Raw genomic sequence first — 56,510 nt, forward strand, 5'->3', positions numbered from 1 at the left:
AAGGACGGCACCGTCAGCGCCCGCACGACGCTCGAAACCATCCCCGACGCCGGCGTCCCGATCATCTTCGGCCCGGGCGCCTAGGAGAGCGCGGGCTCAGGCTCCGGCGCCGCCTCGGCGGGCTCTTCGCGGTGCAGGAGGGTGCGGGCCTCGCCGGCGGCCAGGAGGAGCCAGATCGCGCCGTTGGTGCCGCCGATGAGCCAGTCCTCGGTGGCGATGGTGGGGACCACGGCCAGGGCGCCGATCACGAACCAGGCGGCCGGCAAGGTCCCGTTCGGGCGGCGGCGGATGGCGTGCCAGAGCAGGAGGGCGAGGCCCAGCAGGAAGGCGAGCGCGCCCAGGACGCCGCCGCGGCGGAAGGCGCCCACGGCCGCGTTGTCGGTGTTGAGCTGGCGGCGGGGGCCGGCGACCGGGTTGCCGTCGTCCAGGCGCTCGACCACGGCGCGGGAGGTGCGGGCGTCGCCGAAGGTCTTCTCGGCCCAGCCGGCGTGCTTCCAGTCGACCCAGACCTGGCGCCAGGTGTCGGTGCGGCCGCTGGTCACGTCGCCCGGGTTGTCGGCGAAGCGGTCCTTGAGGACCCAGCCGGAGCCGCCGCCGAGGGTCATCACGATCGCGATGACGACGAACGGGGTGGCGATCGCGGGCCAGCGGCGGTCGACGTCCTCGTAGCGCTTCCACAGGACCGTGGCGAGGTACACGACGGACGCCGCGGCGAAGAAGACGAAGCCGGTGCGGGACTGGCAGACGGACAGTACGAGAGCGGCCAGGGCAGCCACGCCCAGCCGCTGCCACCACAGCATGGCCCGGTCGAAGCCGATCCGGATGGCGGCCGCGGCCATGAATCCGGCCAGCGAGTTGGGGTGGAAATAGAGGCCCGGGCCGCCCCAGAAGCGGTCGGTCATCACCTTCGCCGAGGCGTTGTCGGGGATGGCGTGGACCGAGTCGAAGAGGCTGCCGGAGCCGACCAGCAGCAGCGCGGCGATGCCGATCAGCAGCGCGGCCGCGATGCCGATCGACAGGTCACCGCCGCGGCGCTTGCGGACCGTGTTCAGGGCGATGATCGCGAGCACGGCGAGGGTGAACACGCCGGCGTACGCGATCCGCTGGCCGGCCACCTTCCAGTGCGCGACGAACAGCGCGCCGAGGACGCCGAAGAGCCAGTAGGCCAGGCCGAGCCAGGCGGCGCCCAGCCGCGGCAGGGAGCGCAGCGAGCGCAGCCACGGCCACGCCCACACCGCGAAGACGACCACCTCGACGGCCAGGACCGCCCAGATGATCCCCGGGCGCTCGGTCGCGGTCCAGGTCAGGATGCCCGCGAGCACGAACAGCCCGCCGAGGACCAGGCCCTGCAGGGTGATCCCCGGCAGGGACACCGCGATTCCCACGACGGCCATGGCGATCAGGCCCGCGGCGAACGCGGCGACCGACTGCCAGATCGATTCCGTCCTGGTGTACTCCACGATCCCCGCGCCGAGCGCGACGATCACGGCGGCCAGGGTGAAGACGCGGTGCCCCTTGAGGGATGTCATCCGGCATTCGTTCTTTCGCGGCGGCGGCTGAGGAAGAAGTCGCGGACCACCCGGCGAGGACCGGCCGGAACCAGCCAGACCTGCAGGAAGGTCACGTAGTCGGTGAAGCTGGGCTTGCCGTGCTTGCGGGCCTCGTGCAGCAGGTCGAAGAAGACCCGAGGGCTGCGGCTCGCGGCCGCCATCGAGCCCACGACGCTCATGGCCAGCGCCGCGTACGCCCGGGGGGTCACCCGGGGGCGGGTCTGGCGCAGCCACTCCAGCGACTGCTTCCACGGCGCGTCGAAGCTGATCCGGGGGCGGTTCTCGTCGGCGTACCAGATGACGAGCGGCTCCTCGGCGTAGATCAGGTCGACGCCGTCCTCCTGCAGGCTGCGCAGGGTCCAGTCCAGCTCCTGCAGCCGGCGCAGCCCGTCGGCGAACGGCACCTTCTTCAGCAGTGCCGTCGGGGCCATGATCGTCGAGGTCTGGATGAAGCCGTCGCCGTGGAACAGGCCGTGGCGCACCGCGAGGTATTCGCTGATCGGCTCGCCCTCGGCCGGGATCCGGCGGGGCATGATCAGCTCGGCCCGCGGGGTGCGCATGTAGAGCCGGCTGCCCACGATCGGCAGCGCCACGCCCGAGGAGCCGGCCCGCTCCAGCTGGGTGGCGAGCTTCTCCGGCAGCCACTCGTCGTCGTCGTCGAGGAAGGCCACCCACTCGGCGTGGGCGTTGTCCACGCCGCGGTTGCGGGCGTTCGGGGCGCCCCCGGACTCGGGCAGTTCGACCGGGCGGACCCGCTCGTCGCCGATCGCCTCGAGCGCCGCCACGGTCGCCGGGTCCGGGCCGTCGATCACGACGACGACCTCGATGTCCGTCAGGGTCTGGGCCAGCGCACTGCGGACGGCCCTGACTACCAGCTCGGGCCGGTTTCGCGTGGGAATAACGACGCTGACCTGCGGTTTTTGCACGATGACCAATCCGTCTCGGTTGCGGTGCTGCGCCACCACACTGAGTCCTATGGGTTCGCTGGCGTAGCGTACACGACCTGCACTTTCGTCGGATATTTCGCTTCCAGCGCCCGGACGGCCGCGATGTTGGTCGGCGCGGCCGGGTCGCCGAAGGCCACCGGGAGCGGCTGACCAGGCTTGACGTTCGGCCGATAGGGGCGCTCTCCATCGACAACGAGCAGGCTCGCCTCGGGGTCGTGCACGAAGAAGCGCACCGGCACCGGGCTCTCCCGCACGAGGCGGTCCAGGTCGTCCATGGTGCTCGCCTTCCCGGCCGAGCCGGGGTAGAGCAGGCCGGACCAGGCGGGGAAGTGGCGGTACTGGTGCTGCAGGGCGGCCGCCCCGAGCGTGCCCGACCAGTTCCGCCACGGGCTGCCCATCAGGTCGACGTTCACCGCGCCGCCCCCGTCGGGGAACATCTTGGCCATGAGCAGGGCGTCGCGGGCCGCCTCGGGGGAGCCGCGGTCCTTGCCGAGGGCGAGCTTCACGCCGGGCGCGACGGGCGTGGTGTGCCACTCGCCGCCCGCGATCGCCAGCGCGGCGACCACCGGCAGGGCCACCGCCACCCGCAGCGCGACCGAGAGGCCGGGCAGGAACCGCACCAGGCCGCCGAGCGCGCACAGGCACACCACGATCAGCAGGTGCATCAGCTTGTCGAAGTAGTACACGGGGCGGCCGATGGTGGCGATCTGGTACAGGCCGAGCCCACCGGTCAGCGCGAACGCGACGGCGACGGCGAACAGCGCGGCCCGGTGGCTCGGCGCGCGCAGGCCGCGGCGCACCAGCACCGCGAGCACCGCCAGCCCCACGAGCAACAGGGTGGCCGGGCGGTCGACCACTCTGGCCGTACCGTTGAGCAGCAGTTGCGTGCCGCTGGAGGCGGTCATCGCGGTCAGCGGGCCGATCGCGGTGATCAGCGCGACCAGCGCCGCGGCCAGCCAGCCCCACCAGAACCGCCACAGCCGCGCCCGCCGGATCCACCACAGCGCGGCCAGCCCGCCGAACGGCAGGAACAGCGGGTAACTGAACGAGATGCCGACCAGCAGCAGAGCCACGGTTACGGTCTGTTCACCGAGACTCGTGAGGGGCCGGACGATGATCGCGGTGAGCACCGCCGCGCAGGCGAGGCCGGCCAGCTCGTTCGGGTAGCCGCGGGAGAGCACCGTGACCGGGTCGCCGAGCACCAGCCAGGCGGCCGCGAGCAGCAGCACGGGCAGCAGCTTGGCGTTCGAGGCGCCCGGGCCGGCCAGCCGCCGCACGGCCCACAGCACGGCCAGCGCCAGCAGCAGGAACGTGCCCACGAGCAGCCAGACCATGACGTCGGCGCTCGCCCCGGCGGAGGTGCGCCCGGTGGTCGAGGCGATGAATTTGTACAGCACGGCGTACGCGAAATGCAGCCCCTGCGGATAGTTCGCGATGCCGGTGAACTCGTCGTCCGGCACGAACGGGCGCAACGCCTCGGGGCGCATGAACAGGTAGCCGCCGGTGCGCCCGATGACGTCGTAGATCAGGTAGTGCCGGGCGATGTCCTCGCCGGCGAGCGGCAGGCCCAGGCGGCCGCCGAGGTCGCGGGCGGCGTACGGGATGAGCGTGACCACCGCGACGGCGCCGATGGCGAGCGCGAGCAGGCCGTCCAGCCGGGCCCGCCCTGGGCGCTCCAGCCGGCCCGTGCACGCCGCGATGAGCACCAGGGCGCTCAGCGCCACCCCGGCGACCAGCGTCGGGTGCAGATGGCCGGGCCAGAGGGTGACGCCGAGCCCGAACACGCAGGCGGCCCCGAACAGCTGGGCGCAGGCGAGCACGAACCGGTCGATCAGGCCCCTGGCGCCGCGCTGGACCGCCATCGTGCCGGCCAGGACCAGCAGCGGCAGGAGCGCGTCCAGGCGCAGGGGATGGGTGATGAGCGGCACGGCCCAGGCGAGGACCAGCCCGAGTGCGAGGGTTGTCAGGCGGGGTCGTGCCGTCACGACATGCACTCTCCGTAATCGGCCTACATCGTTCGCTGGGAGGTGACGATATCGCGTCGCCCCTGTACCTTCGGGCTGGGCGTCATCGCAGTGACAGAAGGTGATGGACGGGCGGGAGTGGGGGCCTTGGCACAGGGCAAGACCCGGCAGACGAATCAGCAGACGCTTCAGGCGACGAAGAAAAAGAAGAAACGCGGCCGGCGGGATCCGGCCTGGGCGCGGGCCCTGGTGGCGGTCGGCGCGCTGATGATGATCGTGGCGGGCGGCGTCTTCGTCGTGAAGGACGCGGTGTTCGGCTTCGCCACCCGCAGCGTGCACAAGGAGGACCTCCTCCCGCAGGAGAACGAGGGCCGGCACGCGTCGATCAGCGGGGCGAAGAACATCCTGCTCATCGGCATCGACCCGCGGCCGAACCAGAACCCGAACGACGCCATCCGGTCGGACTCGATCCTGATCCTGCACATCCCGGCGTCGCACGACATGGCCTTCCTGATCTCGATCCCCCGCGACACGTGGGTGTCGATCCCGAAGTACGACAACGGCACGAAGGTCTACCGGGGCGGCAAGGACAAGATCAACGGTGCGTTCGCCGAGGGCGGCTACGGGCTGACCGGCAAGGACCAGCGCAAGCACGGCACCACGCTGCTGGCCGGGACGATCAAGCAGAACTGGGGCATCACGTTCGACGCGGCGGCGATCGTCGACTTCGTCGGCTTCCAGGAGGTCGTGAAGGTCCTCGGCGGCGTCGACATGTACGTGGACCAGAAGACGACCTCGGTGCACATCGGCCACGACGCGCAGGGCAACACCAAGACCCCGTTCGAGCAGCGCGACGCGCCGGGCGGCGGCACCCAGCTCATCCCGATCAAGGGCGTGACGCCGGTCGTCTACGAGGTCGGGTACCAGCACCTCGACGCCTGGCAGGCGCTCGACTTCGTGCGCCAGCGCGAGACGCTGCCCAACAGCGACTACGACCGCCAGCGGCACCAGCAGCAGTTCATCAAGGCGCTGCTGAAGAAGATCGCGAGTAAGGAAGTCCTCGGCAGCCCCTCGACGCTCAACAAGGTCATCGAGGTGGTCGGCCGGGCCATGACGATCGACACCGGGCCGTTCGGGCTGGACGACTGGATCTTCGCGATGCGCGGGATCGACGGCGACCGGCTGCTGACGCTCAAGACCAACAACGGCGGGTTCCACCAGTCGGCCGAGAACCCCGGGGCCGAGGCGCTGGACGAGACCACGCTGGAGCTCATGGCCGCGGTGCGCAGCCGGACGGTGCCGGAGTTCGTACAGGCCCACCAGGGGATCGTCGGATCCTCCTGAGCGCGTTACAGCGGGCGCCCGTCGACTTCCCCCCGACGGACGCCCGCTCCATCCCCCACGCTCGGTGTTCGGGCTACTCGGCCACCGCGCTGAGCTCGGTGCGGAGGGTGCGCAGGGCGGCGGCCAGCAGCCGGGACACGTGCATCTGGGAGATGCCGAGCTCGGATGCGATCTGCGACTGGGTCAGGTTGCCGTGGAAACGCATCGCGATGATCTTCTGCTCCCGCTCCGGCAGCTTGGCCAGCAGCGGCCGCAGCGACTCGCGGTTCTCCACGTTCTGCATGTCCGGGTCCTCGGAGCCGAGCAGGTCGCCCAGCCCGGCCGCGCCCGCGTCGCCACCCTCGCCCGCGGGGGCGTCGAGGGAGAGCGCACGGTACGCCTGCCCGCAGTCCAGGCCCTCGATGACCTCTTCCTCGCTGACCCCGAGCCGGTTGGCCAGGTCGGCGACGGTGGGGGAGCGGCCCAGGTCCTGGGCCAGGTCGCCGGAGACCTTGGAGATCTCCAGGCGCAGCTCCTGCAGCCGGCGGGGGACGCGCACGTCCCAGCCCTTGTCGCGGAAGTGCCGCTTGAGCTCGCCGACGATCATCGGGATGGCGTAGCTGGTGAACGCCGCGCCGCGGGACGGGTCGTAGCCGTCGACGGACTTGATCAGCCCGAGGTTGGCGACCTGCACGAGGTCGTCGAACTGCTCGCCGCGGTTGCGGAAGCGGCGGGCGAGGTACTCGGCCAGCGGGATGTACAGCTCGATCAGGCGGGAGCGGACGCGGTCGCGGTCGGCGCCCGCCGGCAGGTCGGCCATCAGGGACAGCAGCGCGCGGGCCTGGGCGTCGGTGGCCCGGGTGCTGGTGCTCTCGCTGGTGCTCTGGGTGTTCGGGGCGGCCTCGGCGAGGGCGCGGTCGATGGCACGGTCGACGGAGATGGTGGTCATGGGTTTGTGGCCCTTCTGGTGCTTGACCGGGTGCTGTGTGGTCGGCCGCCTTGTGCGCAGACTTCTGCTGCGCCCGGGAAGGTAAGAAAGGCATGCGCCGCCACGCCGGTCGGGAATCGCTACTCGGCACCCGTTTCTTGAGCGCCGGTGCAAGACCTGCGTTGCTCGCCGGAGTTACGCCGCCGCTGCTGGACGGCACTCCTTGGCCGAACTGTCCGTTCGGCGGAGGCGAGCTGAGCCGACTGTACTAGATCTTCGCGCTATTGGCGAGAGTCCGGCGTTGAAGTCGGTCGCTATATCACTGACTGTTCAGTAGAGCAATACGCTGAGTATCCACAAGGTTCGGGTGTGCATTTCAGTTTGGTCGTCGATCGGGTCCGCATGGCGATACCGGGGCTGCGTTTTTGCAGCGCGCAAGCTACCGTCTCCACCGTGGCGTAGGCCTGTTTCAACATTGATCCGTGAGGTGCGGATCGGGGCGACGTCGCTAAGGAGTTACACGTGGCATCAGGCACGGTGAAGTGGTTCAACTCGGAGAAGGGCTACGGCTTCATCTCGCAGGACAACGGTGGTCCCGATGTGTTCGCGCACTACTCGGCGATCCAGGCCACCGGCTACCGCGAGCTGACCGAGGGTCAGAAGGTCGAGTTTGAGATCACGCAGGGCCAGAAGGGGCCGCAGGCCGACAACATCCGCGCGGTCTGATCAACACCCCAAGTCGTAGGCCGAGACCCGCTTCACGGCCGAAGGAGTAGCAAGCCCCCGTCCGAGTACTCGGCGGGGGCTTTGCAGTATCTGCAAGTTTCAGGTTTTGCCGGCTTACGCGACGGCCTTGGCCTTCGCTTCGGCCCTGGCAAAGACCTCGGGAGTGCAGGACTCGGCATACGCATGGCGGATCATCCGCAGCGCCCAGTCCATCCGGTTGGTGGCGCACTCGGGGTGGTCCCCGAACTCGAGCGCCACGCGGGCCACGCAGCCCTGCACGCCGATGCGCCGCAGGGTGCCCGTCACTGCCGCGCGCACGTCGGAATCCTCCGGGCGCTGGTGCATCTGCAGCGTGGAGGCGAAGAGCGCTTCGGCGCGGACCGCTTCGAACGTGGACTCCATCACAACCTCCTGCCGAACTTCCCCTGCTGTGGACCAGCCAACTCCTGTTCGGGTGCCGGGTCGGGAACCGTTCGGTTGCGAAATGGTTCTGCCCTGTCGTTTCGCGGAAGGCGACGAGGACAGCTTCCTCTAACTAGAACGCTCGGCGGACAGTCCGAATTCCTCCAGTACGCCCGTGAGCTGCAGCAGCCGGTGCACCGCCGGACTCGTACCGGTGATGCGCAGGCCGCCGCCGACGTCGGTGTTCGCCGCGACGAGCACCTGCAGGCCGGTCGAGTCCATGAAGGTCACGCCGGTCAGATCGAGATCGACCCGGGAGGGCCCATGGCGGTGGATCGCGTCGCGGAGCACGTTGATCAGCTGGGGGGCGCTGGTCATGTCGAGCTCGCCGGAGGCGGTCACCGTCACGGTGCCGTCCGGAGCGGGGGTGGCCTGGGCGGTGAACTGGGTCATAGCAGCTTGGTGACCTTCACGAGCAGGCCGTCGGAGTCCACCGAGACGTCATCGGCGAGGCTGCGCACGACCTTGAGGGAATGCCCGGAGGCGATCAGAGCGTTGAGACTCTCGGCGGCGGTCTCGCCCGGGTGGGTGACTTCAATCACACACTGGAGCTCATCCACCGTCGCGCGGACCTGGAAAGCCACACCGACCCGCACATGAGCGATCACGTTCGCCCACGTTTCGTTGACGATGAGCCCGATGTCTGTTCGGGCCTGTTCAGCCACGCCAAGGCCGCCGAGCGCCCCGTCCAGCACGTGCCGGAGCGTGTTCATGCGATCGACGTCGCGCGGCAGGTCGACGGTGAGGCGAAGGTCCACATCTCAACTGATACCGCAGCGGTTCAACAAGGAAACGTCGGTCCGGTCCCAATTGGATCAAGGTGCGCCGGTCAACTTGCTCAATTGCCTGCTCGGGTGCCTGCTCGGTTGCCTGCTCAGCCGGCGAAGGCGAACTCCCGCGCCGCGAGCTCCTCGTACGCCTCGCGGACCATCGCCAGCGCCCAGGACATGCGGCGGGCGGCGGACTCGGGGTACTCGCCGAACTCGCCGGCGACACGAGCGGTGCAGCCGTTCACGCCGTACCGGCGCAGCGTCGTGGTGACCGCGGTGCGCACCTGCAGCGGCGTGGGCTCCTGCGACGCCTGCAGCGCGGAGGCGAACAGGGCCTCGGCCCGGACCGTGTCGAACGTCGTGTTCATTGTCAACCCCCCGGTTGATGTGCTCCCTGACACCATTCAGAGAACCGTCGGCGCGGTGCCGGACCGGGACCCGTTCAGGTGCTGGACGGTAGCGCGCCACGCCCGCTCAGGGCTTGCCGACCGATCCCGTTCGGGTTACGGTCGAGCCAGTCCCGCGGAAGTCGGCAATCTGCCGCCCGGGGACGCCCTTCGCCACCGCGTGTCACGCTCTCGCGCAGGAAGCCAGGCGGCCACCGCACACGCAGCGCAGCGCAGCCCGTTCCTCGGTTACACACGCGTATCCGAAGATCATTTTTCCTCGCGGCCGAACAGTCCTAGGAGGACGCATATGGCCCCAACTGAAGTGTTGGAACGCACCACCCAGAAACAGAACCCCGCAGCTCAGGGCCGTCGCCGGACCCGCTCCTCGCAGCGCAACCGCGACCACAGCCGCCCGGCCAACCAGCCGCAGCCGCCCACTCCGGGCGAGGCCCGCGACGTCGCCGGCATCGCCGACGTCCACCGGGACAAGATGATCCTCCGGGTCGACAGCTACCTGCCCGGCCCCGACGACGTCGCCATCCCCGCGGCCATGGTGCGCAAGTACGGCCTCCGCCAGGGCGACGCCCTGACCGGCAGCGCCAACGGCGGCACCCTGACCCGCCTGGACACCGTGCACGGCAACGACCCCGAGTGGGCCCGCAACCGTCCCGAGTTCAGCAAGCTGACCGCCCTCTTCCCGCAGGAGCGCCTGCGGCTGGAGACCGGCCCGCGCCAGCTCACCACCCGCCTGATCGACCTGGTCATGCCCATCGGCAAGGGTCAGCGGGCGCTCATCGTGTCGCCCCCGAAGGCCGGCAAGACGATGGTGCTGCAGTCGATCGCCAACGCCATCGCCACGAACAACCCCGAGTGCCACCTCATGGTGCTGCTGGTCGACGAGCGGCCCGAAGAGGTCACCGAGATGCAGCGCTCCGTGCAGGGCGAGGTCATCGCCTCGACCTTCGACCGCCCCGCGAACGAGCACACCGGCATCGCCGAGCTCGCCATCGAGCGGGCGAAGCGCCTCGTCGAACTGGGCCACGACGTCGTGTTCCTGCTCGACTCGATTACCCGGCTCGGCCGCGCGTACAACAATTCGGCGCCCGCCTCCGGCCGCATCCTGACCGGCGGCATCGACGCGAACGCGCTGTACCCGCCGAAGCGCCTCCTCGGCGCGGCCCGCAACATCGAGAACGGCGGCTCGCTGACCATCATCGCCTCGGCCCTGGTCGAGACCGGCTCCAACGGCGACACGGTCATCTTCGAGGAGTTCAAGGGCACCGGCAACGCCGAGCTCAAGCTCGACCGCCGCCTCGCCGACCGCCGCGTCTACCCCGCGATCGACATCGACGCCTCGAGCACCCGCCGCGACGACGTCATCCTGCACCCGGACGAACTGCAGGCCGTCCAGCGCCTGCGCAAGGCCCTGGGCGCATCGGGTCAGCCGTCGACCGAGCAGCTGCTCGACCGCCTGGCCAAGACCCAGTCGAACGCCGAGTTCCTGACCCTCCTGCTGCGCGGCCAGGCCTAGGGACCTACAAGGACACCTTGGAGCGCATGAGGGCCTCCTCGGTCGGCAGGACTCCCAGGGCCGAGGCGAACGCCATCTCGCGGCCCCAGGACGCCACGTCCGCGGGGGCCAGGTCCTTCACGCCCTCCATCGCGACCAGGTGGGCGCGGTAGGCGAGCCACTCGCCGGCCGTCCGCGTGCCCTCCGGGGTGAGCTGGTCGCTCCAGCGCAGCTCGACGGCGAAGTACAGGATCAGGAAGACCGCGCCGGCGGCCATCAGGGAGCCGGTGATCTGGTCGGCCAGGTTCGCGTGCAGCTTGAAGGACGCCCACATCCAGGTGGCGAACATGAAGCCCGACGGGACGACCGCCGCGCCGAGCAAGGTCCGGCGCGTCGGGCGGGACAGGCGGCGCTGCGACAGGCCGCGCGTGCGAGCCTCGTCGATCACGGCGCGGTAGAAGGCGCCGCGCCACCGCCGGGCCTCGGTCCAGCTGCGGAAGGCGAGGCTGGTCAACGAGGCCTCGCCGTTCACCGAGAGCTGGTTGACACGATCCAGGACCTGCTGCTCGTACGGCGTGAGACTCCGCCCGTCCCCCTTGCGCATCCGCACCGTGGTCTCGGCCGGGTCCTCGCCCGGCTGGCGCAGCTCCAGGAAGCCGCGCGCGGCCAGGTCGAGCAGCGTGCTGTCGATCGCGTCCTCGTCGGGCCGCCACCGGTTGACCATCAGGCTCACCACCGCCGGCGGCTCCTCACCCGGCGGAGTGCTCAGCGTCTCCCCGGGCTCGGGGAGCCGCGGGCGGGAGCGCCAGAGCGCGGCGGCCGTGAGCAGCGCCCACACGGCCAGCGTGACGGGCACGCTGAGCTGCAGGAACGGTGGCCAGTCCACGTGAACCTCCGGGCGGGGGCAGTTCGGCAACGGGGCGCAACAACCTTAGACCCCGCGGCCGGGATTTCCCCGTAAGCCTAGAAGCCGCTCAGCACGACCTTGCCGACCATGTGTCCGTCCTCCACCATCTCGTGGGCCTTGCGCAGGCCGGCCGCGTCGATCGGGCCGAGGTTCGCGGCCAGGGTGGCCCGGAGGGTGCCCGCGTCGACCAGATCGGCCGCGCGGTTCAGCAGCTCGTGCTGGACCACCATGTCCGCCGTCTGGAACAGCGGGCGGGTGAACATCAGCTCCCAGTGGAAGGTGATGCTCTTGGACTTCAGCGGCAGCAGGTCCAGGCCCGGCGGCTCGTCGATCGCCGTGATCTCGCCGCCCGGGCGCAGGATCTCGGCGTAGCGCTCGATCTGCCCGGCGGTGAACGGGGAGAAGACGAAGTCCACGCCGTGGGGCAGCTCGTCGTGGCCGACCACCTCGTGCGCGCCGAGCTCGAGCGCCCAGGTGCGGGATTCGGGGCGGGAGGCGGTACCGACGACGTGCAGTTTCGTGAGGGCGCGGGCCAGCTGGACGACCATCGAGCCCACCCCGCCGGCGGCGCCCAGCACGAGCAGCGTGCCGGTGCTGTCCGGGCCGAGGCGGAAGCGGTCGAACAGGGTCTCCCACGCGGTGATCGTGGTCAGCGGCAGCGCGGCCGCCTCCGGAAAGCCCAGCGACGACGGCTTGCGCCCGGCGATCCGCTCGTCGACCAGGTGCAGCTGCTGGTTGCTGCCGGGCCGGTCGATGGAGCCGGCGTAGTAGACGGCATCGCCCGGCGCGAACAGCGTGACCTCGGCGCCGACCGCCTCGACCGTGCCGGCCGCGTCGAAGCCCAGCACCCGCGGCCGCGGCCCGGGATCGGCGCTCGCCCGCAGCTTCACGTCGGCCGGGTTGACCGAGACCGCCTCGACCCGCACCAGCAGGTCGCGCGGGCCCGGCTCCGGCGCCGGCAGCTCGAGGTCCTCCAGGACGCCCGGGGCGCCCGCGGTCCGATACCCGACAGCTCGCATGTTCTGTGCCATGCCCCCGAAGCTAGGCCGGAAACGGTGGTTACCCGCAAGGGACCTTACTTCCCGTTGGGTACCATGCAGGCCATGGCCGACGACGACGTGTACGCCGCCTGCTGTCCGTGCCGGGACATGCTCGACCTGCTGGCCAACAAGTGGAGCGCGCTCGCCCTCGGCGCGCTGGAGGACGGGCCGCGGCGGTTCGGTGCGCTGCGGGCGCGGCTGCAGGGGGTCAGCCCCAAGGTGCTCACCGCGACGCTGCGCCGGCTCGAGGAGCACGGGCTGGTCACCCGCGAGGTGTTCGCCGAGGTGCCGCCCCGGGTCGAATACGCGCTGACCCCATTGGGCCGCGATGCGAATGGCCCGCTCGCGCAACTGCGCGCATGGGTCGAGGACAATATCGGGCGCTTTCCGGCGAATCGCGTGGCCTGACGTGTTCGTACCGGAAATTGCCCTCGATCTCGCCCCGGAGAACGTCGGCCTGTTCGACGCCACCGGTGGATATCGCAGCGACACCCCGCCGCCGTTCTGGTCCTTTGTGTGGCCGGGCGGACTCGCGCTGGCGCGATTCGTGCTGGATTCCCCGTCGGCCGTACTGGGAAAGACCGTGGTCGATATCGGCGCCGGTTCCGGGATCGTGGCGATCGCCGCCGCCATGGCCGGTGCGCGCCGGGTCGTCGCGGTGGACACCGATCCCGCCGCGCTGGAGGCCTGCGTTCGCAACGCGACGGCCAACCGCGTCGAGCTGGCGACCGCGGCGGCGGCGGAGCCGGCCGACGTGGTGCTGGCCGGGGACGTGTTCTACTCGCCGTCCGTGGTCGGGCCGGTCCTGAAGCTGCTGCGCGCGACGGCACCGGTGGCCCTGGTCGGCGATCCGGGCCGCGGGTTCCTGCCGGAGCGGCTGTTCGAGGAAGTGGCGGCATACGACGTCCCGGTCCGCCAGCTGCTGGAGGACCGGGACGTCATGCGCACCAAGGTCTGGCGGCTTACTTCCGGCGCTTCTGGTCCTTGTTGAGGCCGTCGAGGCCCTTGTCGAGCCCGGCCCGGCGCAGCGCATCGGCCAGTGCCCCGCCGCCGGTGAACGGCGCGCTCTGCTGACGGTCCCGGCCGCCACCGCCACCGCCGCCACCGCCGCCACGGGGACGGTCCTGCCGAGGCCGACCGCCGCCGTCGCGGCCACCGCCACCGCCGCCTTCGCGGGGGCCGCCGCCGGAGGGCTTGGCCGCCTCGTCCTCCAGGCGCAGCGTCAGCGAGATGCGCTTGCGCGGAATGTCCACGTCCAGCACCTTCACCCGCACGATGTCGCCCGGCTTGACCACCTCGCGCGGGTCCTTCACGAACGTGCGCGACAGGGCCGACACGTGGACCAGCCCGTCCTGGTGCACGCCCACGTCGACGAACGCCCCGAACGCGGCCACGTTGGTGACCACGCCCTCCAGCAGCATGCCGGGCGTCAGGTCGGAGATCTTCTCGACGCCCTCGGCGAACTCGGCCGTCTTGAAGGCCGGGCGCGGGTCGCGGCCCGGCTTCTCGAGCTCCTTGAGGATGTCGGTGACGGTCGGCAGGCCGAAGGTGTCGTCGACGTAGTCAGCGGGCTTGAGGCGGCTCAGGGCGGTACCGTTGCCGATCAAGCTCTTCAAATCGCCGCCCGTGGTGGTCAGGATGCGGCGGACCACCGGGTAGGACTCCGGGTGCACGGAGGACGAGTCGAGCGGGTCGTCGCCGTCCGGGATGCGCAGGAAGCCGGCGCACTGCTCGAACGCCTTCGGGCCGAGGCGGGCGACGTCCTTCAGCGCGCGGCGGTTGCGGAACGGGCCGTTCTCGTCGCGGTGCGACACGATCGCGGCGGCCAGCGTCGAGCCGATGCCGGAGACGCGGGTCAGCAGCGGGGCCGACGCGGTGTTGACGTCCACGCCGACGCCGTTCACGCAGTCCTCGACGACCGCGTCGAGGGAGCGGCTGAGCTTCTGCTCGGACAGGTCGTGCTGGTACTGCCCGACGCCGATCGACTTCGGATCGATCTTGACCAGCTCGGCCAGCGGGTCCTGCAGCCGCCGGGCGATCGAGACCGCGCCGCGGATCGACACGTCGAGGCCGGGCAGCTCCTGGGAGGCGTAGGCGGAGGCGGAGTACACCGAGGCGCCCGCCTCCGAGACCATCACCTTGACCACCGAGAGCTGCGGGAACTGCTTGACCAGGTCGGCGGCGAGCTTGTCGGTCTCGCGGGAGGCGGTGCCGTTGCCGATCGCGATGAGCTCGACCTTGTGCTTCTGGCACAGCGCGGCCAGGATCGCGATCGACTCGTTCCACTTGTTCTGCGGCACGTGCGGGTAGATCGTGGCGTGGTCGACCACCTTGCCGGTGGCGTCGACGACGGCGACCTTCACGCCGGTGCGGAAGCCGGGGTCGAGGCCCAGCGTGGCGCGGGTGCCGGCCGGGGCGGCGAGCAGCAGGTCGCGCAGGTTGGCCGCGAAGACCCGCACGGCCTCCTCCTCGGCCGCCTGCCAGAGCCGCATCCGCAGGTCGATGCCCAGGTGCACGAGGATTCTGGTACGCCACGCCCACCGGACCGTGTCGTTCAGCCACTTGTCGCCGGGGCGGCCCTCGTCGCGGATGCCGAACTTCGAGGCGATCGCCGGCTCGTAGAGCGACGGCGCCTCCGGGTCCGCGGAGGGCTCCATCACCAGGTCGAGCATCTCCTCCTTCTCGCCGCGGAACATGGCGAGGATGCGGTGCGAGGGAAGCTTCGTGTACGGCTCGCTGAAGTCGAAGTAGTCCGCGAACTTGGCCCCGTCGGTCTCCTTGCCCTCGCGGACCTTGGAGACGAGCCGGCCCTGGCCCCACATCTTCTCGCGCAGGTCGCCGATCAGGTCCGCGTCCTCGGAGAAGCGCTCGACGAGGATGGCCCGGGCGCCGTCCAGGGCGGCGGCGGTGTCGGCCACGCCCTTCTCGGCGTCGACGAACACGGCCGCGGCCGCCTGCGGGTCGACCGTGGGGTCGGCGAGCAGCCCGTCGGCCAGCGGCTCCAGCCCGGCCTCGCGGGCGATCATCGCCTTGGTCCGCCGCTTGGGCTTGAAGGGCAGGTAGATGTCCTCCAGCCGGGCCTTGGAGTCGGCCGCCATGATCTGCGCCTCGAGGGCCTCGTCGAGCTTGCCCTGGGTGCGGATCGACTCGAGGATGGCGGTCCGCCGCTCCTCCATCTCCCGCAGGTACCGCAGCCGCTCCTCCAGCGTGCGCAGCTGGGCGTCGTCGAGCATCTCGGTCGCCTCTTTGCGGTACCGGGCGATGAAGGGCACCGTGGCCCCGCCGTCGAGCAGGTCGACCGCCGCCGTAACCTGCCGCTCCCTGACGCCGAGCTCTTCTGCGATGCGCTGGTGAATCGAGACCGTCACGAGATGGCATTGTGCCCCACCGGCACCGTGAGCACCCAGTACCTTCAGCGTGACCGCCGAAAAGCGTCCGCCGAAACGGGATCTCATCGCGAAACCGTCTCACCTATGCTCTCGGCTCGTGACTTCCTTCGACCCGGCCGGGCCCTTCCCGGAACTGGGGGAACTGCGCCGCGCGGCCCTGCGCCGCGACTGGCCCGCGATCGCCGCGCAGTTCGCCGGTTGGCAGGACTGGGACGACCACGAGTACGCGACCCGGCTCGTCGCCGACACCGCCGACACCGAGGGTTTCCTGGGCGCCGAGGCCGAGCGCGAACGGCAGACGCGGGACGGCACGCTGGCCCGGACGCTCTTCGCCGCCCGCCTCATCAGCGCCGGCTGGGACGTGCGCACCGGGGCCCGCGCGAACAACGTCAGCGATGCGCAGTTCGCCACGTTCCACGACTACCTGCGCCGGGCCGAGCAGGTGCTCATCGAGGTCACCGCCGAGCAGCCCGGCAACGCGACCGCCTGGTCGCAGCGGATCAAGACCAACCGGGGCCTGCAGCTGGGCCTGGCCGAGGCCCGCCGGCGCTACGACCGCCTCAGCAGATACGTGCCGCACGTGTACGTCGCGCAGGCCAACGTCGTCCAGCAGTTCTGCCCGAAGTGGGGCGGCTCGGTCGAGAAGGTGCACGCGTTCGGGCTGGAGTGCATGCGCGCCGCCCCGCTCGGCTCGCTGGCCCCGCTGGCGCTGCTGGAGACGCACTTCGAGATCGCGTTCGAGCGGGACGCGTCGCACTGGCGGCGGCCGGACGTGCGGGCCGAGATCGAGGAGGCGGCCGACCGCTCGGTGCGCCACCCGGCGTTCCGCACCCGCGGTTACCGCGCGCTCACTGCGTACAACCACTTCGCGCTGGCGTTCAGCCACCTGGGCGACCCGGCCGCGGCCCGGCCGTTCTTCGCGGCGACCGGCGGCTTCGGCACCGGCTACTTCTGGAGCTACGTCGGCGGCGACGAGCAAGCCGCCTACAACGCGGCGCGCGCGAGGGCGATGAAGGCGATGACGGCATGAGCTTCGAGACCACCGACGTCGACGGCGTTCCCGCCCTGTTCGCCAAGCACGACGGCCCGATGCTGGCCGGCCTCACCTTCCGCGTGGGGCAGGCCGACGAGACCCTGGCCCGGCGCGGCATCACGCACCTGCTCGAGCACCTGGTGCTGCACGGCCACGGCCTGACGGACTACCACTACAACGGCAGCACCGGCGTCGTCGTCACCAACTTCCACCTGCAGGGCGGCGAGGACGACATCGTCGCGTACCTCAACGGCGTCTGCGCCTCGCTCCAGTCGCTGCCCATGCACCGGCTGGAGACCGAGCGCCAGGTGCTGCGGGCCGAGGCGAGCGGCCGGAGCACCGGGGCGGCGGACTCGCTGGCCCTGTGGCGCTACGGTGCGCGCACGTACGGGCTGCCCGCGTACGGCGAGATGGGCCTGCCCCGGATCGGCCCGGACGAGCTGCAGTGGTGGGCGCGGACCTGGTTCACCCGGCAGAACGCGGTGCTCTGGGTGGCCGGCGAGCGCATCCCGCCGGCCCTGAAGCTCGCGCTGCCCGACGGCGAGCGGCGCCCGGCGCCCGCCCCGACGAGCGCGCTGCGCGGCACGCCCGCCTACTTCTGCGGCGACGGCAACCACGTGGCCTACGACGGGATCGTCCGGCGCAGCACCGCCGCCATGGTGCTCTCCGAGGTGCTGGAGCGGGAGCTGTACCGCAGCCTGCGCCAGGAGGACGGCAACTCCTACACCGCCGCGACCAACTACGACCCGCGCGGGGACGGATACACCGTCGTCACCGCGATCGCCGACAGCGTGCCCGACAAGCAGGACGCGGTCCTCGGCGGCTTCGTCGACGTGCTGGCCAGGCTGCGGGCCGGCCGGATCGAGGCGGCCGACCTCGACGCGGTGCGGGCCAAGGCCGAGGACAGCCTGCGCGGGCCGATGGCCGACGTCGGCCGGCTGCCCCTGCGGGCGTTCGACCTGCTCGTCGGCGCGCCGCTGCGCAGTGTGGAGGAGGTGCGCGAGCAGTTGCGGGCGGTGACCGTGGCCGACGTGCACGCGGCGGCGCTGGAGATGCTCGACTCCGGGCTGCTGCAGACGCCGCGCGGGCACGACGCGGAGTGGGCCGGTTTCGTCGCGGCCCCGATCAACTCGGAGCGGGCGATCGACGGGCCGCGGTACCCCTCGATCGAGAACCCGCAGATCCGGCTCGTCGTCGGCGCGTCCGGGGCCGGCCTGGACCGCGAGGGCCGCCCGCCGGTGTCGATCCCGTTCGACCAGTGCGCGATCTCCCTGGCCTACCCCGACGGCGGCCGCCGGCTGATCGGCTTCGACAGCCTGATGATCGACATCGAGCCGGCGGTGTACCGCCTTCCGCCCGAAGCCCTCGCCCACGTCGACGCGGCCCTGGCGCCGGTGATCGTGCCCCAGCGGCCGCGCGCGCCGAGAAGCGTCCCGGTGCCGCCGATCCCGACCGCGCCCGCCCGGAAGAAGCCGGGGCTGCTCTACGGCGGCGTCGCGGCGCTGTTCTTCGCCCTGATCGCGCTCTACTGCGGTGGGCTGTTCACGGTCGTGGTCCACGCCCACCCGGCCGACCCCGCCGACGAGGTCCCCCTGGACGGCTTCGCGTGGACCGTGTTGGTGCTCACGTACGGAGGGGTTCCTGGCGCTGGCCGTTCTCGGTGTCTACCTGCTGCGACGGCGTAGCAGAAAGTAGTTTTTCCGGAAGCGTTATTGACCCTGCGCCACCACGTCTCCTGAATAGGTTCGACAGGAGGCGCTGATGAGCACGGCCACGGTGATCGCGGCACGAGCCGGCGACCAGCGGGCACTCGATGCCCTGGTCGGCGAGTACCTGCCGCTGATCTACAACATCATCGGGCGCGCGCTGCAGGGGCACGCGGACGTCGATGATGTGGTGCAGGAGACCATGCTGCGCGTCATCGACGGGTTACCCCGGCTGCGCGAGCCCGACAGCTTCCGCTCCTGGGTCGTCGCGATCGCGATGTCGCAGGTCCGCGACCGGCACCGCCGGCAGACGCAGGCGCCGCTGGTCGGGGACTGGGCCGACCCGACCGACACCGCCGACCCCGGCGCCGACTTCGCCGACCTGGCCATCACCCGGCTGCGCCTGTCCGGGCAGCGCCAGGAGGTCGCCGAGGCCACCCGCTGGCTCGACCACGACGACCGCGAGCTGCTCTCGCTGTGGTGGCTTGAGGCGGCCGGGCAGCTCGAGCGCGAGGAGGTCGTCGACGCGCTGCAGCTGACCCGCCAGCACGCGGCGGTGCGCATCCAGCGGATGAAGGCCCAGCTCGACGCGGCCCGGGCGGTCGTGCGGGCGCTGGCCGCCCGGCCCCGCTGCCCGGAGCTCAACGCCGTCCTGCACAGCTGGGACGGCCGCCCGAGCGCCCTGTGGCGCAAGCGGCTGGCCCGGCACACCCGCGAGTGCCGGCAGTGCGACCGCGCCTGGTCGGACATGGTCGCCGCCGAGCGCCTGCTGGCCGGCGTCGCGCTGGTCCCGGTGCCCTTCGTCTTCAACGCGATGGCTTCCGGCTCACTCACGACGACGGCGGCGGCGGTGACCACGGGGAAAGCCGGTGGCCTCAAGGCCGTGCTGTTCGGCTGGTTCGCCGCGGCCAAGCCGGCCATGGTCGGGGTGGCGGCAACGGTGGCGATCGCCGGTACCGCCGGCGCCGTCTACATCGCCACCCAGGGCGACGAGAAGCCCGCCGTGGTCGCGGCCGCCCCCTCCGAGTCCGCCGCGCCGCCGGCGAGCGAGGCCCCGCCGCCGGCCCAGGCGCCGAGCAGCGCTCCGCCCCCGCCCAGCGTGACGCCCGCCAAGACGACCGTCCCGGCCGCGCCGCCGGCCAAGACGAGCGCCAAGAAGGGCGTGAGCACCAACGACAAGTTCGGCGGCAACAACGGCCCGGCGATGAAGGACGTCAAGGCGGCCTGGTACTACGACTGGTCGCCGAGCCCCATGTCCGGCGTCTCCGGCGTCGAGTTCGTGCCGATGATCTGGGGCGGCGGGAACGTCAGCGCCGACCTGGCCAAGGCCAAGGCCAACGGCAAGACACTGCTGGCGTTCAACGAGCCGGACCTCAAGGAACAGTCGAACATGACCCCGGAGCAGGTCCTCGACCTGTGGCCGCAGCTGCAGCAGACCGGCATGCGGCTGGGCAGCCCGGCCCCGGCGTACGGCGCGGACACCCCCGGCGGCTGGTTCGACCGGTTCATGCAGGGCGTCAAGGACCGCGGGTACCGCGTCGACTTCATCACCCTGCACTGGTACGGCGGCGACTTCGGCCCGAACGCGGCCAGCCAGCTCAAGGGCTACATCCAGAACGTGTACAACCGCTACCACCTGCCGATCTGGCTGACCGAGTACGCGCTGATGAAGTTCGACAACGGCACCGTCTACCCCTCGACCGACCAGCAGGTCGCGTTCGTCAACAGCTCGACGGCCATGCTGCAGGGCCTGTCCTACGTCGAGCGGTACAGCTGGTTCCTGCTCTACACCAGCAAGTCCGGCGACACCGGCCTCTACAGCAACGGCACCACCCCCACCCAGGTGGGCGCCGCCTATCGAGCCGCAGGAGGATGACATGGATGCGAGATCGAGTGGAGCCGCCACGCTGCTCGCCGCGCTCAACGAGGCCTGTGAGGATTTCCAGTTGTACGGCCAGCAGGTGGCCGCCGCGCACGGCCAGATGCACTGGGAGCTGATCGGCCGCATCGGGCGGATCGGCCCCGGCGAGTCCCCGTTCGCGCTGGTCGGCGTCGTCCTGCGGTACGAGCGGACCACGGTCGACCTGGGCGTGGACGTGTGGGTGCGCGAGGCCGGGTTCGAGGTGAGCGGCTACGCCACGATCGACGGGCGGCGGATGCTCATCGACCTGCCGGACGTGCTGACCGAGGACATCGACGAGGCGATTCGGGCGCTCAGGGAGTACACCCGGAGGCTTTGCGCTCGTCGAAACGTGCTCGAGGAAGCGGCCTGAACAGCCGGACCCCGACGGCCACCAGGCCGAGCACGGCGATCGCGACGCCGCAGGTCACCAGGGTCGCCGCCGGCCCGGTGGCCTGCACCAGCGGCGCGCCCAGCAGGGTGCCCAGGGGCGTGGAGACCACGAGCACGGCTCCGCGCGCGGCCAGCACCGACGGCAGACAGGCGGCCGGGGTCAGCCGCTGGAAGATCGACATGCTCGCCGTCGGGTACGGCGCCCAGGCCAGCCCGGCCAGCGCCAGCGTGAGCAGGTCGGCCCAGCGCGGCAGGCTGAGCCCGAGCGGCAGGAGCAGCAGGCCGAAGGCGAGCACCGAGCCGATCGAGGCCGGCCACAGCGGCAGGTGCGGCAGGTGCCCGGTGGCGACCGCGCCGATCACCGCGCCGACGCCGAACGCGGTGTAGAGCAGCGCCACCTCCTGCGCCGAGTTCGCGAACAGCGGCACGGCCACCGGCACCGGCCCGAACAGCAGGAAGAACCAGAACGACAGCGCCATGAGCGCGAACAGCCGCCGGTCCCGCCGGATCGCCGCCAGCCCGGCCGAGCGCCGCTCCCGCTCCGGCAGCGCCGCGTGGGTGCGGCGCTCGCGCTCCGGCAGTGCCGCGTGGTTGCGGCGCTCGCGCTCCGGCAGTGCCGCGTGGTTGCGCACGAGCGCGAACGAGACGGCCAGCACCGCGAACGTGACCGCGTCGGCGGCCAGCACGGCGGCCGCGTCGAACCAGGCGATGAGCAGCCCGGCCAGCATCGGCCCGGCCACCGTGGAGGCCTCGGTCAGCACCGTGAGCAGGGCGTTCGCCGGCACGTGGAGCTCGCTCGGGAGCACCTGGGCGACGAGCGTGTAGCGGCCGGCCGACCCCCAGGCCGAGAGCAGCGCGGAGCAGGCCAGCAGCGCCGTGTACCGGCCGATGGTCAACGCCCCCGACCAGGCCAGCAGCGGGATCGCGCCGAGGAACACGGTGCGCAGGGCGGCGTCCAGCGCGGCCAGGTGCGCCCCGCTGCGCCCGCGCAAGGGCCGGGCCAGCAGCACCGCCCCCAGCGCGCCCGGCAGTGTGTAGGCCGCGATGGCCAGCCCGACCCACAGCCCGCGCTGGTGGTGCGGCGCGACCTGCAAGGCGAGCCAGCCGATCGCGACCGCGCTCATCCCGTCGCCGAGCGCCGAGACGGCCAGGCCGGGCAGCAACCGGGCGAAGACGCGGTTCCGTACCACCGGCCAATAGGGAGGCATCGATTGATTCTGGCCCATGCCCAGCATGGGGTCGATGGCCAATATTGCTGCTTTACACACCGCCCGGGCGCAGGCGGGGCAGGCGCGTGTCGACGTCGGGCACCGCGTAGCCCAGCGCCCGCAGCCGCGCGCTGACCTCCTCGATCGGCTTGCGGATCTTCTGCGCCGCGGCCAGCAGGTGGTTCAGCGGCACCGGCTGGGACGCGTCCAGCCACGGGCGCGAGCCGTCCAGGTCGGTGCTGGCCAGCAGCAGGTCGTTCGGCTTCACCGAGTCCACGGCGATGCTCGAAAGATCCACGTCCACCGTGTACCCGAGGATCTCCAGCCGGGCCGCGATCTCGTGCACGGGGCGGCGGACCCGGCGGGCGGCCTGCAGGAGGTGCGGCAGCGGCACCTGCTCGTCCAGGTCCAGCCACGGCTGCGACCCGTCGAGGTCGCGGCTGGTGATGAGCAGGTCGTCCGGCTCGACCTGGTCCAGCGACGGCCCGGCGCCGTTCAGGCTCACCGCGTAGCCGAGGAAGGTCAGGCGGGCCGCGATGTCGTGCACGCTGCGGCGGGTCCGCTGGGCGGCGCGCAGGATGCGGATGGTCGGGACCGGCTTCATCGGGTCCAGCCAGGGGTCCGAGCCGTCGAGGTCCTCGCTGGTGATGGTCAGGTCGTCGGGCTCCAGGTGGTCGATGAGGATCGCGTCGGGGTCGACGTCGACGCGGTACCCGCACGCCGAGAGCCGCGCCGCCACCTCGCCCACCTCGCGCCCGGTCGACTCGGCCGCCCGCAGCAGGTGGATCAGCGGCACCGGGCGGGACGAGTCCAGCCACGGCTGCGAGCCGTCCAGGTCGCGGCTGGCCAGCTGCAGGTCCTCGGGTTCGAGCTTGACGACCTCGATCGCGTCGAGGTTGCCGCCGAGGGTGAAGCCGAACGAGCGGAGCCGGGCCACGACCTCCGGCACCGGCCGGGAGGAGCGCTCGGCCGCCCGCAGCACGTGCACCGGCGCGACCTCCTCGCTCAGGTCCAGCCACGGCGAGGTGCTGTCCAGGTCTCGGGAGATGAGGATGAGGTCGTCGGGCTCGGTGGTGAGCGTCTCCCAGCCGGCGTCGAGCGGGTACCCCAGCAGCGCCAGCCGGGCCGCCGTCTCCTCGGCCGGCAGCCCGACCTTGTGCGCCGCGCGCAGCAGGTGCAGCAGGGTCACCGGCTCCCGCGGGTCGAGCCACGGGTGCGAGCCGTCCAGGTCGCGGCTGGCGATGGTCAGGTCCTTCGGGCCGAACTGCTCCAGCGGCAGCACCTCGACGTCCACGTCCACGTCGAAGCCGAGCTGGCGCAGCCGGGCCACGACCTGGTGCACGGACCGGCCGGTGCGGTGCGCGGCGCGCAGCAGGTGCACCAGGTGCACCGGCGAGTCGGGCTGCAGCCAGGGGCGCGTCCCGTCCACGTCGCGGCTGGTGAAGATCAGGTCGTCGGGGTCCACGCCGACGCTCGCCGCGCCGACGGACGGCTCGAAGCCGAGCGCCTCCAGCCGGGCCGCGATCTCGGGTGCCGAGCGGCCGGTCTTGCGGGCCGCCCGGACCAGGTGCACCAGCGGGACGATGTCGACCGGGTCCAGCCACGGGCCGGTACCGTCGACGTCCACACTGAGCAGCAGCGCGTCGGACGGGCGGGCCCGCAGCGCGCGGCGCCAGTCCGGGCCCGGCTTGAGCACCTTGCGGTAGCGCCCGCCCGCGGCGAGGGCGGTGAGCCGCCACTCGACGAGCTCGTCCGGGCCGCCGACCGGGCCGTCGTTGGCCACGAAGCAGCCGGTGACGGCCGCGTCGACGGTCTCCCCGTCCATCTCCCACTTGCCGTGCCCGCGCTCGATCGCCTGCTCGTAGATCAGGTCGGCGACCAGCGGGCGGACGGGGGCCAGCCGGCACAGCCACTCGTAGCCCAGCAGCGTCGTGCCGGGTGCGGTCAGGGCCGGAACGGCTTCCCACAGGAGGCGATCGACGTCGTCCTCGCGGTACGCGAGAATCTTGGTGCGGTCGACGGACAGCCGCGGGGCGAGGTCGCGGTTGAGGTTCACCACGGCCCCGAAGATCTCCTTGCCGGCGTAGAGCCCGTCGGCCAGCAGCGCGCCGTTGTTGCGGCACCACCAGACCCGCGCGCCCTCGGCCGCGACCACGCCCGGCCCGACGCGCTCCTCGTCGTCCTCGTCGTCGCCGAGGTCCTCGGCCGCCGAGGACAGCTCGCCGGGCGCCCAGGCCTGGCTCTGCACGCCGTCGGACGCGTCGGTGCCGAACTCGGCCACCCACAGCAGCTTGCGCAGCTCCTCGACCGAGCTGACGGTCACGCCCTCGCGCAGGTGCAGCCGGACCGTCGTGCCGGTCTCGGTGCCCGGCCCCAGGTCCTGGATGCGGAACAGGCTGCCCGGGCCCGCGATCGAGACCCGCAGCCGCTCGCCGGCCTGCCCGTCGCGGCCCATCCGGCAGGTCTCCACGGTCAGCTCGTCGGCCAGCATGAAGTAGCTGAGCACGCCGATGCCGAACCGGCTGTTGGGGAAGAGCTGCACCGGCGGGTCGAGCCGGGCCCACTCGGCCTGCTCCTCGAGGAACTCGGGCAGGTCGGCCAGCCGGACGCCGGCCTGCGAGAAGACCTCGCTGAGCTCGCGCACGCCCATGCCGATGCCGTTGTCGGTGCAGTCGAGGTAGCCCCGGCCGTCCGCGTCGACGCCCTGGACGAACTTGATCCGCCCGTCCCACGGCAGCTTTCGATCATGAGCCCGGCTGAGGTACTCCGTCCGCGCCTCGCGGTAGCGGCAGGCGTCGAGGGCGTTCTGGTACAGCTCGCGGATGGCCAGCGCCGGGTCGCCGTAGAGCTGCTCGCCCATGAGCAGCTCCCGCACCCGGTCCTCGGCGAGCCGGAAGCGCACGCCGGCCGACTGGTAGGCCGGCACCCCGGCGCGGATCAGCGGCCCGACGTCGTCGGTGGCGGCCCGGTTGGGCAGGTGCCGCAGCGGCAGCAGCACGTCGTCGCGGCTGGTCGCCCGCTGCGCCTCGGCGAGCAGCTGGTTGAGCGTGTCGATGTGGGCCCGCAGCGCCACCTCGATCGACGGGTGCGCGCAGGCCGCGGTGAGCACCAGCGTGGCCCCGCGCGGCTGCCACTGCGAGCCGCGCACGGTCTCCAGCACCTGGCCGGGGGTGACGGGGTCGCCGATGCCGAGATGCTCGCCGATCACCTCGGGCAGCACGGTGACCTCGATCGCCAGGCCGCGCGCGATGGCGAGCAGGAAACCTACGAGGCGCTCCCGTACCGTGCCGTGCTGCGACAACAGCGACTCCGGCCGGTCGTGCCGGTTCAGGAACGCCGGGTCGGCCCGCACCGCGCGCAGCAGCTCGGCCGTGCGCGCATCCTCGGAGGAGCCGGTCAGCGCGGCGATCGTGCCCGGCTGATAGGCCTGCGGCCGGCGGCCGATCCACCGGTGCAGCAGCCACCAGCCCAGCTCGGCCGCCGTCTCCCGGCGCCCGGCCCGGATCGCGGCCAGCGCGCGGCGGTGCGGCTGGGCATACGTCTGCGTGAAGCGCTCGAACGCGGCCCGGTCGCTGGACGCGTCCTGCGAGGGCTCCAGGTCGCCGGGGTCCACCCCGCGCTCCTGCGCGGCAAGGCCCGACCACAAAGCGTCATGCAGCATCGGTACCGTCACGAGCAGCACGGCCTCGGGCCCGCTGAATGTCTCGCCGGCCGGCAGCATCCCGATCAGGTGCTGGACCTGCTGGGACATGCGATCGCCGAAGTCGTCGTCCTGCCACGGGTCGTCGCCCAGCGCGGCGGCCGCCCGCCCGCGCGCGACGGCCAGTTCGGCCGCCAGCGCGACGGCTTGGTCACGGAACGTGGACGCGCCGGTGACGCGACCCCAAACCGTATGCTGCCCCGCGATCGTTTCCCAGCCCGTTGGCGCCATGCGGGAAAACTTACCGGCCGTCGGCAACGCGCTGCGCCGAATACCGCGCGCCGCCGATGCCGATGTCCCGACATCGGCTTTACGGCCGGTCGCCTTTTGTTGCGTCAGCAGCTACGGTGCTCCGGGCGAGACCCGTCACCGGAAGGGGATTCACGGCATGTCCGTCGCTGGAGACGGGGACAACGCAGGCGATTCGGGCGCTTCCGCGCCGGTCGCCGGGCCGCTGCCACCCGCCGCCGGTCCCCGGGCCCGTCACCGCGTGCCGCCGACGGCCACCGCGGCGGCGCGGGTCCTGCCGGAGCCCTTCACCCCACCGAAGCCGACCATTCCGGCGATTCCCCACCAGCGCCGCCCCGACGGTCCCACCGCGATCGCCACGGCCGCGATCCCGGCCGCTCCTTCTGCTTCGGAGGAGGCCGATCCTTCGACGGTGGCCACGCTGGCGGGGGAGGCCCGCGCCGACGCGGCTGACCTGGGCGATGTGCAGAACGTCGAATTCATCGTCTCCCTGCCGGGCCTGTCCAATGAGCCTGCCCCTACCGGTGATCCTTCAGCGGAAGCTGATCCTTCGGTGGAAACGGTTGAGGGCGAACTGGTCACGGCCGAGCCCCTGATGGCCGCCGACGACTCGCCGACGGTGGCCGACTACGAGGCCCCCGCGCTGGCCATCGTCACCGACTACGCCCACGAGGACGCCGACGACTACCGGGGCAGCCGCCGCCGAGTGATGCCCTGGCGCCGCTACCCGGTGGGCGCCGTGGCCGTGGCGGTCCTGCTCCTCCTGGTAACCGGCGCCGTGGTCTTCTCAACGGTCCGCAGCGACAGCGCCGCGGGCAGCCACGACGGCGGCCTCCCGGCCAAGGTCCCGTCAGTGGACCTGCCGGGCACCGGCCAACCCCAGGCCGCCGCCACCCCGTCGGAAGATGCCGCCACCTCGCTTCCGACGGAGGCGGCAGCCGACCCGGCCACGACCCGCCCGCGCGCCACCACGACGGGCGGCGCCGCGACGACCGCCCCGGCCACCACGGCCGCCGCCCCCACCAAGGCCCAGACCACGGCCGCGGCGCCCCCGCCACCCCCGCCGCCCGCACCGACCCAGGGCCGCCTGATCAGTTCGCAGTCCCGCAAGTGCGTGGAGTACCGCAGCGGCTCGGCCAACCGCATCGTCATCGACAACTGCGACACCCAGACCAACCAGGTCTGGAAAATCAAGGGCGACCCCGCGAAGGGCGCGACCTTGGTGGCGGACAACGGCTACTGCCTGGACGTCCCGAACGCCGGCAAGGACAACGGCACGATCCTGCAGGTGTACAGCTGCAACGGCACGGTCGCGCAGGTCTGGGTCCGCCGCGCCGACAACACCTGGCAGAACCCGAACTCCAAGAAGTGCGTGACCGCGGCGGGCTCCGGCGCGGGAAGCTACGTCGTCATCTACGACTGCGTCGGCGCCTCCGTACAGGTCTGGACGATGCAGTAGTCCGCTCGGTTCGATTCGCGGCGCTCCTGCATGGCGAGGGCGGCGACCGAGGCGAGCAGGATCGCGCCGCCCACCGCCGACCACGGCGTCAGCGGTTCGTGCAGAACCAGGGCGCCCAGCGCGACAGCGGCAAGCGGTTCACTCAGCGCAACCACCGAAGCCGTAGTCGCCCGCACGACCGTCAGCCCCCGAAAGAACAGCGCGTAAGCCAGCGCCGTAGGGACCGCGCCCAGGAACGCCAGCAGCCCAACCGTCTCGCCGAGGCCTTCGCGGCTGGGGATGAGGCCCTCGACCGCCGCGAACGGCAACAAGGCCACCGCGCCGATCGCGAAGCCGCCCAGCGCCGAGTCGTACGGGTCGTCCGAGGCGGCTCGGTTCAGCAGGGTGACCGCCGCATAGCCCGCGGCCGAGATCAAGGCCACCGCGATGCCCGCCAGCGGGTGCGGGCCCGTCTGCGGGTTCTGGGCCACCAGCAGGGTCAGGCCGACGACGGACGCCGCCACGATCGCGGCGCCCGTGCGGCCCAGGTGTTCGTGCAGGAAGAGGCGGGCGCCCAGGGCGATCAGGACCGGGCCGGAGCCCAGGGTCACGACGGTCACGATGCCGACGCCGCCCAGGGCGATCGCCACGTAGTACGCGGTCTGGTAGACGGCCATGCCCAGGCCGTTGAGCAGGAGCCAGCGCAGTCGCGGGCGGCGCGGGCCGGGCGTGCGCAGGAACGGGCGGAGCGCGGCGAGCAGGGCCAGGCCGCCGGCGTACCGCCAGAACGTGACGGCGATCGGGCCGAGGTCGCTGTGGCGGTACAGCACCGCCGCGATGAAGCCGCCCACGCCCCACGAGACGGCGGCGAAGGCGATGAAGGTCAGGTTGAGGCCGATGGATGAGCGCATGCGGATGTCTCCCAAGAGGGCTGGACGGACGCGTCAGGTCGAACGCGGGCAGCCGTTGGGCCGGAAAAAGGCCCGCTACCGGATCGGCGGCGGGCACACGATGCGCAGGCACATGCGGCGGACCTTAGCGATCGCCCTGGGGATGGACATCCGAATTTCCGGGCTGATCACGATGTGGTGACAAGTCGCCGACACCTCGGTGATGATCGACACGTACGACGACCGCGACACGCCGGGCGACTCGCCGGTGAGCGGGGGATTCTTGTGTGGGCGTCACTATTCGTGTACGGAACTTCGTCGAATAGTCACCTTTCGATCGGGTGACCGGGTTGGTGTGGTGCGCATACGCTGTAGCGACACGCACAGCCGGAGGTCGCGCCGTGGCTATTCACACCCCCGCCACGTTGGCACAATCGCCCCGTGACCTGCCCTGGACGCTCACGGGCGGGCGCGGGATCTTCGGTCTCGACCCGGTCACCGGGGCCATCGTGCTCTGGGTCGGGCTGATGGCGCTCATCGTGCTGTTCGTCCTGCTGGCGGCGTTTCTTTCGCGCTGGAGCCTGTACCGGCTGAATCGCGCCGACCGCCGCGCCGCCGTCGAGGAGGCGGAGGCCAGCCTGAGCCCGGCCGAGCGGGCGCGGCTGCGGACCGAGGCCGGCGAGCTCATCCGGCAGGCCGCCGCGACCGCCGCCGCCGCGAAGCGGGCCCAGCTCACGGTCGTCGAGGCGCAGGCCCGCAGCCTGGCCGCGCAGACCGCGCGCGAGCACGCATGGAACACGTTCGACGTGGCGCAGAAGGCGTACCAGGAGGCGCTGCAGGCCGCCGGGCACGTCGCCGAGGCCCAGCCGGCCGCCGAGCAGGACGACGAGGCCAAGCGCGAGGTCTCCCGCGCGGCCCTCGACGCCTTCAAGCGCGGCGACATCACGGTCGACGCGCTCGAGCAGGTCTTCAAGGGCGTGGCCGGGGCCGATCCGCTGCAGGAGCTCGCGGCCCGCGAGGTCGAGCTGCGGCGCACCGCCGAGAGCCGGGCCCGCCGCCTGTACGAGGCGGCCGCCGCGACCGAGCGCGCCGCCGTCAAGGCCGCCGACGTGGCCGTGGTGGCCGCGGCCGCGCTGGCCCAGGAGGCGGCCGAGGTGGCGGAGGAGGCGGCCGAACTGCGCGACACGCTCGACGCGGCGCGGCAGGCCGGCATCACGGCGGCGACGCTGCTCCCGCGGGCGCGCGTGCCCCGCCAGCGCAGCCGCAACTCCCGCTCGGAGGCCGCGGACAAGGCCGCCCTGTCCACCCCCGAAGCGGTCTGACCAGCGGCTCGACCGCATTCGCGCGCCGACGATCAACGCGCGCACAACCGCGACCGCGCCGTCCGCGAGCAAACCAGCAGCTCAGCGCCAGTCCTGTCCGTATTGCGCGGACTTAACCCCCGTCGGGGTATAAATCGAGATATGTCGCGGCGCGAAGCGCCCGACATATCGAGCCATCATCAAGCAGTGTCAGAAAGCGCGTCCGGCGGCGCCAGGAACACCATCTCCGCCAGCGCCGACTGCAGCCGCGGCAAATCCTCCGACGCCAGCTGGAACGACGCCCGGCAGATCTTGTCCACCCACAGGGAGACCACGACCGTGCCCCGCTGCGGGTGGCACGTGACCCGCATGGTGCGGTCCCCGCCCCGGCGGTCTTCGAACACGTCGCCCGACTTGGGCAGCGCAACAAGCTCACCCATGCATCGATGGTGCGGCACTGAACGCCGGTTCAGCAAGGGTTCCGTGCCGCCTCATCCACCAGATAGCCCGGGGGCTACGCAGCGACCGGTATCACTGCCGTCGGCGACGGGTGCTCGATCACCACGCGCGCGGGGCTCGGCACGCCCGTGTCGCGGTCCAGTTCGAGCAGCGCGACCGTGTTCGAGTGCTGGTTGGCCACGCAGAGGGCGCCGTCCAGGACGACGAAGTGGCGGGGCCAGGTGCCGCCGGTGCTCACCTCGTCGACCGGGAGCAGGCCGGCGGCCTCGACGGCGAAGGTGGTGATCGTGTCGTTGCCGCGGTTGGCCACGTACAGGTGCCGGGCGTCGGCCGACAGCGCCAGCTCGCTGGGCAGGTTGTCGCCGACCGGCTGCACCAGGCACGACGGCTTCACGTCGAGCAGTTCGAAGCCGGAGGTGTACGTCGCGACGGTCGAAGCCAGCTCGTTCGTCACGAACACGCGGCCGTCCGGGTGGAACACGAGGTGCCGCGGTCCGCTGCCCAGCGGCTGGACCGTGGTGGTGCGCAGGTGCTCCAGCCGGCCGTCGGGCGTGATCCGGTAGTGCACGATCGCGTCCATGCCCAGGTCCACGGCGTGCAGCGTGGTGCCGCGCACGGTGACCTGGTGGGCGTGCGGGCCCTCCTGGCGGTCCGGGTGGATGCTCGCCCCGGCGTGCTGGGCCAGGTCCGTCCGGCGATCGAGGCCGCCGTCCGGGCGCAGCGCGAACGCGGCGACGCTGCCGGTGCCGTAGTTGGCCACGAAGAGCCGGTCGCCCGCGACCACCGCGTGGCACGGGGAGCCGCCGCCGGTCGGCAGCGTGTTGATCAGCTGGCCGCCGGGCGTGAAGGCCGAGACCTCGCCGTCGTCGAGCTCGCCGACCGCGTACCGCACGCCGCCCGGCCCCACCGCCAGGAAGCTGGGCGCGGGGGTCGGCACGGCGGGGGCGAGCGGCTTGAAGTCGTCGTCGTAGGTGGAGTACTGGTCCGCGTAGGAGCCGATGAGCACTGGCACTCGACCAAGCCTAGGCTCCGGTTCATGGGTATGCAGCGCGGACGGCCCCTGATGCCCGGCTACGGCATCGAGCGGGGTGACGAGGGCCTGATCGAGTGGGACATCGCCGAGCGGCGGCTCGCGACCGCCCACAACTACTGGATCGCCACGGTACGGCCCGACGGCCGCCCGCACGCCATGCCCGTCTGGGCCGCGTGGTGCGACGGCGCGCTCTGGTTCTCCAGCGGCCTGCAGTCGCGGAAGATTCGCAACCTTCGAGCGAACCCCGCGTGTACGGTCACCACCGAAGGGGGCGCCGAGCCGGTGATCGTCGACGGCACGGCGGAGATCGTCACCGAGGCGACAACAGCCAAAGCGCTCGAGGTGTACCGCAGGAAGTACAACTCCAGCCTTGACCAAAAAGACAGCGCGATCGTGCGCGTCACGCCCATCGAGATCTTCGCGTTGGAAGAGGCGCGGTTCCTGCAGTCGCCCACAAGGTGGCGCCCGAACCCCTAGGGGTGGGGCCAGCACTACCATCAATCCCGGGGGCTGCCGGGTTCGATCACGCCGCGCCGGTTCGGAACGCTGTACCGCATGACAGCGCTGGCACAAGCGGAAGCGAAATCGGACCCGAACGCGGAACGCGCCACCGACTTCGCCGTCCTCTCCCAACGAATCCGCGCGGCCGGTCTGCTCGATCGGCGGCCCGCGTACTACGCCCTCCGCCTCACCCTCGTGCTCGCCCTGTACGCCGGCGGCTGGGCCGGGCTCATCCTCACCCACAGCCTCTGGTTCGGCGTGGTCCTGGCCGTCGCCTTCGCCCAGGTCGCGCTGGTCGCCCACGACCTCGCGCACAAGCAGGTGTTCCGCGGCCGCCGCTGGTCCGAGGGGCTGGGCCTGCTGGCCGGCAACGTCATGATCGGCATGAGCTACGGCGCGTGGATGGACAAGCACACCCGCCACCACGCCAACCCGAACCACGAGGACCGCGACCCGGACGTCGCGCCCGACGTGATCGTGTGGTCGACCCGGCAGGCCGAGCAGGCCCGCGGGCCGGCCAGGTTCATCGGCGGGCACCAGGCGCTGCTGTTCTTCCCGCTGCTGCTCCTGGAGGGCTTCAACCTGCACGTGTCGAGCCTGCGCCGGGTCGGCACGGTCAAGCGGCGGCGGCTGGAGAGCTTCCTGTTGTACGGCCACATCGCCGGCTACCTCGCCGCCGCCTTCCTCATCCTGTCCCCGGGCATGGCGATCGCGTTCATCCTGGTCCACCAGTGCCTGTTCGGGCTGTATCTCGGGCTGACCTTCGCCCCGAACCACAAGGGCATGCCGATGCTCACCGCCGAGGACGAGCTGGACTTCCTGCGCAAGCAGGTGCTGACCTCGCGCAACGTGCGCGGCGGGCGCTGGGTCGACGTGCTGCTCGGCGGGCTGAACTACCAGATCGAGCACCACCTGTTCCCGAGCATGCCGACCCCGAACCTGCGCAAGGCCCAGCCGATCGTCGAGCGGTACTGCGCGGAGATCGGCGTCCCGTACCACTCGGCCACGTTCGTGGGCTCCTACGCGCAGGCCCTTCGCCACCTGCACGAGGCCGGCGCGCCGCTGCGGCGGTAGCTTCGAGGTCGTGGACCATCTCGCACTTGCCGACTACCGGGCCCGGGTTGCCGCCATGTACCTCTCCGACGAGGACCTGGCGGGATTCCGGGCCCGCCGCGACGACCTCTTCGCCACCCACTCCCAGTCGGCCGCGCCCGGCCCGCTGCGGTACTTCGCGCCCTCCGACGAGTTCGTCGCCACGGTCGAGCTGACCCCGGCCGAGGGCAGCCTGGAGATCGCCACCGGCGGGCCGGACGGGGTGCTGCGCTACGAGCGCGCGGGCCTGCTCGCCACGCCGTGGGGGCCGCTCACGCTGTTCTGGCTGGACGCGTACGGCGGCGGGCTCTTCCTGCCCTTCCGCGACGGGACCAGTGGCAAGGAGACCTATGGCGCCGGGCGCTACCTGACCGACACGGTCAAGGGCACCCACGGGCGCGGCGTCGCCCCGCTGCCCGACGGCCGGGTGCGGCTGGACTTCAACTACGCCTACAACCCGTCCTGCGCGTACGACGACCAGTGGGCCTGCCCGCTCGCGCCCTACGAGAACCGGCTCACCGAGCCGATCCGCGCGGGCGAGCTGAGCTACGAACCACCGGCGAGCCAGTCACCGACGACGGGCGCGTGACGCGCGCAACCGGCGCAGGCGCTGGACCACGAGCGGGTCGTGGGCCAGCGCCAGCGGGTCGTCGAGCAGCGCGTTGAGCAGCTGGTAGTACCGCGTGGTGCTCACCCCGAAGGTGTCGCGGACGGCCTGCTCCTTCGCGCCCGCCTGCCGCCACCACTGCTTCTCGAAGGCCAGGATCTTCTTGCCCCGCTCGTCGAGCTCCGCCGGCTCCTCGATGACCGAGACGTCAGGCGCATCGTCGCTGTCGATGAAGTCGTCGACGTCCTCAGTGGACGGTTGGGCGGGAACGCGGGCGGCCGCCAGGTCGTCGCGCTTCATGCGCACCACCCTAGTGGGTGAGGGGCGAGATCACCCAGCACGCAACGCGACAAAGCGGACACTCAGGGTCAGCGTTGCTTCGCCCAGCTCAGGTCCGGGGCCGAGAACTCCAGGTCGCGCAGGGCCTGGTCGGCCTCGTCGCGGGTGAAGTTGGCACTCGGCTCCTGCTCGTCCGGCACCCACACCGTCACGCCGCCCGGCCGTTGCGCCCGCGCGTAGGTGTGCGCCGGCGCCGCGCCCGTGGTGGCGACCACCATGCACTGCCGCGTGCGGTCCACGGACATCGAGCTCAGCGAGGTCAGCCAGCCGTTCGCGCGCGGGTGCACGCGCCACGTCAGCAAACCTTCGAATCGCTTCGGTACCACGGGCAGGTGCATCGTCACCGGCTGGACCTCCTGCGCCACGCCCACCGAGCGCGCGACCCGCAGCGCGAGGTCCTTCGCCTGGGGGAGCCCGGCGACCAGCACCGACACCGGAATGCCCGCGGGCTTCCAGGACACCAGCGTCAGGTCCCCGGTCCGCAGCGTGCCCGGCCACTCGCCGATCATGACCGGCTCGCCCTCGCCGTTGTCGTCGAACGTCTCGCCGATCGCCATCGAGACGCCGGGCGGGAGCGAGTGGTCCTCCGGCTCGAAGACGCTTCCGGGCAGCCACGCGCGGCGGACGCCGGCGAAGCCCCACGACACCTCCCGGTACCGCTCGGTCAGCCCGTCCGGAAGCCACCCGGGCGCGAACCGCAGCGGAATCCCGCCGGCCGGCACGCCTGACCCGGACGGCGCGGGCAATCCGGACGGCGCGGCCGAGCCCGAGGGCGCGCCCGAGCCCGAGGGCGCGACCGCCACGCCGCCGCCGGCATCGCCCCGGCCCAGCAGCGGAAGGCCCACCGCGGTCGCGGCCGCCACCCCGCCCATCGCGCCCGCGCCCACGAGCAACGCGCGGCGCTGCCGGTGCACCCGCGCCCGGCCGGCGATCCGGGCCCGGACCCGTTCGGGCGGGGGCGCGGTCGCGGCGAGCGCCTCGTACGCGGCGCGAATCCGATCTTCATCCATCACGGCGTCCTCCAAGCACGGACTCGGGCCGGGCGCTGCGCAGGGTCGCGAGGGCGCGCGCCGCGTGGCTGCGCACCGTCGCGGGCCGGCAGCCCAGCAGGTCGGCGATCTCGGGGTCGGTGAGCCCCTCGTAGTACCGCAGCGCGACCACGATCCGCTGGCGCACCGGCAACGCGGCGATCCGGCGGAGCATGGCGTCCCGCTCGTCGACCGCCGTCGCCGGGTCGGCCTGCGGCGTGCCGGCCGCGTCGAGCGCGGCCAGTGACATGGGCACGACCCGGGCCGCCCGCCGCCGGCGCCACGAGGCCAGCTCGTTGACGATCATGCGCTTGACGTAGGCCTCGGGCACGTCGGCGGCGCGGATGCGGGCCCAGCGCGGCTGCGCCCGGGCCAGCGCCTCCTGCACGATGTCCTCGGCGAGATGCGGGTCGCAGGCGAGCACGGTGGCGTACCGCAGCAGGGCCGCCAGCCGGGCGCTGAGAAACTCCTCGAACTCCATCGCCCCTAGAGACGCGCGCACGCCGGGAAATGTGCAGTCAGGCGGTGACGATTTTGACGCCGGCCTCGCGGAAGGCGTCCAGCGTCTCCGCGGTGGCGTTGGAGTCGGTGACCAGCGTGTCGATGCGGTCGATCGGGCAGATCCGCGCGAACGCGTGCCCGCCGAGCTTCGAGCTGTCCGCGATGATCACGACCCGGCGGGCCCGGGCGACCATCAGGCTGTTCATCGCCGCCTCGCCCTCGTGGTGGGCCGCGGCGCCGAGGGTCACGTCCAGCGCGTCCACGCCGAGCAGGGCGATGTCCAGGGTCACGTCGCGCAGGATGTTGCCGCCGAGCGGGCCGACCAGCTCGAAGGACTGCGGGCGCACCACGCCGCCGGTGACCACGATCTTCATCCGGGAGCGCACCAGCAGCTCGTTGGCGATGTTCAGCGCGTTGGTGACCACCGTGAGCTGGGCGTCGTCCACGCCGCCGGTGAGCTCCGGGCGGACCGCGAGCGCGCGGGCGACCTCGGTCGTGGTGGTGCCGCCGTTGAGCGCGACCACCATGCCGGGCGAGACCAGGGCGGCCGCGGCGGCGCCGATGCGCTGCTTCTCCGGGGCGTGCTTGGCCGTCTTGTACCGCAGCGGGAGGTCGTAGGACACCCCGTTGGCGACCGCGCCGCCGCGGGTGCGGGTGATCATCTGCTGCTGCGCGAGCTGGTCGAAGTCGCGGCGGATGGTGGCCTGCGACACGTCGAGGCGCTCGGCGGCGTCCTCGACGCTGATCCGGCCGCTGTCCGTGAGGATCTCGAGGAGTGCGTTCCAGCGCGCGTAACGGTCCACGCGACCCTCCCCTGCGCGTACGGTGCGAGATGTGTGCACAATGATGCGCGAAACGACGGGTAAACGCAAAGGCAACTGCTCGAACGAACGGATGGGCGGCGGTTGCCAGCCCGCCGGACGGTAGGCGATGATGCCCGAACCGGAAACTTTGTTGCCAGTAAAAGATGGGGCGAGGACAGAGCCGCACATGACGCAAACCGTGATCGCCCTCGACGTCGGGGGCACCGGGATCAAGTGCGCCCTGGTCGGCGCCGACGGCGACGCGCTGCACACGGTCCTGCACGCCGAGCGCCACCCCACCGGGGCCGAGCGCGGCGGCGCGGCCGTCATCGCCACCATCCTGGACATCGCCGAGGGACTGGCGGACACCGCCCGCGCGAAGGGTCTGGAGCCGGTCGGCGCCGGGCTGGTCGTGCCCGGGGTCATCGACGAGGTCAACGGCGTCGCGGTGTGGGCGGCGAACGTGGGCTTCCGGGACGTACCGCTGAAGGCCCTGCTGGAAGAGCGCCTCGGACTGCCCGCTGCCCTGGGCCACGACGTGCGCGCCGGCGGCCTGGCCGAGGCGCGGCTCGGGGCCGGGCGCGGCCAGGACTATGTGCTGGTGATCCCGATCGGCACCGGGATCGCCGCCGCCAACGTGGTGCACGGGCAGGTCTACACGGGCGCGCACGGCGCCGGCGGCGAGATCGGGCACATCGTGGTGCGCCCGGGCGGCCCGGTCTGCGGCTGCGGCCAGCGCGGCTGCCTGGAGGCGATCGCCTCGGCGTCCGCGGTCGGCCGGCGCTACTCCGAGCAGGCGGGCCGCAAGGCCACCGCCGAGGAGGTCGCGCGGCTGGCCGCCGAGGGCGAGGAGACCGCGGTCGCGGTCTGGCGCGAGACGATCGACGCGCTCGCCGACGGCCTGCTGACCGGCATGGCGCTGTTCGACCCGGCGGTGATCGTCCTCGGCGGCGGGCTGGCCGAGGCCGGCGAGGCCCTGCTGGCGCCGCTGCGGGCCGGCATCCACGAGCGGGTGACCTTCCACCGCGAGCCGGAGATCACCCGGGCCGCGCTCGGCGACGAGGCCGGCTGCCTGGGCGCCGCACTGCTCGCGCTCGACAACCTGAAGGAGAACAACGCATGACGCTGGTGTCCGGGGTACGGGTCGTCGCGGGCGATCGGGTCGTCGACAACGGGTTCGTCCGGGTCGAGGGCTCGCGGATCGCCGAGGTGGGGACTTCGCAAGAGGCGACCCACGATGCCGCGCTGGTCGTCCCCGGCTTCGTCGACATCCACGTGCACGGCGGCGGCGGGGCGACGTTCACCACCGGCGACGCCGAGGAGGCGCGCACGGCGGCCGCGTACCACCTGGGCCACGGCACCACCACGATGCTCGCCAGCCTGGTCACCTCGCCGCCGGAGCTCATGATGAGCGCGACCAAGGCGTTCGCCCCGCTGGCGGCCGAGGGCGTGCTGGCCGGGATCCACTTCGAGGGCCCGTACCTCTCCCACGCCCGCTGCGGCGCCCAGAACCCGGCCCACCTGCGCCACCCGTCGCTCGACGAGCTCAACGCGCTCATCGACGCGGGCGAGGGCGCGGTCCGCCTGGTGACGGTCGCCCCCGAGCTGCCCGGCGCCCTGGACGCGATCCGGCTGCTGGTCGAGCGCGGGGTCGTGGCGGCGATCGGGCACACCGACGCCACCTACGAGGAGACCCTCGCCGGCGTCGAGGCCGGCGCGACGGTCGGCACCCACGTCTTCAACGGCATGCGCCCGCCGCACCACCGCCAGCCCGGCCCGGTCTTCGCACTGCTCGGCGCGGCCGGCGTGACCTGCGAGTTCGTCGCCGACGGCATCCACCTGCACGACGGCACCCTCGCGTTCGCCGCCTCGGTCACCGGCCCGGCCCGCGCCGCCCTGATCACCGACGCCATGGCCGCCGCCGGGATGCCGGACGGCACGTACGACCTCGGCGGGCAGAGCGTCGAGGTGGCCGACGGCGTGGCCCGGCTGACCCGCGACGGGGCGATCGCCGGCAGCACGCTCACCATGGACCGGGCCTTCCGCCGGGCCGTGGGCGCGGGCCTCTCGCTGGTCGCCGCCTCGCGGATGGCCTCCGGCACCCCCGCCCGGGCGATCGGGCTTTCCACCACCGGCGAACTGCGCGAGGGCGCTCAGGCGGACCTGGTCCTGCTGGACGAGGACCTGAACGTTCAGCGCGTGATGCGCGCCGGCTCCTGGGTGTCGTAGAAGGCGCCGTCCCAGTTCTTGAACGGCAGCGGGATCGCGTCCCACGGCACCCGGCGCAGGATCCGGTCGAGGAACACGCCGAGCATGAGCGCGGCGAGCCCGTCGGTGATCCAGTGGAAGCTCAGGTACGTCGTGGTGAACAGCAGCACCAGCGGGATCGTGTAGCGGATCGCCGTCACGAGCCCGGGGCGCAGCACGCCGGTGAGCAGGGTGGCCAGCACGCCGTACCAGACGATGGCGTTGACGACGTGCCCGGACGGGTACGACATCCCGGAGTCGATCCGGAACAGCCACTCCGGGTGCGTGATCGTGTGCTCGCTGGCCGCGGCCCGGTCGGTCCAGATCTTCAGCGGGCCGATCGTCACGTAGGTGATCGCGAACGCGCCGATGACCAGGAGGAACGGCCGTACCGTACGCCGGGCCCGGGTCAGGAAGAACGCCACGATCACGGCGAGCGGGGTCAGGATCTGCCCGCCCTGGCCGAGCTTGTTGAACACGCGCAGCGTCGTGTCGGCCCAGCCCGGCCGGTGCGCGTCGACGAAGTCCCGCACGGCCAGGTCCAGGCTCAGCACCGGCGTCTTGGCGGCGAGCAGGACCGTGATGAGCACGAAGCCCGCGACCAGCAGCGCATCGAGCCACCAGCCGGCGGGGCGGACGGGACGGAGTTCGAGGCGCACGAGCAAAAACCGTACCCGAACATGCGAAAGGGCCCGGTCGCCCGGGCCCTTCCCACACAGGATCTCTACATCAGGTTGCGCAGCTGGGCGGCGATCCGGTCGATCCGCACGCCCGAGTTGGGGCAGCCGCCGAAGTGGTGCAGCGCGATCACCTTGTTCGTGCGGCGGGAGATGACCGGGGAGCCGGACGAGCCGCCGTCGGTGTCGCAGTAGTACGACATGTCGGTGCCGGACGCGTAGCCGTCGTAGGACGGCTGGCTCACCGCGCAGTTGCCGCTGCGCTCGGTGCTGTCCTCGGTGGTGATGACGGTCGGGGCGCCCCGCGGGTGCTGCGGGATGTACAGCTCCTCGCCGCGCACCGGCGCCCGGTCGTCGATCTCCAGGTGGCCGAACTGCTGGATCTGCGCGAAGTTCTTCACGCTGAACAGGGTGTAGTCCAGGATGTCGTCGGTCGCGAGGACCTGGTCGCCCATGACCTTGGTCGGGCGCAGGGTCGAGCCGCCGTCGCAGCTGGCGCACTCGTAGTTGAACCACACCTCGGTGCTGCGCGCCTCGCGGGTGGTGGTGAAGCAGTGGTGGTTGGTCAGCATCCGGTTCTGGGTGCCGACCCGCCAGGCCGTGCACAGCTCGACGCCGTTGATGAGCAGCCGCGCGACCGGCTTGGCGTTGGCGTAGGCCACCGGGTCCGACGACTTGTAGCAGGCCGCGTTCTCGGTCTCGTTGCTGCGCCCGCAGATGCTCTCCTCGTGCGGCGCGGCGGCCAGGGCGGCCTTCCGGTCGGTGTCGGCCTTGGCCCGCTCGGTCGCGGTCTGCCCGCGGGCGATCTTGTCGACCGTGACGCCCAGGCTCGCCAGCCGCGACCGCAGGCCGAACACGTCCTTGCCGGCCTTCTCGACCCGGACCACCGCGCGGTCCCCGGTCACCGACATGGTCCAGTTGTCGGACTGTTCCAGTTCCCCGCCGGTGTACTCGTAGTGCTCCGCCCCGCTCGCATCGGTCACGATGACCTTGTCGTCGCCGTCCAGCGCGAGCCGCGAGAAGTGCACCTTGACGTAGTCGGCGCCGGGGTAGGAGAACGTGCGGCTGGCCGCCCGCTCGATGCTGCCGCCGGTGACCGACTCCAGGACGCCGGCCTGCTGCGCGCCGGGCTCCTCGAGGCCCGACACGTCGTGGAACAGCCGGAGCTTCGGGGCCGCGGCCGCGGCGGCCGGCGCTCTCGGGGGCTGCGCCGGGTCCGAGGACGCCACGGCGACCCCCGCCCCGGTCATTCCCAGCAGGGCACAGACCCCGGCCACCAGCAACGACCTACGCCGCATGAGCGCGTCCTTCCATGGGTTCGCAAGAAGGGAACGCCCGCTTCGGATAGTTAGGGGTGATTCGGGCGATCCGCCCATTCAACGACGCATCCCCGGCGGAGGGATCGGATTCTCACCGGTATCCGTCGACCGTCCCGCCGGTATGAGCCAGAAGGCCACCGAGGCCCAGCCGGGTGGTCACCACCGTGAGCAGGTCGCCCGCCTTCAGCACGTACGCGGCCGGCGGGGCCCACACCGTCTGGCGCTCCTCGTCGGTGGCGATCGCCAGCACCCGGACCTCGCCGATGTCCTGGGCCGCGTCGACCGGCCGGCCGTCCAGCCGCGAGCCGGCCACGATCGGCACCTCGGCCAGCAGCAGCACCCGCCGGCCGACCGGGATGGTGCCGATGACCTCCCGCTCCAGCAGGGCGGCGGCGAAGGCGGGGGCGGCGAGGTACGAGACGCTCCGCGAGGCGGTGACGCCGAACGCGCGCTGCACCCGGTCGGCGAACCGGCCGTCGAAGAGCCGCAGGATGACCCGCAGGTCCGGCTTGAGCGTGCGGCCCTCCAGGGCGGCCTCGAGGTTGGCCTGGTCGTCGGTGGAGACCACGACCAGGGCCCGGCAGGTGTCCACGGACGCGGCCCGCAGCGTCTCCACGTTGCTGGCGTCGCCGACGATGAACGGCACCCCGCGGGTCCGGGCCGCCACGGCGCCGCGCGCGTTCTCGTTGCGGTCGATCACCACCACCGGGATGCCGAGATCGACGAACGAGTGCATGACCCGCGTGCCCACGTTGCCCAGCCCGACCACGACCACGTGGCCGGAGACCGGCTCGCGCAGCCGGCCGAGCGCGATCGCCAGCCGGGCGTTGACGACCGCCTCGACCACCGCCGCCGTGATCACCGGGATCAGGGCCACGTTGACCAGGCCGAGCAGGGTGGTGACGAGCTTCTCCTGCCAGTGCGACTCGAGTTCGGGGCTGGCCCCGGTGAGCTCGGCGAGCAGCGTGACGTACGCGGCGTTCCACCAGCTGATGTGCTTGTAGTGGGCGATGACCCAGGTGCCGGCGACGAGCATGGCCAGCAGCACGAGCGCGGTCGCCCACAGCTTGCGGCTGACCAGGCCGCGCAGCGAGCGCAGCGGGCTGTGCAGCTGGCGGCGCCACCAGCGGCGGAGCCGTCCGTCGCGGGCCGCGCGGGTCCGGTCGGGGCGGTCGCCGCGCTCGATGACCGTGGCCGCGCGCTCGCCGGTGGCCACAGCCAGTACGAGATCGGCGTCTGCTTTGGGAAGCAGTTGGGCGTCGTCCTTGGCCAGCCCGCAGACCACGTCCTCGGGCCGGACCTCGGTGCGCCGGGCCACGAAGAGCGTGCGCTGGGCCACCCGGACGTGCACCGGCGCGACCTCGCCGAGCGCCTCGGACACGAACGCGGGCGCGGCCATCTGGGCGTCGGAGAGCACCCTGACGTCGGCGAAGTTGCGCCGGACGCTGTGCCCGAGCCGCAGGTTGAACATCCGGATCACCAGCCGGATGCGCGGGTTGAGCTCCTGGGCCTGCAGGGCCGCGTCGAGGTTGCCGATGTCGTCCTGCTTGACCAGGGCGAGCGCGTCGGCCCCGGCCAGCCCGGCCCGCTCGAACGACTCCGTGTCGAAGCGCTCGGCCTCGACGACCCGGCCGCCGTGCTCGGCCAGCAGCTTGGCGATGTCGGGCCCGTGCCGGCGCTTCACGCTGGGCAGGATGGCGGTGACGTGCACGTCGTACTGCTGGAGCAGCTCGCCGACCAGCCGGTGCGCGAGGGAGTCGTCGCCGCACACCACGACCCGCTTGGCCGGCGCGTGCACGACGTGCCGCTCGGCTCCCGCGGCCGGCTCGATCGTCCACGGACGGGTGATCGCCTGAACGCGTGGAAGGTTCCCCCGAAGCCGCCGCATCAGCCACGACTCGGACGTCACCGGGCGATCCTAGCGAAGATCACCAGTTTCCGAAGGCCCGCGACCTCGTTGGGCCCCTCGAATCGCATTGTCGACCAGATGGGTTTTCGAGGATGAACACGTGGCTTCGCCGGACGGTTGGGACCGTCGGTATCGCGGGCGGCTTTCTGCTGCTCGGTGCCGGCGCCGCGCACGCCGATGACACCGCGCTGGCACCCGGTCAGCTGGACGACCTGTTCTCGCCCGCGGGCGGCCCGAACAACCAGGCCCTGCAGCTGACCGCACACACGGATCGGATCGACACCAGCACCGAGTCGTCGAGCCCGACCTCGCTGGGCCAGAACCGCGTCAACCGCCAGGCCGTCCCGAGCGCCCTGCAGGGGCTGCCGCTGACGAGCCTCGTGCCGACGGACGCGCTGGGCCTGCCCCGCACGACGTCGAGCCGGCTGCCGAACCTCCCGGCCCTGCCGACCGACGCCGTCGCCGCCAACGCCCTGCCGGGCGCGGGCCACGTGCCTTCGCTGGCCAACACCTCGTCCTCGGCGGCGCAGACCGAGGACGCCTTGTCGGGTCTTCCGCTCGTCGGCGGCTTGACCGATTTGTCCCAGCTTGGGCTGCCGGTGAGCGGCCTGCCCGGCACCGGCACGCTGCAGGGCACCTCGATCGCCGACACCTCGTCGGCGTTCCCGGCCACCCCGAAGCCGTCGCCGCGCAAGGCCAAGCAGCCCAGGACCGAGGCGGGTGGCCTGCCGCTGGTCGGCGGCCTGCCGCTCGCCGGTGGCGGCGGCCTGCCCGTGGTCGGCGGCCTGCCCCTGCTCAACGGCGGCGGCCTGCCGGTGCGCGGCACGCTCAACCCGGTCGACAACGTCGGCATCCCGGTCGGCGGCGGCCTGTCGGGCGGCCAGTCCAACGGCTCCCGCGGCATGTCGGGCGGCCAGTCCAACGGCGGCCGCGGCGCGACCGAGGCGGGCGGCCTGCCGCTGGTCGGCTCCAGTGAGGCAGGTGGCCTGCCGCTCGTCGGCGACCTCCCGCTGGGCGGCAGCGACGTGCTCAAGAACGACGCGGTGACGGGCGTACCGGTCATCGGCGGCATCGGCCCGACCCCGGGCGTGAGCACCAGCGCGGTCGCCAACCGGCTCGTGCCGACGACGGGCGCCCTGCCGCAGGCCGCGAGCAACCTCCCGCTCGTGACCGAGTCGGCGGCCTACACCCCGCGGCACGCGGAGTCGGACGCCTACGCGCCGCGGCACGCCCAGACCGAGGCCCTGCCCCTGGTCACGGGCCTGCCGGCGGTCGGCGGCATCGCCCAGGGCGTCCTGCCGATGTTCAGCGGCATCGTCGGCTGACCACGGCGGTTGTGCGCGGCTGACCACAGCCGCTTCTCGCGGGGGCCGGGCGCTGAGCGTCCGGCCTCCCGCGTTTCAGCGCACTTTCTGCTGCTCCGCGTAGTTCGCCAGCCACTCCACCTGGGTCGGGTCGAGCGAGGGCCGGACCCGGGAGCGCGCCAGCTCCACGTGCTCCGCCGTCACCTGCGTGGCGTCCAGTGACTCGCGCATCGCGGCGAGGGCCGACTCGCGTACCAGGGCCGCGCAGTCCGCCGCCGAGAAGCGGTCCAGCGAGGCGGCCAGCGCGGGCAGGTCGACGTCCGGGGCGAGCGGGACCGACTTGGCCGCCGCGCGGAGGATCTCGGCGCGGGCGTCGGCGTCCGGCGGCGGTACGAACACCAGGCGCTCCAGCCGCCCCGGCCGCAACAGCGCCGGGTCCACCAGGTCCGGCCGGTTCGTGGCGCCGATGACCACGACGTTGCGCAGCGACTCCACGCCGTCGAGCTCGGTCAGCAACGCGGCCACCACGCGGTCCGTCGTCCCGCCGTCGGTGGCCTGGCCGCGGGTCGGGGCCAGCGCGTCCACCTCGTCCAGGAAGACCAGCGTCGGCGCGGCCTCGCGGGCCCGGCGGAACAGCTCGCGCACCGCCCGCTCGGACTCGCCGACCCACTTGGAGAGCAGCTCGGCGCCCTTGACCGAGAGCACGTTGGCCTTGCCGGTGCCGGCGATCGCCTTCACCAGGAAGGTCTTGCCGCAGCCGGGCGGGCCGTAGAGCAGCACCCCGCGCGGCGGGTCCACGCCCAGGCGGGAGAAGGCGTCGGGGTACGACAGCGGCCACAGCACCGACTCGGTGAGCGTCTGCTTGACCTCGACCATGTCGCCGACGTCGTCGAGGGTCACCTTGGCCAGCTCGAGCGAGCTCTCGGCCATCGACGTCGGGCGGACGACCTCCAGCGCGGCCTCGAAGTCGGCCATCACGACCTGCGGGGTCTCGGCCTCGCGGCGGTGCCGGAGCGCGGCCCGCACGCCCGCCTCCCGGGCGAGCGCGCCCAGGTCGGCGGCGACGAAGCCGGGGGTCCGCGCGGCCACGTCGTCCAGCTTCACGTCGTCGGCCAGCGGCATGCCCCGGGTCAGCACCGCGAGCTGCTCCTTGCGCAGGGCGGCGTCGGGCAGCGGCAGCGAGATCTCGTGGGCCAGCAGGTCGGGGGAGTGCAGCGCCGGGTCGACCGACTCGGGGCGGCTGGTGGTGCACACGACCGCCTCGCCCTCGCGGATCAGCTCGCCGAGCAGCTGGCGGAAGACCGTGGACAGCGGGCCGGGCTGGTCGCGGGGGACGAGCGCGTCGACGTCGGAGATGAGCAGGATCGCCGGGCCCGGCGCGCGCATCTCGTCGGCCGCCTTGCGCAGGCGCGCGGCCGCGTCGTTGTTGGTCAGCGCCGCGATCTCGGGCGCCCACAGGGCCACCACCTGGGCCTCGACCTCGCCCGCGACCGCGTGCACGAGCGCCGACTTGCCGGAGCCGGCCGGGCCGGTGACCAGTACACCCAGGGAGACGGTCGTCCCCAGCTTGGCCAGCACCTCGCCGTGGTGGAAGCCGAGGTCCAGCAGCTCGATCAGCTGTTCGGCCTGGGCGCGCAGGCCGGGCAGGTCGTCCAGGGTGGGCGGCGGGACGGCCGGGGCCACGGTCGGCGGGGCATATGAGGTGCCACCGGCCGCGGTGGTCGCTCTCGACGCGGCCGGGGTCGCGGTCGGTACGGAGCCCGGGCCGGCCATCACACCGCCCGGCGCGTGGGTGGCCTGGCCGTGCAGCCAGCCGACCGCGGTGTCCATGGTGACCAGCGCGGCCGCCTCGGGGTCGGCGGTCTCCACGGTGAGCAGGGCGCTCGTCCACGCGTACCCGACCGTGTTGGACAGGCTCCGCCGGGCCGCCTCGACCAGGCCGCGGTCGACCATGTGCACCGCCGGCGCCGAAACGGACAGCGTGCCCAGCGACACGTCCTGGGGCAGCAACGACACGTTGTCCCCGACCGTGACCACCTTGCCCAGCAGCGCCAGGCGCAGCATCTCGGGCGAGACGACGGCCATGATCTCGGCCGGGCCGGAGAGCGTGACGTTGCCGGCCGCGCGCAGCGGGGCGGCCTGCACCGTGACCTGGCCGCCGTTGCGCAGGCCGAGGTTGCCCAGCAGCAGGTCGTCGGCGTACAGCAGGGCGCGGCTCGCCCCCGGCTCGGCCACCGCGACGATGCCGGCCGAGGTGCGCCGCCCGGTGAGCGTGATCGGATCGCCCGGGCGAAGGCCCAGGGCGGTGAGGACCTCCGGGTGCAGGCGCACGACGCCGCGGCGGGCATCGAGCGCGGCCGGGCGGAGGCTGGCAGTGAGCGTCAAGGTCGCCGACACGCGTTCGAGCGTAACTGTTGCTGTGAAGGGGCTGAGTCTTTCGTCAAGCCGCAACATCAAGTGCGTACGTTTGGTCAATGCGGATTCGCCTTCCGAGCCTCACCCGGCGCCAGGTCATCGCCGGTGCCGTCGGGATCGTGCTCGTCGCGGGGCTGGTGGCGTGGGCCGCGGCGCCCGCGCCGAAGCACTACCGGGCCACCGACCAGATGCTCACCGTCCGCACCGGCCCGGCCGACGCCGACGAGGTCACCCTCGACACGACGCTCTACCTGCCCAAATCGGCGAGCGCGAGCGACCCGGTGCCGGCGATCCTGCTCGCGCACGGCTTCGGCGGGACCAAGCAGAGCGTCAAGAGCGATGCCGAGTTGTACGCCGAGCAGGGCTACGCGGTGATGACCTGGACGGCCCAGGGGTTCGGCCGCTCGACGGGCGAGATCCACCTGGACAGCCCGGACTGGGAGGTCAAGGACGCCCAGCGGCTCCTCGACTGGCTCGCCGCGCGCCCGGAGATCGCGAAGTCGGGCAACGACCCCAAGGTGGCCGCGGTCGGCGGCTCCTACGGCGGCGCGCTCTCGCTGCTGCTGGCCGCCCAGGACAGCCGGGTCGACGCGATCGTGCCCATGATCACCTGGAACGACCTGGTCAACGTCTTCCTGCCCGGCGGGGTGTTCAAGAAGCAGTGGGCCGGGCAGTTCTTCGGCTCCACCGAGGACCCGCGCAATCCGCAGTGCGGGCGGTTCGCGGCGGACATCTGCCGCGCGTACCTCGACATCGCCACGACCGGCAAGGCCACCCCGGCCCAGGAGGCGCTGCTGCGGCGGTCCTCGCCGTCGGCGGTCCTGGACAAGATCAAGGCGCCCACGCTGCTGATCCAGGGCCAGGTCGACACCCTGTTCCCGCTCAGCGAGGGCGACGCCAACGCCCGGGGCATCGCGGCCACCGGCACCCCGGTGCGGGTCGCCTGGTTCACCGGCGGCCACGACGGCGGCACCGGCCCGCAGTCCGAGGTCGACCGGCTGCGCCTGCTGACCGGCCAGTGGCTGGACCACTACGTCAAGGGCAACGGGGCGGCGCCGGCCGACAGCTTCACCTACTCGCGCGTCTCCGGCCTCAACGCCCAGGGCCGCGGGCTGGTCACCACCGCCTCGAAGATCGACGAGTACCCCGGCCTGAACAACGCCGGCGCGACCGTCGACCTGCGCGGGCCCGCCCAGCCGATCGCCAACCCGCCGGACGGCAACCCGGCCGCGCTCTCGTCGCTGCCGATCGCCGGGCTGTCCAGCCTGCTCGGCTCCAGCGGCCTGGGCGACGGCATCTCCCAGGAGATCCCGGGCCAGCACGCGGACTTCGTCTCCGAGCCGCTGCCGGCCGCGCTGGACACCGCCGGCTCGCCCCGGGTCCAGATCCGCGCGGCCTCCCCGACCGGCGAGGCGACGCTGTTCGTCAAGCTCTACGACATCCCGGCCAAGGGCGCGCCGTCGATCCCGGAGGGGCTGATCGCCCCGATCAAGCTGACCGGCCTGGCCAAGGACATCGCGGATGCGGTACCGATGACCGTCATCCTGCCCGCCGTCGTGCACCGCTTCGAGGCCGGCAGCCGGGTCGGGATCACCGTGGCGACCGCCGACACCGCCTACTGGTCGCCGCCGGATCCGGCCGTCTACACGGTCGCCGTCGACGGGGCGGTCACGCTGCCCGCCATCGCCGGCACGCCGATCGCCAACCCCGAGGTCATCTGGCGGTACGTCCTGATCGCCCTCCTCGCGCTGATCGTCATCGCGCTGGCGGTGGCCCTGCTCGTGGCCCGCGGCCGCGCGCGACGCATCGACCGCAGCGTGGCGACGGAGCACGTGGACACGCCGCTGGTGGTGCGCGGGCTGCGCAAGGAGTACAAGGACTTCGTGGCGGTGTCCAAAGTGGACTTCACCGTCCAGCGTGGACAGGTGGTCGGCCTGCTCGGGCCGAACGGCGCGGGCAAGACCACCTCGCTGCGGGTCCTCATGGGGCTGACCCGGCCCACGGCCGGCGAGATCCTGGTCTTCGGCCACCGGCTGCTGCCCGGCTCGCCCGTGCTGTCCCGGGTCGGCTCGCTCGTCGAGGGGCCAGGCTTCCTGCCCCACCTGACCGGGGCGCAGAACCTGGAGTTGTACTGGCAGGCGACCGGACGGCCGGCGGCGGACGCGCACCTCGAGGAGGCGTACGAGATCGCGGGTCTCGGCGGCGCGGTGCACCGGCGGGTGAAGACCTACAGCCACGGCATGCGCCAGCGCCTCGCGATCGCCCAGGCCATGCTCGGCCTGCCGGACCTGCTGGTGCTCGACGAGCCGACCGACGGACTCGACCCGCCGCAGATCGCCGAGATGCGCAAGGTGCTGCGCCGCTACGCCACCGGCGGCCGGGCCGTGCTGGTCTCCAGCCACCTGCTCGCCGAGGTGGAGCAGACCTGCACCGACGTCGTGGTCATGCACCGCGGCGAGGTGGTCGCGGCCGGTCCGGTCGACGACATCGTCGGCGACTCGCCCACGGTGCAGCTGGACGTGTCCGATGTGGACGAAGCGGAGAAGGTGCTGGGCGAGCTCGCGGGCGTCCGCTCGGTGGCCTGGTCCGGCGGGCGCGGGCTGGTCGTCGACATCGACGGCACGCCGCGGGCCGAGGTGGTGGCGGCGCTGGTGCGGGCCGGGGTCGGCATCGACCGGGTCACGCCGCGGCGGCGGCTGGAGGACGCGTTCCTGTCCCTGGTGGGCGGGGACACCAAGGCGAGCGGGGAGCGGTCATGACGGCGACGAAGTCCGAGATCGTCGGCGGCGCGGCGGGGTACCGCCCCGGCGCCACCCTCTCGCTGTGGACGGAGATCAAGCGGCAGGGGTCCCGGCGGCGCACCCAGATGGCGCTGGCCTTCATGGTGCTGCTGCCGCTGATCATCCTGACCGCGTTCCAGCTCGACAGCAGCGGCGGCGACGACAACGGCGGCGGGGGCGGCGAGTTCTCCCGCCTGTCCGACCTGGCGACCAGCGGCGGGCCCAACTTCACCCTCTTCACCCTGCTGGTCTCGTCCGGTTTCCTGCTCGTCGTGGTGGTCGCGCTGTTCCACGGCGACACGGTGGCGTCCGAGGCGAGTTGGGGGAGTCTGCGGTACCTCCTGGCGATGCCCGTGCCCCGCTCCCGCCTGCTGGCCGTCAAGCTGGCCGTCTCGCTGCTCTACAGCCTGGCCGCCATCCTGACGCTGGTGGTGACGGCGCTGGTGGCCGGCACGCTGCGCTATGGCTGGTCGCCGCTGAGCGCGCCGATCGGGGGCGAGATCGCGGCCGGGACGAGCGTGGTGCGGCTGGCGGAGATCGTGGGGTACCTCTGCATCACCCTGCTCGTCGTCGCCTCGCTGGCGTTCCTGCTGTCGGTGTCGACGGACGCCCCGCTCGGCGCGGTCGGCGGGGCGGTGCTGCTGCAGATCCTGTCGAACATCCTCGACCAGATCACCGCGCTCGGAAACTTGCGGACGGTCCTGCCGACCCACTACGCCGACGCCTGGCTCGGCCTGCTCTCCAGCCCGATGCAGACCGATGACCTGGTCAAGGGCGCGATCGCGTCCCTGACCTACGCCACGGTGTTCTTCTCCTTGGCCTGGTGGCGGTTCCTGCGCAAGGACGTCGTGAGCTGACAGGCATTGGACGGGGCCCTACCGACCGGTAGGGTGCCCGTCCATGCGGATCTCCGCCCTCGGGGGCGCGTGCGTCCTGGCCGCCGGGCTCGCCGCCCTCGCGGCCGGGCTGTACTACGACCAGCACCACCTCTACGAGTGGACGCACTTCGCGCAGAGCTCGAACCTGACGCGGGGCCCGGTCGAGGCGCAGACCGCGAAGATCTTCACCCTGCTCGGGGCGATCGCCAGCGCGTTCGGGGCCGTGATCGCGGCCGGCAGCGTGGCCCTGGCCCGGCTCGGCGGGCGCACCGGCGGCTGGGTGCTGCGGCTCACGTCGGTCCTGCTGCTGGTCCTGATGCTCCTGGTCGCCGTGGTGATCGCGATCGGCTCGGTCACCGGCGAAGATCCCGTGGCCGTCATCGACACCCCGCTGTGGCTGCTGGCCGCCGAGTGGGCCGCGCTCGCCGTGGCAATCCTCGGGGCGGGAGTCGCGACCGTCCAGCTGTGGCGCTTCGTGCCGGCCTACGCGGAGGAGTCCGCGTAGCCCGCTGTTTCGCGTTCGCGCGGGCTATCTCGGAGAGTCCGGGCAGCCCGCTGTTCGCGTTCGCGCGGGCTACTCGGAGGAGTCCGGGTAGCCGTCGATCGAGCACATCGGCGGCCGGTCGGGGTGGGCGACCGCTGTCTCGTGCGGTACCACGGCGGAATCCTGTCGCTCGAACTGCGTCAGCGTCGGCCAGAGGGCGTGGCTGGGGGAGAGGCGGGCGTTGATCGTCTGCAGGATCGTGGCGGCCATCCGGCCCAGGGCGGCCGTGTCCTGGTGGCCGTGCGTGCGCTGACCGAGGTCGACCTGCGCGACCGCGTCGAGGCCGTTTGCCCGCCAGGCGTCGATGAGCAGCCCGGTCTCGACGCCGTAGCCGGCCGCGAACGGCAGGGACTCGAGCAGGGAGCGCCGCGCCGCGTACTCCCCGGCCAGCGGCTGGACCACCCCGGACAGCTCCGGGAAGTGGGCGTTGAGCAGCGGCCGCGCGGCCAGCTCGGTGACCCGGCCGCCGCCCGCCGCCGAGACGTCGAGCAGGGGCCGGTCGTAGAACGCCTTGACCATGAGCGTCGCCGGGTCGGTCAGGAGCGGCCCCAGCAGCCCGGTGACGAAGTGCGGGCGGAAGTCGGTCAAGTCGGCGTCGACGTACACGAGGATGTCGCCCTTGGTGACGGCCAGCGCCTTCCACAGCACCTCGCCCTTGCCCGGGCGGGAGCCGACGGCCGGGAGGATGTCGTCGCGGTGGTGCACGGTGGCGCCCGCGGCCGCGGCGACCTCGGCGGTGCGGTCGACCGAGCCGGAGTCGACCACGATCAGCTCGTCGACGAGCGGGCCCAGGGTGCGCACCCCGGCCACGATCTCGCCGACGGTGGGCTCCTCGTCCAGCGCGGGCAGCACCACGCTGACCCGGGTGTCGCCCTTCGCCGCGAGCACCTCGTCGGCCGGCCAGTCGGTCCAGCGGGAGGTGCGCCGCGCGAACCAGTCCGCCGCGATCGGGTGCATGAGTGAAAACCTAGCCTCGTCCACGTCGTGAGATGACTCATACCCAGTCGTCGGTAAGGCCCCTTAGACTGGCGTTACAACTGAATACCTCATCCAGAGGGGCAGAGGGACACGGCCCGATGAAGCCCCGGCAACCCCTGCGACGTTCTTTGCTCAACGAAGAGGTCCGTCGCGGTAGGTGCCAAATCCGTCTCGCGCGCACGTCCGTGCGCGTGGGAAAGATGAGAGGAAGGCCTCCGCCATGACCTCGACGCTCAGCGTCTTCACCGACTCCCCGGCCCGCAACCTCGTCTGCCGCGGCTGCGGCGCGACGTTCCCGCTCGCCGCCCAGCACGCCTGTTACGAGTGTTTCGGCCCGCTCGAGGTCGGCTACGACGCCGCGGCGCTGGCCACGGTGACCCGGGAGCAGATCGAGGCGGGGCCCAAGAACATCTGGCGGTACGCGCCGCTGCTGCCGGTCGGGATCGACCCGGCCACCCGCGTGACCCTCGACCCGGGCCTCACCCCGCTGGTGAAGGCCGACGGGCTGGCCAAGGAGCTCGGGTTCACGGCGCCGCTGTACGTCAAGGACGACTCGGCCAACCCGACCCACTCCTTCAAGGACCGGGTCGTCTCCGTGGCGCTGACCGCGGCCAAGGCGCTGGGCTTCACGCGGTACTCCTGCGCCTCCACCGGCAACCTCGCCAACTCCGTGGCCGCCCACGCCGCCCGGGCCGGCGTCCCGTCGACCGTGTTCATCCCGGCCGACCTGGAGCCCGGCAAGATCGTCATGACCGCGGTGTACGGCGGGCAGGTCGTCGCCATCGAGGGCTCCTACGACGAGGTCAACCGGCTCTGCTCCGAGCTCACCGAGACCGACGAGTTCGAGGACACCGCGTTCGTCAACGTCAACGTCCGGCCGTTCTACGCCGAGGGCTCCAAGACCCTCGGGTACGAGGTCGCCGAGCAGCTCGGCTGGCGCATCCCGGCCCAGGTGGTCATCCCGATGGCCAGCGGCGAGCTGCTCACGAAGATCGACAAGGCGTTCACCGAGCTGGTCGAGATCGGGCTCGTGCCCGCGACCGAGTGGAAGGTGTTCGGCGCCCAGTCGGCCGGGTGCAACCCGATCGCGAAGGCGCTGCATGACGGTACCGACGAAATCACCCCGGTGAAGCCGACCGGCATCGCGAAGTCGCTCAACATCGGCGACCCGGCGGCCGGGGTCTACGCGCTGGAGTCGGTCCGGCGGACCGGCGGGTGGATGGAGTACGTCGGCGACGACGAGATCCGCGAGGGCATCCAGCTGCTCGCCCGCACGGCCGGCGTGTACGCCGAGACCGCCGGCGGGGTGACCACGGCGGTGCTCAAGAAGCTGGTCGAGTCGGGCAAGCTCGACCCGAACGCGGAGACGGTCATCTTCAACACCGGCGACGGGCTCAAGACCCTCGACGCGGTGGCCGACCGGGTGGGTCCGACCCACACTGTCAAGCCCTCGCTGAAGTCGGCCCGCGCGGCCGGCCTGCTCGGATGATTTTTTAGGCGGCACGATCACGCAGCGTTGATCGGCTGAGAGCGCTTCCATGCTCGGACGAGGACCCCCTCGTCCGAGTGGGGGAGAAGTTCGGTACGGTGCGTAACCATCGATGAGCGCATCGTCGGTTTGCTGACTTGACTGCCCTAAGTCCGGGGTTCAGGATGCTCGGTGCGGGAGGACGTGTCGCCGCGAGACCCCTGGGTCCGCGACCACAACACCGGAGGTGTTGGCGAGCGTCCTCTCGACCAATTTCCGGGCATAAATGGTTTGCAGAGGTCTGCCGCGCGGCGCGACCCTCACCGGTATGGCCCAGTCAACGCTAGAGATCGTCGAGGTCGGCGCCGATGACCCGGCCGCCGTCGACGCGGCGTTCGCGATCGCCGGCGCGTCCGTCGGCGCCGACCTGCCGGACTTCCCGCCGGAGTGCCGGTACCAGTACGACATGCAGTTCCGGGTCCCGCCCACCCGCGGGCCGCGCCGCTACTTCCTGGCCCGGGACGGGGCCGAGCCGGTCGGGGTCGTGCAGGTCGACCTGCCCCGGCACGACAACCTCGACAAGGCCGTCATCGACATCAACGTGCACCCGGACCACCGGCGCCGGGGGATCGGCCGGGCCCTGTTCGCGCACGCCTCGGCCGCGGCCCGCGCCGAGGGCCGCACAGGCGTGTTCGGCTTCAGCCCCATGACGGATGCGTCCAGCGGGTTCGCCGCCGCGTACGGCCTGACCAACGGTCTGCTCGACGCCCGCCGCCGGCTCGTCGTGGCCGACCTGGACGAGGCCGCCCTCGACCGCATGTACGCCGACGGCCTGGCCAAGGCGGCCGGCTACCGGCTCGTGCACTGGGGCGACACGCTGCCCGAGGAGTACGTGGAGGACCTGGCCGCCCTGGACTCCTCGTTCCTGGCGGAGTCGCCGATGGGTGAGCTCGAGTACGAACCGGAGAACGTCGACGCGGCCCGGGTCCGCGCGCAGCACGCCGCGAACACGGCTTGGGGGTGGCGGCGGTACGAGACGGGGCTGGTCCACGAGGCGAGCGGCCGACTGGTCGCGTGGACCGCGATCAAGGCCGCCCGCACCATCGACTGGCACGCCTGGCAGATGATCACCCTGGTCCACCCGGCCCACCGCGGCCACCGCCTGGGGATCGTCGCCAAGGTCGCCAACCTGCGCCGGATGCAGGCGGGGGAGCCCGCCGTGACGGTGATCGACACCTTCAACGCGGCGGACAACTCCTACATGATCGCCATCAACGAGGCGATGGGGTTCCGGTTCGTCGATCTTTGGGCGAACTGGCAGGGGGCGCTGGCTTAGCCTCGCCGGGGTTGATCGCGAAATGTCGGGCTTCGTGCCTCAGCCCGACATTTCGGACTTATACCCCGTCCGGGGATTCGCGCGGTATGGGGTGATTTTGCGGGCGGGTTGCCTCGTTGCTGGAACTCGTCACATGGTCGGCGGGCCCGCTCGGCGGTGGCAGGATGGCGCACATGGAGAACTCACACCCCATGTTCGCCAGCCACGCCGACACGCTGGAGCGGGCGCTGACCGCGATCGCCGAGCGTGCGTACTGGTCCAACTACCCCGAGTCGCCCAGCCCCCGCATCTACGGCGAGCATGCCGCCGGCGAGGGGGAGGCGGCCTTCCGGGCGTACCTCGGCGCCGATTTTCCCCTCAAGGATCAGCCCGGCATCACCGACTGGGTCGCCACCGAGCGCTCGCCGTTCGGCATCGAGCTGGACGTGCGCTATCCGCACCTGGACGTCGACGCCGCGTTCGCCGCGCTGGCCGAGGGCATGCCCGCCTGGCGCGCGGCCGGCCCGCAGACCCGCACCGGCGTCTGCCTGGAGATCCTCGACCGGCTGCACAAGGCCTCGTTCGAGCTCGCCAACGCCGTGCACGCCACCACCGGCCAGGCCTTCGTGATGGCGTTCCAGGCCGGCGCCCCGCACGCGTTCGACCGGGCGCTCGAGGCGGTCGCCTACGCCTACCGCGAGATGACCCGCACCCCGGCCACGGCCGACTGGCAGAAGCCCGCGGGCAAGGGCCAGACGCTGCACATGTCGAAGACCTTCCATGTCGTACCGCGCGGTGCCGCCCTCGTCATCGGCTGCAACACGTTCCCGACGTGGAACTCGTACCCGGGCTTCTTCGCGTCCCTGGCCACGGGCAACCCGGTGGTCGTCAAGCCGCACCCGGGGGCCGTCCTGCCGCTGGCGATCACCGTGAAGATCGCCCGCGAGACGCTCGCCGACGCCGGCTTCGACCCCAACCTCGTCCTGCTGGCCGCCGAGGCGCCCGGCGAGGGGCTGGCCAAGACCCTCGCCCTGCGGCCCGAGGTGCGCATCATCGACTTCACCGGCTCGACCGAGTTCGGCGACTGGCTCGAGGGCAACGCGCGCCAGGCCGTGGTCTACACCGAGAAGGCCGGCGTCAACACCGTGGTGGTCGACTCGACGGACGACTTCGCCGGAATGTGCCGCAACATCGGGTTCTCCTTGGTGTTGTACTCCGGGCAGATGTGCACCACTCCGCAGAACATTCTCGTGCCCGTGGGAGGCATCGCCACCAACGAGGGGCACAAGAGCCTCGACGACGTCGCCCAAGGCATTGCCGCGGCCGTCGGTGCACTCACCGGAGATGCCGCCAAGGGCGTGGAACTGACCGGCGCAATCGTGAACGAAGGCGTTCTGGAAAGGCTCCAGAAGGCCGCAACGGTGGGCGATCCGGTACTCGAATCCTCAGACGTTTCACACCCGGCTTATGCGACCGCGACTGTCCGTACACCGCTCATCCGGAAACTCGGCGCGGATGACGCCGAGACGTATGGGTCGGAGTGGTTCGGTCCCATTTCCTTCGTTGTCGCGACCGATTCCACAGACGGCAGTGTGCGGATCTTCGCGGACACGGTCGGCAAGAAGGGCGCATTGACCGCATCGGTCTATTCGACGTCGCCGGACGTCCTCGACGCCGTGGAAGAGGCCGCTTTGGTTGCAGGTGTGCATTTGTCAGTGAACCTTACCGGCGGTGTCTTCGTGAACCAGTCGGCCGCGTTTTCCGACTTCCACGCCAGTGGTGCCAATCCCGCGGCCAATGCCGCGCTCACCGACGGTGCCTACGTCGCCAGCCGCTTCCGCGTCGTTCAGTCACGACGTCACGTGTAGTGCTGAAGGTTCCTAACGAGTAGTCGCCGGGCGATGCTTGACTCTGCAAGGAAAAGTTGCGAGAAGGCATGCTCGGCGACCTTTTTCCACTGTTTGAACCGTGACCTTGCTGTCCGATTTAGGCCTGTCGGCAGGGTGGTTACTCCTGTACCGTGCGGTTCGGTCGTCTTCCTTCGCCGGTTCCACCCCCGGACCCGGCGGCTGTGGTTGAAGACCCGGAGCTGGTCCCCACAGCCAGCCGAGTAAGCAGCAGGACCGAAGTAGAGGAAGTGCACCGTGGCACAGGGCACCGTCAAGTGGTTCAACAGCGAAAAGGGCTACGGCTTCATCGCGGTCGACGGGGGGCAGGACGTCTTCGTCCACTTCTCCGCGATTCAGATGGACGGCTACAAGTCGCTGGAAGACGGACAGCGCGTCGAGTTCGAGATCGCGCAGGGTCAGAAGGGGCCGCAGGCCGAAGGGGTTCGGCTCCTCGCCTGACCCAAGTCTCCGTATTCAACCGCCGGGGCACCGCCCTCATTGACGAGGGCTGGTGCCCTGCGTCCTTTTTACGGCATTTCTTTTCCTCCTTTGCCGGCTTCCTGTTGGGAGAGCGCTCTCTGGGTGAACCCTGGGGATCACCTCGCGGGGCTCTCCGTTTGCTTGCACTCGACCGGCCAGAGTGCTAAACAGGGACTTGGCACTCGCAACCCGTGAGTGCCAAGGTCGGGACGGTGCAGTCC

General features: G+C 71.9%; 50 protein-coding genes, 1 pseudogene and 1 riboswitch (1 of these 52 only partly in view). Of the genes and pseudogenes, 26 read left to right on the forward strand and 25 right to left on the reverse strand.

The features are described from left to right. On the forward strand, window positions 1–84 hold the final stretch of the coding sequence (locus ACQPZ4_RS02140) for a hypothetical protein (RefSeq protein ID WP_433055283.1). 963 nt of this gene lie to the left of the window's left edge; 84 of the gene's 1,047 nt are visible here — the last part of the coding sequence; the start codon falls outside the window, past its left edge; it ends in the stop codon at window positions 82–84. Here the strand turns inward: ACQPZ4_RS02140 and ACQPZ4_RS02145 are convergent. The 3 genes from ACQPZ4_RS02145 to ACQPZ4_RS02155 are packed head-to-tail and all read right to left on the reverse strand — an operon-like array spanning window position 81 to window position 4,482. Then, window positions 81–1,529, reverse strand: coding sequence for a hypothetical protein (locus tag ACQPZ4_RS02145; protein ID WP_433055285.1), 1,449 nt, complete (start codon window positions 1,527–1,529; stop codon window positions 81–83). The two genes, ACQPZ4_RS02140 and ACQPZ4_RS02145, sit on opposite strands and share 4 nt — an antisense overlap. Further along, on the reverse strand, window positions 1,526–2,476 hold the full coding sequence (locus tag ACQPZ4_RS02150) for a glycosyltransferase family 2 protein (protein WP_433055287.1): 951 nt from the start codon (window positions 2,474–2,476) through the stop codon (window positions 1,526–1,528). The genes ACQPZ4_RS02145 and ACQPZ4_RS02150 overlap by 4 nt, the downstream gene beginning before the upstream one ends. A 47-nt stretch (window positions 2,477–2,523) precedes the next feature. Next, window positions 2,524–4,482 (reverse strand): hypothetical protein, encoded by a 1,959-nt coding sequence (locus ACQPZ4_RS02155; protein ID WP_433055289.1) that lies wholly within the window; start codon window positions 4,480–4,482, stop codon window positions 2,524–2,526. Window positions 4,483–4,599: 117 nt separating this feature from the next. Between ACQPZ4_RS02155 and ACQPZ4_RS02160 the strand changes: the two genes are divergently transcribed. Then, a complete protein-coding gene (locus tag ACQPZ4_RS02160; RefSeq protein WP_433055291.1) occupies window positions 4,600–5,805 on the forward strand; it encodes an LCP family protein in 1,206 nt (401 codons plus the stop codon). Window positions 5,806–5,878: 73 nt separating this feature from the next. Here ACQPZ4_RS02160 and ACQPZ4_RS02165 read toward each other — a convergent pair whose 3' ends face one another. Further along, a complete protein-coding gene (locus tag ACQPZ4_RS02165) occupies window positions 5,879–6,733 on the reverse strand; it encodes a SigB/SigF/SigG family RNA polymerase sigma factor (protein WP_433055293.1) in 855 nt (284 codons plus the stop codon). Between the two features lie 501 nt (window positions 6,734–7,234). On the opposite strand from ACQPZ4_RS02165, the gene ACQPZ4_RS02170 reads away from it, so the two are divergent. Then, entirely contained in the window at window positions 7,235–7,438 is a 204-nt protein-coding gene (locus ACQPZ4_RS02170) for a cold-shock protein (protein ID WP_190251213.1), read from the forward strand. A 114-nt stretch (window positions 7,439–7,552) separates the two neighbouring features. Here the strand turns inward: ACQPZ4_RS02170 and ACQPZ4_RS02175 are convergent, their stop codons facing one another. From ACQPZ4_RS02175 to ACQPZ4_RS02190, 4 genes are all read right to left on the reverse strand, one after another. Beyond that, on the reverse strand, window positions 7,553–7,840 hold the full coding sequence (locus tag ACQPZ4_RS02175; protein ID WP_433055295.1) for a hypothetical protein: 288 nt from the start codon (window positions 7,838–7,840) through the stop codon (window positions 7,553–7,555). Window positions 7,841–7,969: 129 nt separating this feature from the next. Next, window positions 7,970–8,293, reverse strand: a complete 324-nt coding sequence (locus tag ACQPZ4_RS02180; RefSeq protein WP_433055297.1) for an STAS domain-containing protein — start codon at window positions 8,291–8,293, stop codon at window positions 7,970–7,972. Beyond that, on the reverse strand, window positions 8,290–8,658 hold the full coding sequence (locus tag ACQPZ4_RS02185; protein WP_433055299.1) for an ATP-binding protein: 369 nt from the start codon (window positions 8,656–8,658) through the stop codon (window positions 8,290–8,292). The genes ACQPZ4_RS02180 and ACQPZ4_RS02185 overlap by 4 nt, the downstream gene beginning before the upstream one ends. A 116-nt stretch (window positions 8,659–8,774) precedes the next feature. Then, window positions 8,775–9,038, reverse strand: a complete 264-nt coding sequence (locus ACQPZ4_RS02190; RefSeq protein WP_433055301.1) for a hypothetical protein — start codon at window positions 9,036–9,038, stop codon at window positions 8,775–8,777. 385 nt (window positions 9,039–9,423) lie between these two features. Between ACQPZ4_RS02190 and rho the strand changes: the two are divergent. After that, a pseudogene (gene rho / locus ACQPZ4_RS02195) lies at window positions 9,424–10,590 on the forward strand (transcription termination factor Rho); the annotation flags it as partial. 4 nt (window positions 10,591–10,594) lie between these two features. Here the strand turns inward: rho and ACQPZ4_RS02200 are convergent. Continuing rightward, a complete protein-coding gene (locus tag ACQPZ4_RS02200; protein WP_433055303.1) occupies window positions 10,595–11,455 on the reverse strand; it encodes a DUF2207 family protein in 861 nt (286 codons plus the stop codon). Window positions 11,456–11,532: 77 nt separating this feature from the next. After that, window positions 11,533–12,507: a zinc-binding alcohol dehydrogenase family protein gene (locus tag ACQPZ4_RS02205; RefSeq protein ID WP_433055305.1), complete on the reverse strand. Its 975-nt coding sequence runs from the start codon at window positions 12,505–12,507 to the stop codon at window positions 11,533–11,535. 72 nt (window positions 12,508–12,579) lie between these two features. Between ACQPZ4_RS02205 and ACQPZ4_RS02210 the strand changes: the two genes are divergently transcribed. Further along, window positions 12,580–12,924, forward strand: a complete 345-nt coding sequence (locus ACQPZ4_RS02210; protein ID WP_433055307.1) for a winged helix-turn-helix transcriptional regulator — start codon at window positions 12,580–12,582, stop codon at window positions 12,922–12,924. Window position 12,925: 1 nt separating this feature from the next. Next, complete coding sequence (locus ACQPZ4_RS02215) at window positions 12,926–13,507, forward strand: class I SAM-dependent methyltransferase (RefSeq protein ID WP_433055309.1); 582 nt, start codon at window positions 12,926–12,928, stop codon at window positions 13,505–13,507. Here ACQPZ4_RS02215 and ACQPZ4_RS02220 read toward each other — a convergent pair. Next, window positions 13,479–15,884, reverse strand: coding sequence for a Tex family protein (locus ACQPZ4_RS02220; RefSeq protein WP_433055311.1), 2,406 nt, complete (start codon window positions 15,882–15,884; stop codon window positions 13,479–13,481). The genes ACQPZ4_RS02215 and ACQPZ4_RS02220 overlap by 29 nt on opposite strands. A gap of 118 nt (window positions 15,885–16,002) precedes the next feature. Between ACQPZ4_RS02220 and ACQPZ4_RS02225 the strand changes: the two genes are divergently transcribed. The 4 genes from ACQPZ4_RS02225 to ACQPZ4_RS02240 all read left to right on the forward strand — a co-directional run bounded on the left by ACQPZ4_RS02225 (window position 16,003) and on the right by ACQPZ4_RS02240 (window position 20,917). After that, window positions 16,003–16,935, forward strand: coding sequence for a hypothetical protein (locus ACQPZ4_RS02225; protein WP_433055313.1), 933 nt, complete (start codon window positions 16,003–16,005; stop codon window positions 16,933–16,935). Next, window positions 16,932–18,623 (forward strand): M16 family metallopeptidase, encoded by a 1,692-nt coding sequence (locus ACQPZ4_RS02230; protein WP_433055315.1) that lies wholly within the window; start codon window positions 16,932–16,934, stop codon window positions 18,621–18,623. The genes ACQPZ4_RS02225 and ACQPZ4_RS02230 overlap by 4 nt, the downstream gene beginning before the upstream one ends. Before the next feature lie 76 nt (window positions 18,624–18,699). Continuing rightward, the gene (locus ACQPZ4_RS02235) at window positions 18,700–20,520 is read left to right on the forward strand and encodes a sigma-70 family RNA polymerase sigma factor (RefSeq protein ID WP_433055317.1); all 1,821 of its coding nucleotides are present in this window, start codon (window positions 18,700–18,702) and stop codon (window positions 20,518–20,520) included. A 1-nt stretch (window position 20,521) separates the two neighbouring features. Continuing rightward, complete coding sequence (locus ACQPZ4_RS02240; RefSeq protein WP_433055319.1) at window positions 20,522–20,917, forward strand: hypothetical protein; 396 nt, start codon at window positions 20,522–20,524, stop codon at window positions 20,915–20,917. Here the strand turns inward: ACQPZ4_RS02240 and ACQPZ4_RS02245 are convergent. Together ACQPZ4_RS02245 and ACQPZ4_RS02250 are read right to left on the reverse strand one after the other, a co-directional pair. Next, entirely contained in the window at window positions 20,859–22,145 is a 1,287-nt protein-coding gene (locus ACQPZ4_RS02245; RefSeq protein WP_433055321.1) for an MFS transporter, read from the reverse strand. The genes ACQPZ4_RS02240 and ACQPZ4_RS02245 overlap by 59 nt on opposite strands. Before the next feature lie 52 nt (window positions 22,146–22,197). After that, window positions 22,198–26,076, reverse strand: a complete 3,879-nt coding sequence (locus ACQPZ4_RS02250) for an HD domain-containing protein (protein ID WP_433055323.1) — start codon at window positions 26,074–26,076, stop codon at window positions 22,198–22,200. A 157-nt stretch (window positions 26,077–26,233) separates the two neighbouring features. Between ACQPZ4_RS02250 and ACQPZ4_RS02255 the strand changes: the two genes are divergently transcribed. Further along, window positions 26,234–27,553 carry a ricin-type beta-trefoil lectin domain protein gene (locus ACQPZ4_RS02255; protein ID WP_433055326.1) on the forward strand — a complete coding sequence of 440 codons (1,320 nt, stop codon included), beginning with the start codon at window positions 26,234–26,236 and terminating at the stop codon, window positions 27,551–27,553. Here ACQPZ4_RS02255 and ACQPZ4_RS02260 read toward each other — a convergent pair. After that, on the reverse strand, window positions 27,508–28,443 hold the full coding sequence (locus tag ACQPZ4_RS02260; protein ID WP_433055329.1) for a DMT family transporter: 936 nt from the start codon (window positions 28,441–28,443) through the stop codon (window positions 27,508–27,510). The genes ACQPZ4_RS02255 and ACQPZ4_RS02260 overlap by 46 nt on opposite strands. Between ACQPZ4_RS02260 and ACQPZ4_RS02265 the strand changes: the two genes are divergently transcribed. After that, window positions 28,430–28,624 carry a hypothetical protein gene (locus tag ACQPZ4_RS02265; RefSeq protein ID WP_433055332.1) on the forward strand — a complete coding sequence of 65 codons (195 nt, stop codon included), beginning with the start codon at window positions 28,430–28,432 and terminating at the stop codon, window positions 28,622–28,624. The two genes, ACQPZ4_RS02260 and ACQPZ4_RS02265, sit on opposite strands and share 14 nt — an antisense overlap. A gap of 199 nt (window positions 28,625–28,823) precedes the next feature. Next, the gene (locus ACQPZ4_RS02270) at window positions 28,824–29,744 is read left to right on the forward strand and encodes a hypothetical protein (protein WP_433055335.1); all 921 of its coding nucleotides are present in this window, start codon (window positions 28,824–28,826) and stop codon (window positions 29,742–29,744) included. 179 nt (window positions 29,745–29,923) lie between these two features. Here the strand turns inward: ACQPZ4_RS02270 and ACQPZ4_RS02275 are convergent, their stop codons facing one another. Then, window positions 29,924–30,163 (reverse strand): hypothetical protein, encoded by a 240-nt coding sequence (locus ACQPZ4_RS02275; RefSeq protein ID WP_433055338.1) that lies wholly within the window; start codon window positions 30,161–30,163, stop codon window positions 29,924–29,926. A gap of 74 nt (window positions 30,164–30,237) precedes the next feature. Beyond that, window positions 30,238–31,194: a lactonase family protein gene (locus ACQPZ4_RS02280; RefSeq protein WP_433055341.1), complete on the reverse strand. Its 957-nt coding sequence runs from the start codon at window positions 31,192–31,194 to the stop codon at window positions 30,238–30,240. Between the two features lie 24 nt (window positions 31,195–31,218). Between ACQPZ4_RS02280 and ACQPZ4_RS02285 the strand changes: the two genes are divergently transcribed. From ACQPZ4_RS02285 to ACQPZ4_RS02295, 3 genes are all read left to right on the forward strand, one after another. Then, window positions 31,219–31,692, forward strand: a complete 474-nt coding sequence (locus ACQPZ4_RS02285; protein WP_433055345.1) for a pyridoxamine 5'-phosphate oxidase family protein — start codon at window positions 31,219–31,221, stop codon at window positions 31,690–31,692. 78 nt (window positions 31,693–31,770) lie between these two features. Beyond that, complete coding sequence (locus ACQPZ4_RS02290) at window positions 31,771–32,790, forward strand: fatty acid desaturase family protein (protein ID WP_433055348.1); 1,020 nt, start codon at window positions 31,771–31,773, stop codon at window positions 32,788–32,790. Between the two features lie 10 nt (window positions 32,791–32,800). Further along, window positions 32,801–33,397 carry a DUF1684 domain-containing protein gene (locus tag ACQPZ4_RS02295; protein WP_433055351.1) on the forward strand — a complete coding sequence of 199 codons (597 nt, stop codon included), beginning with the start codon at window positions 32,801–32,803 and terminating at the stop codon, window positions 33,395–33,397. Here the strand turns inward: ACQPZ4_RS02295 and ACQPZ4_RS02300 are convergent. From ACQPZ4_RS02300 to ACQPZ4_RS02315, 4 genes are all read right to left on the reverse strand, one after another. Then, window positions 33,377–33,715: a DUF3263 domain-containing protein gene (locus tag ACQPZ4_RS02300; RefSeq protein WP_433055354.1), complete on the reverse strand. Its 339-nt coding sequence runs from the start codon at window positions 33,713–33,715 to the stop codon at window positions 33,377–33,379. The genes ACQPZ4_RS02295 and ACQPZ4_RS02300 overlap by 21 nt on opposite strands. Window positions 33,716–33,783: 68 nt before the next feature. After that, the gene (locus tag ACQPZ4_RS02305) at window positions 33,784–34,764 is read right to left on the reverse strand and encodes a hypothetical protein (protein WP_433055357.1); all 981 of its coding nucleotides are present in this window, start codon (window positions 34,762–34,764) and stop codon (window positions 33,784–33,786) included. After that, entirely contained in the window at window positions 34,757–35,284 is a 528-nt protein-coding gene (locus ACQPZ4_RS02310; protein ID WP_433055360.1) for a SigE family RNA polymerase sigma factor, read from the reverse strand. Before ACQPZ4_RS02310 ends, ACQPZ4_RS02305 begins: the two co-directional genes overlap by 8 nt. A 16-nt stretch (window positions 35,285–35,300) precedes the next feature. After that, window positions 35,301–36,086 (reverse strand): DeoR/GlpR family DNA-binding transcription regulator, encoded by a 786-nt coding sequence (locus ACQPZ4_RS02315; RefSeq protein ID WP_433055363.1) that lies wholly within the window; start codon window positions 36,084–36,086, stop codon window positions 35,301–35,303. A gap of 187 nt (window positions 36,087–36,273) precedes the next feature. On the opposite strand from ACQPZ4_RS02315, the gene ACQPZ4_RS02320 reads away from it, so the two are divergent. Beyond that, the gene (locus tag ACQPZ4_RS02320; RefSeq protein WP_433055366.1) at window positions 36,274–37,209 is read left to right on the forward strand and encodes an ROK family protein; all 936 of its coding nucleotides are present in this window, start codon (window positions 36,274–36,276) and stop codon (window positions 37,207–37,209) included. Beyond that, window positions 37,206–38,315 carry an N-acetylglucosamine-6-phosphate deacetylase gene (nagA, locus tag ACQPZ4_RS02325; RefSeq protein WP_433055369.1) on the forward strand — a complete coding sequence of 370 codons (1,110 nt, stop codon included), beginning with the start codon at window positions 37,206–37,208 and terminating at the stop codon, window positions 38,313–38,315. The genes ACQPZ4_RS02320 and nagA overlap by 4 nt, the downstream gene beginning before the upstream one ends. On the opposite strand, the gene ACQPZ4_RS02330 is transcribed toward nagA, so the two are convergent. From ACQPZ4_RS02330 to ACQPZ4_RS02340, 3 genes are all read right to left on the reverse strand, one after another. Then, window positions 38,279–38,992 carry a phosphatase PAP2 family protein gene (locus tag ACQPZ4_RS02330; protein WP_433055372.1) on the reverse strand — a complete coding sequence of 238 codons (714 nt, stop codon included), beginning with the start codon at window positions 38,990–38,992 and terminating at the stop codon, window positions 38,279–38,281. The genes nagA and ACQPZ4_RS02330 overlap by 37 nt on opposite strands. Window positions 38,993–39,057: 65 nt before the next feature. After that, window positions 39,058–40,308, reverse strand: coding sequence for a trypsin-like serine peptidase (locus ACQPZ4_RS02335; protein ID WP_433055375.1), 1,251 nt, complete (start codon window positions 40,306–40,308; stop codon window positions 39,058–39,060). Between the two features lie 112 nt (window positions 40,309–40,420). Continuing rightward, window positions 40,421–42,238, reverse strand: coding sequence for a potassium channel family protein (locus ACQPZ4_RS02340; RefSeq protein ID WP_433055378.1), 1,818 nt, complete (start codon window positions 42,236–42,238; stop codon window positions 40,421–40,423). A 92-nt stretch (window positions 42,239–42,330) separates the two neighbouring features. Here ACQPZ4_RS02340 and ACQPZ4_RS02345 point away from each other — a divergent pair, with 92 nt between their 5' ends. Next, the gene (locus ACQPZ4_RS02345; protein WP_433055381.1) at window positions 42,331–43,563 is read left to right on the forward strand and encodes a hypothetical protein; all 1,233 of its coding nucleotides are present in this window, start codon (window positions 42,331–42,333) and stop codon (window positions 43,561–43,563) included. Window positions 43,564–43,638: 75 nt separating this feature from the next. On the opposite strand, the gene ACQPZ4_RS02350 is transcribed toward ACQPZ4_RS02345, so the two are convergent. Then, window positions 43,639–45,939 (reverse strand): AAA family ATPase, encoded by a 2,301-nt coding sequence (locus tag ACQPZ4_RS02350; protein WP_433055384.1) that lies wholly within the window; start codon window positions 45,937–45,939, stop codon window positions 43,639–43,641. A gap of 77 nt (window positions 45,940–46,016) precedes the next feature. Between ACQPZ4_RS02350 and ACQPZ4_RS02355 the strand changes: the two genes are divergently transcribed. From ACQPZ4_RS02355 to ACQPZ4_RS02365, 3 genes are read left to right on the forward strand one after another with little or no spacing between them, the layout of a single operon-like run. Beyond that, a complete protein-coding gene (locus tag ACQPZ4_RS02355; protein ID WP_433055387.1) occupies window positions 46,017–48,716 on the forward strand; it encodes an alpha/beta fold hydrolase in 2,700 nt (899 codons plus the stop codon). Then, a complete protein-coding gene (locus ACQPZ4_RS02360) occupies window positions 48,713–49,594 on the forward strand; it encodes an ABC transporter permease (protein ID WP_433055390.1) in 882 nt (293 codons plus the stop codon). Before ACQPZ4_RS02355 ends, ACQPZ4_RS02360 begins: the two co-directional genes overlap by 4 nt. 43 nt (window positions 49,595–49,637) lie before the next feature. Beyond that, entirely contained in the window at window positions 49,638–50,120 is a 483-nt protein-coding gene (locus tag ACQPZ4_RS02365) for a hypothetical protein (RefSeq protein WP_433055393.1), read from the forward strand. A 69-nt stretch (window positions 50,121–50,189) separates the two neighbouring features. Here the strand turns inward: ACQPZ4_RS02365 and ACQPZ4_RS02370 are convergent, their stop codons facing one another. After that, window positions 50,190–51,116, reverse strand: a complete 927-nt coding sequence (locus ACQPZ4_RS02370) for a glucosyl-3-phosphoglycerate synthase (RefSeq protein WP_433055396.1) — start codon at window positions 51,114–51,116, stop codon at window positions 50,190–50,192. Between the two features lie 86 nt (window positions 51,117–51,202). After that, window positions 51,203–51,344, forward strand: a riboswitch (SAM riboswitch). Between the two features lie 13 nt (window positions 51,345–51,357). Here ACQPZ4_RS02370 and thrC point away from each other — a divergent pair. The 4 genes from thrC to ACQPZ4_RS02390 all read left to right on the forward strand — a co-directional run bounded on the left by thrC (window position 51,358) and on the right by ACQPZ4_RS02390 (window position 56,268). Beyond that, window positions 51,358–52,626: a threonine synthase gene (gene thrC / locus ACQPZ4_RS02375; protein ID WP_433055399.1), complete on the forward strand. Its 1,269-nt coding sequence runs from the start codon at window positions 51,358–51,360 to the stop codon at window positions 52,624–52,626. 307 nt (window positions 52,627–52,933) lie between these two features. Continuing rightward, entirely contained in the window at window positions 52,934–53,941 is a 1,008-nt protein-coding gene (locus ACQPZ4_RS02380) for a GNAT family N-acetyltransferase (RefSeq protein ID WP_433055402.1), read from the forward strand. Window positions 53,942–54,114: 173 nt separating this feature from the next. Then, window positions 54,115–55,788: a phenylacetic acid degradation protein PaaN gene (gene paaN, locus ACQPZ4_RS02385; RefSeq protein WP_433066165.1), complete on the forward strand. Its 1,674-nt coding sequence runs from the start codon at window positions 54,115–54,117 to the stop codon at window positions 55,786–55,788. Window positions 55,789–56,064: 276 nt separating this feature from the next. After that, window positions 56,065–56,268, forward strand: a complete 204-nt coding sequence (locus ACQPZ4_RS02390; RefSeq protein ID WP_190251253.1) for a cold-shock protein — start codon at window positions 56,065–56,067, stop codon at window positions 56,266–56,268. Window positions 56,269–56,510 lie beyond the last annotated feature (242 nt).

This window comes from Dactylosporangium sp. CS-033363 (genome assembly GCF_050942475.1).
Taxonomy (GTDB): domain Bacteria; phylum Actinomycetota; class Actinomycetes; order Mycobacteriales; family Micromonosporaceae; genus Dactylosporangium.

Bases quoted from the DNA above. Each gene is read 5' to 3' on its own strand.
- ACQPZ4_RS02145 (WP_433055285.1), bottom strand. From the start codon at position 1,529: ATGACATCCCTCAAGGGGCACCGCGTCTTCACCCTGGCCGCCGTGATC.
- ACQPZ4_RS02165 (WP_433055293.1), bottom strand. From the start codon at position 6,733: ATGACCACCATCTCCGTCGACCGTGCCATCGACCGCGCCCTCGCCGAG.
- ACQPZ4_RS02175 (WP_433055295.1), bottom strand. From the start codon at position 7,840: ATGGAGTCCACGTTCGAAGCGGTCCGCGCCGAAGCGCTCTTCGCCTCC.
- ACQPZ4_RS02180 (WP_433055297.1), bottom strand. From the start codon at position 8,293: ATGACCCAGTTCACCGCCCAGGCCACCCCCGCTCCGGACGGCACCGTG.
- ACQPZ4_RS02190 (WP_433055301.1), bottom strand. From the start codon at position 9,038: ATGAACACGACGTTCGACACGGTCCGGGCCGAGGCCCTGTTCGCCTCC.
- ACQPZ4_RS02205 (WP_433055305.1), bottom strand. From the start codon at position 12,507: ATGGCACAGAACATGCGAGCTGTCGGGTATCGGACCGCGGGCGCCCCG.
- ACQPZ4_RS02210 (WP_433055307.1), top strand. From the start codon at position 12,580: ATGGCCGACGACGACGTGTACGCCGCCTGCTGTCCGTGCCGGGACATG.
- ACQPZ4_RS02230 (WP_433055315.1), top strand. From the start codon at position 16,932: ATGAGCTTCGAGACCACCGACGTCGACGGCGTTCCCGCCCTGTTCGCC.
- ACQPZ4_RS02235 (WP_433055317.1), top strand. From the start codon at position 18,700: ATGAGCACGGCCACGGTGATCGCGGCACGAGCCGGCGACCAGCGGGCA.
- ACQPZ4_RS02240 (WP_433055319.1), top strand. From the start codon at position 20,522: ATGGATGCGAGATCGAGTGGAGCCGCCACGCTGCTCGCCGCGCTCAAC.
- ACQPZ4_RS02245 (WP_433055321.1), bottom strand. From the start codon at position 22,145: ATGCCTCCCTATTGGCCGGTGGTACGGAACCGCGTCTTCGCCCGGTTG.
- ACQPZ4_RS02250 (WP_433055323.1), bottom strand. From the start codon at position 26,076: ATGGCGCCAACGGGCTGGGAAACGATCGCGGGGCAGCATACGGTTTGG.
- ACQPZ4_RS02255 (WP_433055326.1), top strand. From the start codon at position 26,234: ATGTCCGTCGCTGGAGACGGGGACAACGCAGGCGATTCGGGCGCTTCC.
- ACQPZ4_RS02265 (WP_433055332.1), top strand. From the start codon at position 28,430: ATGGATGAGCGCATGCGGATGTCTCCCAAGAGGGCTGGACGGACGCGT.
- ACQPZ4_RS02260 (WP_433055329.1), bottom strand. From the start codon at position 28,443: ATGCGCTCATCCATCGGCCTCAACCTGACCTTCATCGCCTTCGCCGCC.
- ACQPZ4_RS02275 (WP_433055338.1), bottom strand. From the start codon at position 30,163: ATGGGTGAGCTTGTTGCGCTGCCCAAGTCGGGCGACGTGTTCGAAGAC.
- ACQPZ4_RS02285 (WP_433055345.1), top strand. From the start codon at position 31,219: ATGGGTATGCAGCGCGGACGGCCCCTGATGCCCGGCTACGGCATCGAG.
- ACQPZ4_RS02290 (WP_433055348.1), top strand. From the start codon at position 31,771: ATGACAGCGCTGGCACAAGCGGAAGCGAAATCGGACCCGAACGCGGAA.
- ACQPZ4_RS02300 (WP_433055354.1), bottom strand. From the start codon at position 33,715: ATGAAGCGCGACGACCTGGCGGCCGCCCGCGTTCCCGCCCAACCGTCC.
- ACQPZ4_RS02305 (WP_433055357.1), bottom strand. From the start codon at position 34,764: ATGGATGAAGATCGGATTCGCGCCGCGTACGAGGCGCTCGCCGCGACC.
- ACQPZ4_RS02320 (WP_433055366.1), top strand. From the start codon at position 36,274: ATGACGCAAACCGTGATCGCCCTCGACGTCGGGGGCACCGGGATCAAG.
- nagA (WP_433055369.1), top strand. From the start codon at position 37,206: ATGACGCTGGTGTCCGGGGTACGGGTCGTCGCGGGCGATCGGGTCGTC.
- ACQPZ4_RS02335 (WP_433055375.1), bottom strand. From the start codon at position 40,308: ATGCGGCGTAGGTCGTTGCTGGTGGCCGGGGTCTGTGCCCTGCTGGGA.
- ACQPZ4_RS02345 (WP_433055381.1), top strand. From the start codon at position 42,331: ATGAACACGTGGCTTCGCCGGACGGTTGGGACCGTCGGTATCGCGGGC.
- ACQPZ4_RS02355 (WP_433055387.1), top strand. From the start codon at position 46,017: ATGCGGATTCGCCTTCCGAGCCTCACCCGGCGCCAGGTCATCGCCGGT.
- ACQPZ4_RS02360 (WP_433055390.1), top strand. From the start codon at position 48,713: ATGACGGCGACGAAGTCCGAGATCGTCGGCGGCGCGGCGGGGTACCGC.
- ACQPZ4_RS02365 (WP_433055393.1), top strand. From the start codon at position 49,638: ATGCGGATCTCCGCCCTCGGGGGCGCGTGCGTCCTGGCCGCCGGGCTC.
- ACQPZ4_RS02370 (WP_433055396.1), bottom strand. From the start codon at position 51,116: ATGCACCCGATCGCGGCGGACTGGTTCGCGCGGCGCACCTCCCGCTGG.
- thrC (WP_433055399.1), top strand. From the start codon at position 51,358: ATGACCTCGACGCTCAGCGTCTTCACCGACTCCCCGGCCCGCAACCTC.
- ACQPZ4_RS02380 (WP_433055402.1), top strand. From the start codon at position 52,934: ATGGCCCAGTCAACGCTAGAGATCGTCGAGGTCGGCGCCGATGACCCG.
- paaN (WP_433066165.1), top strand. From the start codon at position 54,115: ATGGAGAACTCACACCCCATGTTCGCCAGCCACGCCGACACGCTGGAG.